General features: G+C 49.3%; 52 protein-coding genes and 1 riboswitch (1 of these 53 running past the window's edge). Of the genes, 3 read left to right on the top strand and 49 right to left on the bottom strand.

What is annotated here, in order from left to right:
* Positions 1 to 582: the 3' end of an MFS transporter gene (locus tag F3H20_RS10940; RefSeq protein ID WP_149734969.1), read on the top strand. 819 nt of this gene lie to the left of the window's left edge; 582 of the gene's 1,401 nt are visible here — the last part of the coding sequence; its start codon lies off the left edge, out of view; its stop codon occupies positions 580 to 582.
* Here F3H20_RS10940 and F3H20_RS10935 read toward each other — a convergent pair.
* The 17 genes from F3H20_RS10935 to F3H20_RS10860 all read right to left on the bottom strand — a co-directional run bounded on the left by F3H20_RS10935 (position 568) and on the right by F3H20_RS10860 (position 20,146).
* Positions 568 to 942 (bottom strand): VOC family protein, encoded by a 375-nt coding sequence (locus F3H20_RS10935; RefSeq protein ID WP_149734968.1) that lies wholly within the window; start codon positions 940 to 942, stop codon positions 568 to 570. The genes F3H20_RS10940 and F3H20_RS10935 overlap by 15 nt on opposite strands.
* A gap of 324 nt (positions 943 to 1,266) precedes the next feature.
* Complete coding sequence (locus F3H20_RS10930; RefSeq protein ID WP_149734967.1) at positions 1,267 to 1,920, bottom strand: HAD hydrolase-like protein; 654 nt, start codon at positions 1,918 to 1,920, stop codon at positions 1,267 to 1,269.
* Positions 1,921 to 2,386: 466 nt separating this feature from the next.
* Positions 2,387 to 4,441 carry an OPT family oligopeptide transporter gene (locus tag F3H20_RS10925; RefSeq protein WP_149734966.1) on the bottom strand — a complete coding sequence of 685 codons (2,055 nt, stop codon included), beginning with the start codon at positions 4,439 to 4,441 and terminating at the stop codon, positions 2,387 to 2,389.
* Between the two features lie 660 nt (positions 4,442 to 5,101).
* Positions 5,102 to 5,551 (bottom strand): methylglyoxal synthase, encoded by a 450-nt coding sequence (locus F3H20_RS10920; RefSeq protein WP_149734965.1) that lies wholly within the window; start codon positions 5,549 to 5,551, stop codon positions 5,102 to 5,104.
* A gap of 229 nt (positions 5,552 to 5,780) precedes the next feature.
* Complete coding sequence (locus F3H20_RS10915; protein ID WP_149734964.1) at positions 5,781 to 6,908, bottom strand: [Fe-Fe] hydrogenase large subunit C-terminal domain-containing protein; 1,128 nt, start codon at positions 6,906 to 6,908, stop codon at positions 5,781 to 5,783.
* Positions 6,909 to 7,013: 105 nt separating this feature from the next.
* Positions 7,014 to 7,718, bottom strand: coding sequence for a B3/B4 domain-containing protein (locus tag F3H20_RS10910; protein WP_149734963.1), 705 nt, complete (start codon positions 7,716 to 7,718; stop codon positions 7,014 to 7,016).
* Between the two features lie 222 nt (positions 7,719 to 7,940).
* A complete protein-coding gene (gene ileS, locus F3H20_RS10905) occupies positions 7,941 to 11,042 on the bottom strand; it encodes an isoleucine--tRNA ligase (RefSeq protein ID WP_149734962.1) in 3,102 nt (1,033 codons plus the stop codon).
* 371 nt (positions 11,043 to 11,413) lie between these two features.
* Positions 11,414 to 12,100, bottom strand: coding sequence for an FHA domain-containing protein (locus tag F3H20_RS10900; RefSeq protein ID WP_149734961.1), 687 nt, complete (start codon positions 12,098 to 12,100; stop codon positions 11,414 to 11,416).
* Positions 12,101 to 12,187: 87 nt separating this feature from the next.
* Positions 12,188 to 13,021 (bottom strand): class D beta-lactamase, encoded by an 834-nt coding sequence (gene blaOXA / locus F3H20_RS10895; RefSeq protein WP_149734960.1) that lies wholly within the window; start codon positions 13,019 to 13,021, stop codon positions 12,188 to 12,190.
* Positions 13,022 to 13,172: 151 nt separating this feature from the next.
* Positions 13,173 to 13,604, bottom strand: coding sequence for an EamA family transporter (locus F3H20_RS10890; RefSeq protein ID WP_149734959.1), 432 nt, complete (start codon positions 13,602 to 13,604; stop codon positions 13,173 to 13,175).
* Positions 13,605 to 13,654: 50 nt separating this feature from the next.
* Complete coding sequence (locus tag F3H20_RS10885) at positions 13,655 to 14,053, bottom strand: (deoxy)nucleoside triphosphate pyrophosphohydrolase (RefSeq protein WP_149734958.1); 399 nt, start codon at positions 14,051 to 14,053, stop codon at positions 13,655 to 13,657.
* 53 nt (positions 14,054 to 14,106) lie between these two features.
* Complete coding sequence (gene thiM / locus F3H20_RS10880) at positions 14,107 to 14,937, bottom strand: hydroxyethylthiazole kinase (protein WP_149734957.1); 831 nt, start codon at positions 14,935 to 14,937, stop codon at positions 14,107 to 14,109.
* Positions 14,924 to 15,451: an energy coupling factor transporter S component ThiW gene (gene thiW / locus F3H20_RS10875; RefSeq protein WP_149734956.1), complete on the bottom strand. Its 528-nt coding sequence runs from the start codon at positions 15,449 to 15,451 to the stop codon at positions 14,924 to 14,926. Before thiW ends, thiM begins: the two co-directional genes overlap by 14 nt.
* 342 nt (positions 15,452 to 15,793) lie before the next feature.
* Positions 15,794 to 15,902: riboswitch (TPP riboswitch) on the bottom strand.
* Between the two features lie 55 nt (positions 15,903 to 15,957).
* Complete coding sequence (mrdA, locus tag F3H20_RS10870) at positions 15,958 to 17,805, bottom strand: penicillin-binding protein 2 (RefSeq protein WP_149734955.1); 1,848 nt, start codon at positions 17,803 to 17,805, stop codon at positions 15,958 to 15,960.
* A 210-nt stretch (positions 17,806 to 18,015) separates the two neighbouring features.
* On the bottom strand, positions 18,016 to 19,050 hold the full coding sequence (locus F3H20_RS10865; protein ID WP_149734954.1) for a threonine aldolase family protein: 1,035 nt from the start codon (positions 19,048 to 19,050) through the stop codon (positions 18,016 to 18,018).
* Between the two features lie 359 nt (positions 19,051 to 19,409).
* On the bottom strand, positions 19,410 to 19,586 hold the full coding sequence (locus tag F3H20_RS19910; RefSeq protein ID WP_188128289.1) for a hypothetical protein: 177 nt from the start codon (positions 19,584 to 19,586) through the stop codon (positions 19,410 to 19,412).
* A gap of 47 nt (positions 19,587 to 19,633) precedes the next feature.
* Positions 19,634 to 20,146, bottom strand: a complete 513-nt coding sequence (locus F3H20_RS10860) for a hypothetical protein (RefSeq protein WP_223191731.1) — start codon at positions 20,144 to 20,146, stop codon at positions 19,634 to 19,636.
* A gap of 284 nt (positions 20,147 to 20,430) precedes the next feature.
* Here F3H20_RS10860 and F3H20_RS10855 point away from each other — a divergent pair, with 284 nt between their 5' ends.
* On the top strand, positions 20,431 to 21,042 hold the full coding sequence (locus F3H20_RS10855; protein WP_149734953.1) for a hypothetical protein: 612 nt from the start codon (positions 20,431 to 20,433) through the stop codon (positions 21,040 to 21,042).
* 41 nt (positions 21,043 to 21,083) lie between these two features.
* Here F3H20_RS10855 and F3H20_RS10850 read toward each other — a convergent pair whose 3' ends face one another.
* The 15 genes from F3H20_RS10850 to F3H20_RS10780 all read right to left on the bottom strand — a co-directional run bounded on the left by F3H20_RS10850 (position 21,084) and on the right by F3H20_RS10780 (position 37,127).
* A complete protein-coding gene (locus tag F3H20_RS10850) occupies positions 21,084 to 22,499 on the bottom strand; it encodes a sodium:solute symporter family protein (protein WP_149734952.1) in 1,416 nt (471 codons plus the stop codon).
* A 529-nt stretch (positions 22,500 to 23,028) separates the two neighbouring features.
* The gene (locus tag F3H20_RS10845) at positions 23,029 to 23,898 is read right to left on the bottom strand and encodes a ketose-bisphosphate aldolase (protein ID WP_149734951.1); all 870 of its coding nucleotides are present in this window, start codon (positions 23,896 to 23,898) and stop codon (positions 23,029 to 23,031) included.
* A gap of 17 nt (positions 23,899 to 23,915) precedes the next feature.
* Positions 23,916 to 24,767: a class II fructose-bisphosphate aldolase gene (locus tag F3H20_RS10840; protein ID WP_149734950.1), complete on the bottom strand. Its 852-nt coding sequence runs from the start codon at positions 24,765 to 24,767 to the stop codon at positions 23,916 to 23,918.
* Positions 24,768 to 24,786: 19 nt separating this feature from the next.
* Complete coding sequence (locus F3H20_RS10835; RefSeq protein WP_149734949.1) at positions 24,787 to 25,872, bottom strand: PTS fructose transporter subunit IIC; 1,086 nt, start codon at positions 25,870 to 25,872, stop codon at positions 24,787 to 24,789.
* 22 nt (positions 25,873 to 25,894) lie between these two features.
* The gene (locus F3H20_RS10830) at positions 25,895 to 26,206 is read right to left on the bottom strand and encodes a PTS fructose transporter subunit IIB (protein WP_149734948.1); all 312 of its coding nucleotides are present in this window, start codon (positions 26,204 to 26,206) and stop codon (positions 25,895 to 25,897) included.
* A gap of 19 nt (positions 26,207 to 26,225) precedes the next feature.
* Positions 26,226 to 26,681, bottom strand: coding sequence for a PTS sugar transporter subunit IIA (locus F3H20_RS10825; RefSeq protein ID WP_149734947.1), 456 nt, complete (start codon positions 26,679 to 26,681; stop codon positions 26,226 to 26,228).
* Positions 26,656 to 27,876, bottom strand: coding sequence for a BglG family transcription antiterminator (locus tag F3H20_RS10820; protein WP_149734946.1), 1,221 nt, complete (start codon positions 27,874 to 27,876; stop codon positions 26,656 to 26,658). Before F3H20_RS10820 ends, F3H20_RS10825 begins: the two co-directional genes overlap by 26 nt.
* The gene (locus F3H20_RS10815; protein ID WP_149734945.1) at positions 27,801 to 28,463 is read right to left on the bottom strand and encodes an HTH domain-containing protein; all 663 of its coding nucleotides are present in this window, start codon (positions 28,461 to 28,463) and stop codon (positions 27,801 to 27,803) included. Before F3H20_RS10815 ends, F3H20_RS10820 begins: the two co-directional genes overlap by 76 nt.
* Positions 28,464 to 28,761: 298 nt before the next feature.
* A complete protein-coding gene (locus F3H20_RS10810) occupies positions 28,762 to 29,415 on the bottom strand; it encodes an HAD family hydrolase (protein ID WP_149734944.1) in 654 nt (217 codons plus the stop codon).
* 75 nt (positions 29,416 to 29,490) lie between these two features.
* Positions 29,491 to 30,456 carry a Gfo/Idh/MocA family protein gene (locus F3H20_RS10805; protein WP_149734943.1) on the bottom strand — a complete coding sequence of 322 codons (966 nt, stop codon included), beginning with the start codon at positions 30,454 to 30,456 and terminating at the stop codon, positions 29,491 to 29,493.
* 57 nt (positions 30,457 to 30,513) lie between these two features.
* On the bottom strand, positions 30,514 to 31,368 hold the full coding sequence (locus tag F3H20_RS10800; protein WP_149734942.1) for a MurR/RpiR family transcriptional regulator: 855 nt from the start codon (positions 31,366 to 31,368) through the stop codon (positions 30,514 to 30,516).
* 216 nt (positions 31,369 to 31,584) lie between these two features.
* Positions 31,585 to 32,883 (bottom strand): SpoVR family protein, encoded by a 1,299-nt coding sequence (locus tag F3H20_RS10795; RefSeq protein ID WP_149734941.1) that lies wholly within the window; start codon positions 32,881 to 32,883, stop codon positions 31,585 to 31,587.
* Complete coding sequence (gene yhbH / locus F3H20_RS10790; protein ID WP_149734940.1) at positions 32,880 to 34,052, bottom strand: sporulation protein YhbH; 1,173 nt, start codon at positions 34,050 to 34,052, stop codon at positions 32,880 to 32,882. Before yhbH ends, F3H20_RS10795 begins: the two co-directional genes overlap by 4 nt.
* Positions 34,053 to 34,094: 42 nt before the next feature.
* Positions 34,095 to 36,023: a PrkA family serine protein kinase gene (locus tag F3H20_RS10785; protein WP_149734939.1), complete on the bottom strand. Its 1,929-nt coding sequence runs from the start codon at positions 36,021 to 36,023 to the stop codon at positions 34,095 to 34,097.
* 462 nt (positions 36,024 to 36,485) lie between these two features.
* Positions 36,486 to 37,127, bottom strand: a complete 642-nt coding sequence (locus F3H20_RS10780; RefSeq protein WP_149734938.1) for a lactate utilization protein — start codon at positions 37,125 to 37,127, stop codon at positions 36,486 to 36,488.
* Between the two features lie 288 nt (positions 37,128 to 37,415).
* Between F3H20_RS10780 and F3H20_RS10775 the strand changes: the two genes are divergently transcribed.
* Positions 37,416 to 39,842, top strand: a complete 2,427-nt coding sequence (locus tag F3H20_RS10775) for an EAL domain-containing protein (RefSeq protein ID WP_188128288.1) — start codon at positions 37,416 to 37,418, stop codon at positions 39,840 to 39,842.
* Positions 39,843 to 39,961: 119 nt separating this feature from the next.
* Here F3H20_RS10775 and F3H20_RS10770 read toward each other — a convergent pair whose 3' ends face one another.
* From F3H20_RS10770 to F3H20_RS10690, 17 genes are all read right to left on the bottom strand, one after another.
* On the bottom strand, positions 39,962 to 40,924 hold the full coding sequence (locus F3H20_RS10770; protein WP_149734936.1) for a type I phosphomannose isomerase catalytic subunit: 963 nt from the start codon (positions 40,922 to 40,924) through the stop codon (positions 39,962 to 39,964).
* Positions 40,925 to 40,941: 17 nt separating this feature from the next.
* Positions 40,942 to 41,706, bottom strand: a complete 765-nt coding sequence (locus tag F3H20_RS10765) for a DeoR/GlpR family DNA-binding transcription regulator (protein WP_149734935.1) — start codon at positions 41,704 to 41,706, stop codon at positions 40,942 to 40,944.
* Positions 41,707 to 41,975: 269 nt separating this feature from the next.
* The gene (gene deoC, locus F3H20_RS10760; protein WP_149734934.1) at positions 41,976 to 42,620 is read right to left on the bottom strand and encodes a deoxyribose-phosphate aldolase; all 645 of its coding nucleotides are present in this window, start codon (positions 42,618 to 42,620) and stop codon (positions 41,976 to 41,978) included.
* Entirely contained in the window at positions 42,610 to 43,572 is a 963-nt protein-coding gene (locus F3H20_RS10755; RefSeq protein WP_149734933.1) for a transketolase family protein, read from the bottom strand. Before F3H20_RS10755 ends, deoC begins: the two co-directional genes overlap by 11 nt.
* Positions 43,572 to 44,426, bottom strand: coding sequence for a transketolase (locus F3H20_RS10750; RefSeq protein WP_149734932.1), 855 nt, complete (start codon positions 44,424 to 44,426; stop codon positions 43,572 to 43,574). Before F3H20_RS10750 ends, F3H20_RS10755 begins: the two co-directional genes overlap by 1 nt.
* 131 nt (positions 44,427 to 44,557) lie before the next feature.
* A complete protein-coding gene (locus F3H20_RS10745; protein ID WP_149734931.1) occupies positions 44,558 to 45,835 on the bottom strand; it encodes a PTS ascorbate transporter subunit IIC in 1,278 nt (425 codons plus the stop codon).
* Between the two features lie 21 nt (positions 45,836 to 45,856).
* A complete protein-coding gene (locus F3H20_RS10740; RefSeq protein WP_149734930.1) occupies positions 45,857 to 46,138 on the bottom strand; it encodes a PTS sugar transporter subunit IIB in 282 nt (93 codons plus the stop codon).
* Positions 46,139 to 46,193: 55 nt separating this feature from the next.
* Positions 46,194 to 46,640 carry a PTS sugar transporter subunit IIA gene (locus F3H20_RS10735; RefSeq protein ID WP_149734929.1) on the bottom strand — a complete coding sequence of 149 codons (447 nt, stop codon included), beginning with the start codon at positions 46,638 to 46,640 and terminating at the stop codon, positions 46,194 to 46,196.
* 25 nt (positions 46,641 to 46,665) lie between these two features.
* Positions 46,666 to 48,687 carry a BglG family transcription antiterminator gene (locus F3H20_RS10730; RefSeq protein WP_149734928.1) on the bottom strand — a complete coding sequence of 674 codons (2,022 nt, stop codon included), beginning with the start codon at positions 48,685 to 48,687 and terminating at the stop codon, positions 46,666 to 46,668.
* A gap of 284 nt (positions 48,688 to 48,971) precedes the next feature.
* Complete coding sequence (locus F3H20_RS10725; RefSeq protein ID WP_149734927.1) at positions 48,972 to 49,931, bottom strand: L-lactate dehydrogenase; 960 nt, start codon at positions 49,929 to 49,931, stop codon at positions 48,972 to 48,974.
* Positions 49,932 to 50,163: 232 nt separating this feature from the next.
* Positions 50,164 to 51,642, bottom strand: a complete 1,479-nt coding sequence (abc-f, locus tag F3H20_RS10720; protein WP_149734926.1) for a ribosomal protection-like ABC-F family protein — start codon at positions 51,640 to 51,642, stop codon at positions 50,164 to 50,166.
* A 352-nt stretch (positions 51,643 to 51,994) separates the two neighbouring features.
* The gene (locus tag F3H20_RS10715) at positions 51,995 to 53,086 is read right to left on the bottom strand and encodes an FUSC family protein (protein WP_149734925.1); all 1,092 of its coding nucleotides are present in this window, start codon (positions 53,084 to 53,086) and stop codon (positions 51,995 to 51,997) included.
* Positions 53,087 to 53,262: 176 nt separating this feature from the next.
* Entirely contained in the window at positions 53,263 to 54,819 is a 1,557-nt protein-coding gene (locus tag F3H20_RS10710) for a DHA2 family efflux MFS transporter permease subunit (protein ID WP_149734924.1), read from the bottom strand.
* Positions 54,820 to 54,943: 124 nt separating this feature from the next.
* Complete coding sequence (locus F3H20_RS10705) at positions 54,944 to 55,303, bottom strand: PadR family transcriptional regulator (protein WP_149734923.1); 360 nt, start codon at positions 55,301 to 55,303, stop codon at positions 54,944 to 54,946.
* A gap of 457 nt (positions 55,304 to 55,760) precedes the next feature.
* The gene (locus F3H20_RS10700; RefSeq protein ID WP_149734922.1) at positions 55,761 to 56,525 is read right to left on the bottom strand and encodes an SDR family NAD(P)-dependent oxidoreductase; all 765 of its coding nucleotides are present in this window, start codon (positions 56,523 to 56,525) and stop codon (positions 55,761 to 55,763) included.
* Between the two features lie 107 nt (positions 56,526 to 56,632).
* A complete protein-coding gene (locus F3H20_RS10695) occupies positions 56,633 to 57,082 on the bottom strand; it encodes a winged helix-turn-helix transcriptional regulator (protein WP_316843069.1) in 450 nt (149 codons plus the stop codon).
* Between the two features lie 110 nt (positions 57,083 to 57,192).
* A complete protein-coding gene (locus tag F3H20_RS10690; RefSeq protein WP_149734921.1) occupies positions 57,193 to 57,546 on the bottom strand; it encodes a DsrE family protein in 354 nt (117 codons plus the stop codon).
* Positions 57,547 to 57,671: the final 125 nt, after the last annotated feature.

The following is a 57,671-nucleotide window of genomic DNA, read 5'->3' as shown; positions in this document are numbered from 1 at the left end:
AATTTTTCCGCCATGATTAATTACTTGACGCAGTATACCGTAACCTTTCTTATGCCCTTTTATCTGGTGAACTTTCTGGCATTGCCAACCAATACGGCCGGTTACTTAATGAGTGTTTTCCCTTTGACCATGCTGCTGACTTCCCCTATAGCCGGAACACTGTCTGACCGGGTTGGCTCACGCTTTTTAACCACCCTGGGCATGCTGCTGATCTCAACAGGTATTTTTCTGCTCAGCCAAACCTATACCTTCTATCCGCTAATTACCGTCACAGGCTTAGCCCTGGTCGGCTTCGGCACCGGGTTATTTTTAGCGCCCAATAACAACGCCATCATGGGAAGTGTTCCAAAAAATCAGATTGGCGTGGCTTCCGGTATGCTGGCCCTCATGCGCAACGTGGGACAGGTCATGGGCGTTGCCACCAGCGGGGCCATGTTTAGCATACAAATGGCCAGGTATGCCTACTTAAACAGCAGTACCGGATTCGTACTATCCCTGCATAATACCTATCTGGCAGCCGTCCTGATTGGGCTGGCAGGGGCCGCCATATGCTGGTCGCGGGGCGAATTACAGAGTATGTAAGCCAATGCGGTTCCCCTCGCTATCTTCAAAATAAGCACAGAAGCCATATTCGCCAATACTCGTTTTAGGAATCAGTTCTTTACCTCCATGGAGCACCACTCCGGCAAGAATTCCAGGGATGTCGTTTACCGAAAAATACACCAGCGAACCGGCATAGGAGGGTACAAAATGCTGCTCTTTTACCAGCGCCCCACTGCAGCCAGGAAAGCCCATTTCGCTTGGCAGCATGGCCATCTGCCTGGGTCCCATATCGATAACCGTCAACCTCCAGCCGAATACGGCTTCATAAAAAAGTCTGGCCCGCTCCATATTGGCTACGGGAATTTCAACCCAAACAACCGGATTAACTGTCTCGCTCATCGCTCTCACGCTCCTGCTAACATGTTGGTCGGCTCCGTTTCCAGCCTTCGGTAAAATAACTAATGCACTATAAGAAAAAAGACTTTTTTCGTTACCGATGTAACGGAAGAAGTCTTTCCTCTTTTGTACCGGCTTATTCAATAACCTTGTGCTCCTGGTGTCTTGGCAAAGTTATGAATTAGAATTATACAGTATAGATTTTTCTGCAATGCAAGGCGGAGGAGGCGCGCAGGCCATATGTAAGCCGACGACAACGCAGCAGTGCGAAAAAGAGAGGCTGTATAAACTAAGATTTAACTTGGTCAAGGCACTAGTACACCGGCTTTAGTAACCCAGCAGCAGCGACCGCAATTCCGTGATCGATCCGGCAATATGCGTCGGTCCGGCCGCCGCCAGTTCTTCATCGGCCCCGTAGCCATAACCTGCCGCAATGACATCAATGCCATGGGCCTGCGCTCCGTGAATGTCAAACTTGCGGTCACCCACCATCACCACCCGGCTTGCCGGAATATGGGGAATACCGGACAAAATAGTGCCGATAATTTCTTCCTTGCCGCTGTGCTTGCCTTCCAAGTGGGCGCCAACAATGGCTTGAAAATATTTTGTTAATGAAAAGTGGTCAATAATCTTTTCCGAAAAGAAGATTGGCTTCGAAGTGGCTACCGCCAGATATTTCCCTCTGTCCGCCAGCTCCGCCAACAACTCTTCAATACCCGGATACACGGTATTCTCGTACATTCCCTTGACCGCAAAATATTCCTGGTAGTAAGCAACCGTCTGTTCCACCTGTTCCGGGTCCATGCTGTACACTTCCCGAAAAGACTCAGCCAGCGGCGGCCCGATAAAAGGGACCAGCTTGTCCACCTCATTTTCGACAATACCGCTTTTCCCCAAGGCATACTGAATCGAACGCAAGATGCCTTCTTGCGAATCGGTCAAGGTGCCATCCAGATCAAATAATATCGCATCATATTTCATATGTTCTCTCTCCCTGCCCTGATCATTGTCTTTTTAATCATGTTTCTGCCTGCCAACAGCCAATTCCTGCTTAGGGCTTGTTTGTAAAGTAACGGAATGACTCATGACGATGGATTTTTGCGCCAGACGAGTTAAACCCTAAAGGGCATGGGAAATTTTGCAGGAATAGCGGCCCCTATTTCAAAAAATTTCAAGGAAGTCTGGCCCCAAAAGCACCGTCAGGGGGCGTTTCGGCATTTTATAAACAGGCCCTAACATACCGAAAACAGCAATTGGCCGGATTAGATTGTTTCCCGGCTACCTAATCCAGGCTCTGCCAGGCTTCTTCACCATAAGGCTTACATTTTTCGTATACGTCCAATCGCTCTACCGCACATATAAAAGCGGCACCCAGAGTAACTCTGGGCGCCGCAGGTCTAATTATAACTGTCCATCCTGATCTATCATCCTGCCGCCGATCGCGAAATTATTGTTTCGCTTTGGCTTTGTAGTCTACGCTGAGCACCCGGGAAACAAAGGTGACAATTACTGCGGCAAACACAACCAGACCAAGCCAGTCAGCCGTAGCGCCAAAATCCTTGCCCACCAGTTTGAGCGGTGCATCACTGCCGCCGCTAGTCACGGAGAATACGATGATGATGGCGATAATAACGCCCATTAGGCTTTCGCCGACAATCAGCCCTGACGCAAACAGCACGCCGTGGCGGTTGCAGGTTTCAACATCGTCTTCCACATGTCCCGGGCTCCGTTCTTCCGCCCGTTTGCGTAAATAACGGCAGACTAAATAGCTGATTACGGCACCAAATACCAATGGTATTTCCAAGGTAGGCGGCAAATAAATCCCCATGCCCACAGCCAGCGGCGGCAGGCAGTATTTAGCCGACGAATTCTTTTTCAACACGATGTCAATAACGATAATGACCAAACCGACACCAACGCCAAACAGAATATAATTCCAATCCAGATTATGGCTGAAAATCCCCTTGGCAATCGTTGTCATCAAGGTCGCTTGCGGTGCCGATAAGACTTGAGCTTCATCCATGCCGGGACGCGGCATAGCTCCCACAAAGCCATACGCTTCATAGAGCAAGTTCAATACCGGCGCAATGGCAAAGGCGCCGACAACACAACCTAAGAGCAGGGCCACCTGCTGTTTCCAGGGAGTGGCTCCGACCAATTGGCCGGTTTTCAAGTCCTGCAGATTGTCATTGGAAATGGCCGCAATGCTGACAATAACACTAGTCATAAAAATAGCCAGAGCAATAGCAAACTTGCTTCCCGCCTCTGTATCAAACAGGCTGACGGCAGAACCGATACCGAGTACTACCAGCGAGGAAATGATAATCCCCAAAATGCCAATCCCCGAAATCGGGCTGGCCGAAGTACCGATCAAACCGGCCATATAGCCGCAGGCAGCGGCTACAAAAAAACCCATGCAGACGGCAACAAGCACGCCGACAATAATAAAGACCCAGGTTACACCAGCCGTCAGATTGGCATCGGCAATAAAGGAATAGAAGGTTGCCAGCAAACCAAGGACAATCACACCTAAAACGAGTGCCGTCGTTTTCGGCGACAGGTCAGTGTCCATTCTATGAAGGCCTTTCCCTTGTCCGGAACGGCTCATAGCCTGAACTGAAATGCGCATTCCCTCCAAAATGGGTTTAACCAGCGTCAGCAAAGTCCAGACAGCCGCAATACCGATCGTACCGGCACCAATCAGCCGGACTTTTTGCGCCCATATGCCTGTAGCGAAAGCTCCCAGGCTCTGTCCCTCTGCCGGCGAAAGACCTGCCGTCAGATACGGAACGAAAACACCCCAGGATAAAAGAGTTCCTACCAAAATGGATATACCGCTGGCAATTCCGATCAAATATCCGGCCCCCAGCAAAGCCGAAGAAAACCCTAAGGGTACTTGGGAGACCATGCCGCCAAAAGTAAACCAGTAATGCACGCCGGAAGAAATGACCTGAAAACCGTCGGCGCACAAGCTGACCAAAGCCGCAACAAACCCGCCGCTCATGATATCTTTTACACCGCTGTTCTTACTGCCATCCGTGCTGCCGCTGCCTACTTTTAGAATTTCGGCCGCTGCCAGGCCTTCCGGATAAGGAAGATCACTGTTAACAATCATCGCCCGGCGCAGTGGAATGGTAAACAGTACGCCCAGGCTGCCGCCGCAGGCGCAAATCATCAGTGTCTGCCAGAAGGCAAAACCCTGCCAGTACCCCAACATGAGCAAGCCAGGAATAATGAAGATAACTGCAGAAAGAGTGCCTGCTGCGGATGCCTGTGTCTGCACCATGTTGTTTTCCAGAACGTTGGAATCTTTAAACATTTTTAGAATCGCCATCGAAATAACGGCAGCCGGAATTGACGACGAAAAAGTCAATCCCACTTTTAAGCCCAGATATACATTGGATGCCGTAAAAATAACCGTAATCAGCATCCCTAAGAGCATTCCCCGCATTGTTAGCTCGGGAACGCTTAGTTTATCGCTCATAAAGTCTATTGGTTTCATTTTTTGCTCCTCATCTACTAAGTTTTGCAATACCTTATTCAATTGTCAAAAATAACGCGTTTATCCCTCCTTTCCTTTAGGAAACCGCTGATGCAATCAGCGGTTTTGATTGGGGCGATGATAGGCCGGACAGTCTGCTCAGATCATTTGTATAAATTTCTATATCGGCTTAAAAAATCCTTTATTAAGTACCTAAAAATCAATCAATCCCACTAATGTAAATATATTACTTTTTATTGTTCATCAGTACTATCCCTTTCTTCCCCAAAAAACCAGCGATCCGTCAACTTGGGACAGGCAAATTAAATTTACGAGGATTTAAGACGAAGGAGACGCACCTGGTGAACATAGGTATGCTGACGGCAACAATGGCTGACAGAAAAGATTCAAGAAGAAATTGTAATTTATTGATGGCCGGCCAGTTACGCCAAAGACCGGTGACCAATCCCCCCTGTATTCTTCCCTTGATCGTGCGGAATTTATTAGGGCTTGTTTGTAAATTAACGGAATGACTCATGGCGAGTGATTTTTTCGCCAGACGAATTATCCCCTATAGGGCACGCGAAGTTTTACGAAATAGCGGCCCCCTGCAAACAAGCCCTAACTGCCGGCAACAAAAAAACACGGACCCCATTAGTCCATGTTTTTTAGCTCCCATTTTTAAAATCCTTTTTTTCTGGCCTGAACAAAGTCAATCACATTACGCTCGTATTCTTCTTCCATACAGGTTGATCTTAGGAAAAAGTCGGCCGCCGACTGGCTCATCGCCACAGGCACATCATACAGGACGGCCAATCTTAGCAGCGCCTTGACATCAGGGTCGTGGGGCTGCGCCGCCAGCGGGTCCCAGAAGAAGACCATCAGATTAACCTCATTATTGACAATACAGGCACCGATCTGTTGATCGCCTCCCAACGGACCGCTTTGGTAGCCCCGGACCGGCAGGCCTGTTTCGGCCGAAATCATCGATGCCGTAGTGCCTGTACCACAGAGGAAATGACGGCTCAGCTTCTCTTTGTTTGTCGAGGCCCAGGCAATCAGTTCCCCTTTGCGATTGTCATGGGCGATCAGCGCAATCCGCTTTTGCTTTTCCATTTTCAGATGGCTCATAGGTCCCTCCTGTTTTCATCAAAATAATTAGCAGTCCGTCAACTTTGTAAAATTAAAATTGCGAAAAAAGATACGTAAAAAATTGTAATTGAAAGTTGATAAATCACTAAGTCCCTCTTGATTATAACAGGAAAAGCTACGGCTGCCTACGATTTTAACCCAGGACTATTTGCCGGGAAAAGGAAGAATTCTGACCGTTTGGCCTAACGTCATAAATTCTCGCCACCATTTAAAACCTGCGGGTGAAAAATTCGTTATCCGCCAACAGACTGTCCGGCGTTTCAAAACCTAAGCGATGAAGCAGCTCAATCACATAGGGATTCTCAATCGGTGTTTTATACACGGCTTTTGCTCCGTAGGCATCCACTCTGTTTTTGGCAAATTCCTTGTCGACAAGCACTTTCGGCCCACCGACACAACCGCCGCTGCAGCCCATACCTTCGAAGAAATTGGCATTGACCTGCCCTTCCAGAAGTTCATTCATCATGATCCGGCAGTTTGGCACGCCATCGGCCATTCTGGTCTTGATGGTAATCGTCCGATTAGGATTCAGCCGTTCCACGGTTCGCTGCACCGCCTCACTAACCCCGCCGGCCCGCGCATAAATACGACCGCCCCGGGAGGAATTTTCCTTCTCACTGTCCACATAGGAGGTTAGATCAATTTGCAGCAAGTCAAACAATTCCTTGGTTTCCTGATAGGTCAGCACATGATCAATAGCGCCTGCCAGATTTGTTTCCCGGGCTTCACTCTTTTTAGCAACGCAGGGACCGACAAAAATGGTCACCGATCCTGGATGCAGAATTTTAACCGTCCGGCCGGCCGCAATCATCGGTGACACCGTGGCCGGAACATGAGGCATTAACTCGCTGTAAACCTTCCGGATCATAGCAATCCACATGGGACAGCAGCAGCTGGTCAACTGGAAGTCCTTTTCGCTGAGAATATTCCTGTCAAACTCCAGCGCTTCTTTAATGGTCAGGATATCGGCAAACACGGCCACTTCCACCATACCGTCAAGGCCCATGTGCCGGAAGGCGTTACGCAGCATGCCCGGCGTCACCTGTTCATGAAACTGGCCCAAAAAAGAAGGGGCTATCAGCACATAGGCAAAGGTCTGCTTCGCTGCCAGCGATTTCAATGATGCCAGCACATCCCGGGAAATTGTCAGGCTGCCCGCTTCGGCTTTTTCAAGACATTCCTGAATAGACTGATGAACCGGATGCTGTTCCGGACTAAACAGGCAGCTAAGCTGGCTTTTATCAAATTCATCACTGCTTAGGCTTTCCCAGTTAATGTCCTCCCGGGCCGCTACCTCTTGCTTGATTCTGCTATATAGCTCCTTAAAGGTTATCATACCATCGCTCCTTATCTCTTTATCTGAAATTTAGCTTTCCCCATCTTATTCCGGGAAATTTCCTGCCACTTCAAAAACACCGGTTTCTTTGAATTTGCTGCCCGGCTATGATATAACCAACGATGAATTGGTTCTGTCAACCATGCCGACCGTCACCGGTACGGCAAATAACCGTTCCAGGCATACAGCCAGCTCATCCCTGGCCGCCGTCACCCGTTGTTCGTTCTGTCCGTAAAATCCGTCGATCGGGAAAAAAATATCCCTGGACCCAGCAGTCACACAGCCCTGCTCGCTTTGCCGCCAAATCCAGCGTCTGGTTTTTACCATGCTGCCGGCTGAGTAAATCAGCTCGCCATCTGCCAGGCCTTCCGCCGTATCCGAGCCAAAAGGAATAAAGCTGTCGCCCTGCCGGGACAGCCGGACCTGAATATCACCGTCCGCCGCGGCCAGATCGTGGGCCCCCATCGGTACCAGATGCTTTAAAGATATGGCATTAACCAAATCGACCAGAGGACTGATGCGCGGAAAATCCTTCTGCTTGGCAATCCGCGAGCTCATGGCTTCAATAGAACTCATATATTTATTGGGATTTATGCCCAAGGTCTGAAAGGCCTCCCGGTAAGGCAGAATTTCCGGCGCTTCTTTCACCTTGGTCGTCTGAAACTTTTCACTAACCAGTCGAACACTTGCCGTCAGCAAATCCTCTATTTCCTGTCTGGCTCTGGTATTGTCCACCCCTTTGACCACCACCACGCCAAAACAAGCCTCCGGCAATAATGCAAAAACCTCTGGAGCCACAATAAAATTCAAAATGGATTCCTCCTAACCGGGCCTGCGTCAATCAATATTTTGGAAATAATTCTTCCGTTTTAAGCTTGACAGGGGCCGCAATATAGACTAATTACTTCCAGTTAACATTTTTTTCAGCTTTTTGTCAATAGACATTGGTGCATGAACCAATATCAGCTTCTAACCAGTAAAAAGAAACAGGGCCGGGGATATATCCCCGGCCCTGTACAGGTCAGCAGCGTACTATTGCCGCTCCACAGCCAGCTTTAATTTTTCGCCGTTAATATTCACTTCCGTGTACTCCCGGTCGGCATCAAAAATGATGTCTTCCGCCAGCGTTTCGCTCATAATATAGTCTTTATATTGTTCGACCACGGCTTTCAACAGCTCATTGCCGGTCATATAAATGTTTATCTTATCCACCACTTCAAACAGGCTGTCTTTCCGCATGTTTTGCAGCTTGCTGATTATCTCCCGGGCATAGCCTTCAGTCTTCAGTTCTTCACTGATATGGGTATCCAGCACGACGCCCAGCTCGCCCTCGCCGGCGAAAGCGAAGCCTTCCAAACCGTTCATGGTAACCAGCAGGTTTTCACTGTTCAGCTCAATGGAGGTTCCCTCCACCTCAATGTTAATGCTTTGTCCGGCTGACACTTTAAGCGCCAGTTCCATCTGATTCGCATCAGTAATCGCCTTTCGGATTCCCGGCAGCAGTTTGCCGTACAGCTTGCCCAGCACGGGTGAATTGGGCTTAATGGTATAGCTTACATAATCAGACATATTAGCATTGACCATAACTTCCTTAATATTCAGCTCATCCTTGATGATATCCACATAGTATTCAGGAAGCTCGCCGGTGCTGACCAGCATCTTGGGCAGCGGCTGGCGATTTTTAATGTTGGCCAGATTTCTGGCGCTGCGACCAAGGCCGCAAATCTTGTAGGCCAGTTCCATTTCCTTTTCCAGTTTGACGTCCACCAGTTCCTCCCGGTATGCGGGCCACAGGCAGAGGTGCACACTCTCCGGTGCTCCGGGCAGAACAGGTGCCACCAGATTCTGATAGATTTCCTCGGTAATAAACGGCACGAACGGAGCCGCAACGACCACCAAATCTTTCAGCACGGTATGCAAGGTGAGGTAGGCGTCAATCTTGTCCTCCGTCATATCCATTGACCAGTAACGGGTCCGGTTGCGGCGGACATACCAATTGGAAAGCTCATCGGTAAACTCCTCGATCAGTTCGGCAGCGCCAGTGATTTTATAAGTATCCAGATACTCATCCACCCGTTGGATCAGGGTATTGAGTTTGGAAATAATCCAGCGGTCCATGACATGGCTGCTTTGCCGTCCCTGGTACTTAGCCGGATCGAATTGGTCGATCTCAGCATACAGCACATAGAAGGAGTAGACGTTCCACAGGGTATTCAGGAACTTGCGCTGCGCTTCGATGACGGCGTCCTCGTAGAAACGGGAGGGCAGCCAGGGAGCGCTGGCCGTGTAGAAGTACCAGCGCAAGGCATCAGCCCCCTGATGGTCCAGCACAGTGAACGGACTCAACACATTGCCTTTATGCTTCGACATCTTAAGACCATGCTTATCCAGCACGTGGCCTAAAACGACGCAATTTTCAAAAGAGCTTTTGTCAAATACGGCAGTCGAAATGGCCAGCAGCGTATAGAACCAGCCGCGGGTCTGATCCACCGCCTCAGAGATGAACTGAGCCGGGAAGTTCTGTTCAAACAGCTCTTTATTTTCAAACGGATAGTGATACTGGGCAAACGGCATCGAACCGGAATCATACCAGCAGTCGATGACCTCGCTGACGCGCTGCATAGCTTTGCCGCACTGCGGGCAGTCAAGGTGTACCTGATCAATGTACGGCTTATGCAGATCAATATCGTCCGCTACCGTCTGGCCCTTTTCTTTCAGTTCGGCCACACTGCCGATGCATTCCCGGTGGCCGCAGTCGCACTCCCAGATAGGCAGCGGAGTGCCCCAGTAGCGTTCGCGGCTGAGACCCCAGTCGATGACGTTTTCCAGGAAGTTCCCGAACCGGCCTTTTTTTACATTGTCCGGATACCAATTGATGGTATCGTTGTTGGCCAGCAGATTATCCCGCAGCGACGACATTCTGACAAACCAGGATACCCGCGGATAGTAGAGCAGGGGCGTATCGCAGCGCCAGCAGAACGGATAGGAGTGAAGATATTTTTCCGCTTTATACAGCGTGTTGGTTTCTTTAAGGAACGCCTGAATCTTCTCGTCGGCCTTTTTGACGAACAGGCCCTGCCAAGGCGTCACTTCCTCGGTAAAGTTACCCTGGGCGTCCACCAGATTCACCAGAGGCAGGTCATATTTCTGACCGATCTTGTTATCGTCTTCCCCGTAGGCCGGCGCAATATGCACGATACCGGTGCCGTCGCCGAGGGTGACAAAATCGCCGTGCACCACATAGTAGGCTTTCTTCTCCGGCTTGGCAAAACTGAACATGGGCTCGTATTCCTTGCCCAGCAGTTCTTCGCCTTTGAACTCCCGCACCACTTCATATTCGCCTTCCAGGCAGTTCAGCAGTTCCTTGGCCAGAATGAGGTGTTCCTCCTGGTTGATGACTTCCACATAATCGTATTTTTGATTGACCGCCAGGGCCACGTTGCTGGGCAGCGTCCACGGCGTCGTCGTCCAGACGAGAATGGCGGCATTTTCACCTTTCAGCCGGAATTTAACATAGGCCGAGCTATCCTTTACATCCTTGTAACCCTGGGCCACTTCGTGAGAGGACAGGGCGGTACCGCAACGCGGGCAGTAGGGAACAATTTTATGCCCTTTATAGAGCAGGTCTTTATCCCAAAGCTGCTTTAACGACCACCAGACCGATTCGATATAGTCGTTATGATAGGTTACATAAGGATTCTCCATGTCAATCCAGTAAGCTACCCGTTCGGACATTTCCTTCCACTGCGTGGCATAGGTAAACACGCTTTCCTTACACTGCTTAATGAAAGCTTCCACACCATATTTTTCAATTTCCGGCTTGCCGGAAATGCCCAGTTTCTTTTCCACTTCCAGCTCCACCGGCAAACCGTGGGTATCCCAGCCGGCCTTGCGGAGCACCTTATAGCCTTTCATAACCTTATAGCGGGGAATCAGGTCCTTGATAACCCGGGTTACCACATGACCGATGTGCGGTGTGCCGTTAGCTGTCGGCGGACCGTCGTAAAAGGTAAAATACTCCTTACCTTCATTCATGTCAAAGTTCTTGGCAATGACCTTTTTTTCTTCCCATAAATTCAGGATGGATTTTTCCATTTCCACAAAATCATTCTTCGGACTTACTTTCTTGTACATATTCTGCCCCTTTCTCTTAAGACAATGCTGCCACCCGGCGGATCGTTGTTAAAAATAAAAAACACTTCGCCCCCTGTCAGGACGAAGTGTTCAACTTCGCTATACCACCTTCACATTCAGGTACTGCATACCTTATCCTTTAACGCAGGAATACGAATGGACCTACTGTAAGTGTAGCAGTGAGTCACTACACTAGTTCAGCCATCGGCTCTCAGGTGATTTTCTGCCGGCAATCCCCCGCAGGTTCTCAGCTACTCCTGCTCTCTGTGCGGTTCCCAACCGGAATACTCTTCCTGTTCACAGCCTTTGGTAAAACCAGATTCAAATATTCATCGCTATTATACGTCTTCACCGGTGAATTGTCAAATAGTTTACTTGACGGCTATTTCCAGCATATAACCATAAGCCCGGACCGACTTTAACAGCCCGGCCCTCGCTCCCAGCTTCCGGCGCAGTCGGTATACCAGGCTATTCATTTCATCGGCTCCGACATCGACGATCTCCTGCTCCGGATTAAACCGTTCCCCCCATACGGCCTGCTTAATCCGTTCGTAAGCTACTGCCGTATTAGCATGGTCGTGGAGCAGTTTTAGAAAGAGCCACTCTTTTTCAGTCAGCGGCATGGGCTGTCCTTCAATCCGGCATTCCCGTTTCCTGTCATCCAATATAACACCGGCTCCATCAGAACTTACTGTCACCGGCTGTGTCAAGTCGATGGTTACTTCATCCAACGCCGACTGAACAATCCGAAACACGGCCACTCCCATCGACAAAGAAATTCGATCACCGCTAAGAATGGGATATTTCTTATGACTGAGCAAGCGCTTCTCATTAAGAAAAGTCCCGTGCTTGCTGCCGGTATCACAAACTTCCAGACCATCCTTATGATGGTAAATGCAACAATGACAGCGGGATATAAGGAAATTGGAAAAACTGATATCGACCTGCTGCTTCTCGCTGGAACGGCCCAGACAAAGTTCGCCTGGTTCCAGTTTTAAGCGGGTTCCTATTTCAAACGGTTCTCCCCTTTCGATAACAAGCCACACCTGTTTTTGCATCGGAAATCTCCTACAGAGTATTTTAGAGGGGCCTTCCCGCCATTCTCACACAGCGGCCCGGCTCCTCTATTTATTATAAGTTCCGATTCATTTATCAATCAAGCTGTACTTTTTTAAAATATTCAGGGTTACCTTCTTGGCAAAAGCGCCGCCGGTTTTATTTCCTTGCGGACTGTCAAGCTGCGTAGCATAGAGATAGGTCCTTCCCTTTACATTGACGAACCCAACAAACCAGCCCAGATTGTCTTTGGAGCTTCCGGTTTTTCCGTACAGCGCATATGTATCCCCCTCTTCCAAAAGCATCATCCGTTTAACCGTTTTCATCACGTCTTTATCGAAAGGCAGGGTTCCGGCATACAATTTCTCCAGAAACTCAACCTGTTCCAACGGTGAAATGGTCAGCGAGCTGTTTAGCCAGAACTGGTCAATGCCGCCGCTGATGTCCCGGTTGCCGTAAGAGCATTGGTCCAGCCAGTATTGCATCCGCTCGGCGCCAATATCACGGGCCATAGCCTGATAATACCAGACTACGGAATAGCGCATGGCCGACCCCAGCGTATGATCCCGGTTCCACACCGCCAACCCACGGTCGGTGCCATCCCAGCGCTTCACATCGTACTCGTCCTGCACTGCTTTGGTCTGCAACCCAATCAGCGAGTTCATGATCTTAAAGGTAGAGCAAGGCGACTGCCGGACATTCGCTCTGGCCGGATTGTAGACAAACATTTTGCCGGTTTGCATATCTTTTAAAATGAATGTTCCTTCCTGGCGGGGGAAAAATTCGTCCACCTTGACGGCAGTTACATCCAAAGGAATCACCTTAGGCTCCTGCTGCCGTGCCGATACAGATACCACTGCCACAATCCCCACAAGCATACTTAACAAAAGAATCAGCCCTGTCATGATTGTACTCTTTTTCATAACTTCACCCCTGTTTTTCTTCTATACGTCCATTATAATAGCTTACTTAACAAGGAACCATGTCAGGAGTATGACAGGTTGCTGATTTTTGCCTGACAAGCTGCAGACTATACTTTCGCCAGGCTGGCAGGCTCATTAAATCAGCGGCTCCCTAGGATAGAGCCACCACAATGGCCCCGGCGGCGATAAGTGCAACGCCGATACCATTTAACAGGCTGATGTTTTCACCCAGCAGCACGACAGCCAGAATCGTGGCCATCACAACACTCAGCTTGTCAATAGGCGCTACCTGTGATACCTTGCCGTACTTAAGGGCCAGGAAATAAAACAACCAGGACAGGGCCCCGGCTATACCGCTAAGCACAATAAATAAAAACGTCCTTTTATCGGCTAAAATGACCGGTATTTGCTTAACACTACCCTGCAGTACCACCACTCCCATTAAAAAAATAGCCATTACGATCGACCGGACGGCTGTAGCCGAGTTGGCGTCCACCGTCTGCAGGCCAATCTTGCCAAAAATAGCCACCAGCGCCGCCGTTACAGCCGATAGCAAGGAGAATACCAGCCATAAATAATCCAATTCACCTACTCCCTTTCTTTCCACTATACTATGCAATCGCGCAATATCCGTCAACTCTCCCCAGCGGACAATAGGTCTCTCACCTTCGCCGCTATCGGAATATCGGCCGGAGCAAATGGATAGCCGGTAATTGTGTTCCTATCAACCCAGGCAAGTCCGTCATGAACGGTCAGTCGCAAATTGCCGTTTTGCCAGGTGACGATATAGGCCATTAACCGGATGACGCCCCGACCGTAGTCGTAGATGCTTTCGGTCAAAAAATCTCCCACCGTGACTTCGATTTGAAGCTCCTCCCGGATTTCCCGTTGCAGACATTCCTGCGGTGTCTCCCCGTCTTCAATCTTGCCACCGGGAAACTCCCATAGATTCTCCAGCGCGTCACCTGTTCGCCGTTTAGCGATTAGGCACTTACCGTCCTTTAATAAAACAGCGGCCGTTACATGTCGCATGACCCAAGCTCCTTTAGACAATAATGATGATGACGGCGCGATATCCCTACCGGTTAGCAGACCGTCCACCTAATGGCTTTGCTAAATTCCTCGTCAGTCAGACTGTATATAGTATCCAGCAAATTGGCCCGGAACATGCCGGTGCCTTTCACCGGCAGGGAAAGTTCACCGCAGATGCCTAAAAACGCCGTCGCCAACACCGCGCCGGCCAAAATACGACCGGTTGAAATAAAGCTGGCCACCAGCACATTGAGCATACAGCCGGTTCCCGTGATCCTCGCCAGCATGTCACAGCCATTTTCCAGCAGGAAAACGGTCCGGCCATCGGTAATCACATCCACCCGGCCGGTTACGGTGATAACTGCGCCAGTGGCCAGTGAGAGCTCCCGCAGCCAGCGCAAGGTATCGGCCATATTATCCCCGGCCAGGCTGTCCTGTTCGCCAGCATCAATTCCCTGGGCATGACTTTCTCCTTTGCTAAGCGTCTTGATTTCCGACATGTTGCCTTTGATCACGTCAGGGCGGCATTCGGCAATAAACTCCCTGGCAAAGTCAAGACGCAGGCGGCTGCAGCCCACGCCGACCAGATCAAGCACCGAAGGCAGCTTCCGTTCGCCGGCCACTTTGCCGGATACACGCATAGCCGCCATGCGGCTGTCGGTTATATTGCCTAAATTGACCGCCAAGGCAGCTGCCGTCGCCGTAATGCCGGCCACTTCGGCCGGATGCTCCGCCATGATCGGCTTGGCCCCGACGGCCAGGACAGCATTGGCGCAGTCATTGATCGAGATGGGATTGGTAATGCAGTGAATGAGCGGCCTGCGTTCCTGCACCTCCCGCCGGACAGCCAGCAGTCCGGCAAGCGAGACATCAGCCTTTGTCATAGACCACCGCTCCTAACCGGTTCTGACATACTGCCAGCATACCCGTTTTTTTCAAAGCTGTCAAAAATACATAGGCAATCGAGCCGCCGATCAGCGTAGCTGCGGTAAAGAGCGGCAGATAAAAGGTCCAGGTCAGCCCTGCCTTGCCCCACAGAAAGGTCATCACCGGATAGGAAACAAGGGCACCGATTACGCCTGTGCCAAGCACCTCGCCAATAACAGCCCAGATCAGCCGTCCCTTAAAATACCGGTACAACAGACCTGACAGCAGGGCGCCAAATACCGCGCCGGTCAACGCCAATGGCGGGATGCCCATCAGCATCATCCGGATGATACCAATCAGTGTAGCGCACAGCAAAGAATACCAGGGTCCCAATAAAACAGAACATACGATATTGATCACATGGGCCATCGGGCACATCCCTTCAATCCGCAGGATAGGGGAAATTACCACGCCAATGGCCACCAGCATGGATAACATCACCATCTTTAAGAGTCCCTCATTTCGATTCATCAAAAACACCTCATCTGTAATCATCTATGGCAAGCATGTACATGCTTAATCCCTGTCAACAGGCTATGCCGGACAGGGATTAAATTACAGCAAGGTATATAAAACAAAACTACATAGCAGTCCCCCTCTGGCATAGCCATCAGACCGGTCGAGGCTCCAAAGCCTCCTCTCATCCCGAAACACGGGCTCCCTCGCTATGTAGCTGTCGTTTGCCATCCGGTGCAGGACGCTCCTCCTCCACCGAGTGCTCCATTCGGCAAGAACTAAACCTTGCCGCTGAAACCTACGAACAATAAAAAAAAGGATACACCTGCCGGCATATCCCTGCTCTAGCTATACATCATAGCAACACAATTCACATTCCTACGTTGGCATTATCCAAATCAGGTATATGGGTCAAAGTTCGATTACTTCCTCTCAGCCTGCTACACAAGCTCCCCGAAGAATATGTGGTTTTATTTATTATATCATACAGGCTCACTCTCGGTAAATATAAGAAGTACCTTTTATGGCTGCTTAGCACCGGCTTTTGCCGCCTGCTCCTCGGCATATAAATCTGCCGGATTCTTCTGGGAAGGAACATCGAAATAAGCCTCCAGCATTTTGCGGGCAATCGGCACGGCCGAATCGGCGCCAAAACCACCCTGCTCAATCAGAACAGCCACCACGATCTGCGGATCATCAAACGGCGCATAGGCCACAAACCAGCCATGATCATCGCCATGAGGATTTTCCGCCGTACCCGTTTTGCCGGCGATCGGAATGGGAAAGCCGGCGAAGGTAGACGCCGCCGTACCACCGGGCAAAGCGACATCCCGGAGAGCGCTCCGGATGAGATTAAGTGTTTTAGCCGATATATTGATCGTTCCCACTTCCTCCGGCTGAAAGGTCTGAATGATTTTTCCGTCGGGACTGGCAATTTTACTGACAAGGTAGGGGCGGTAACGATGTCCGCCGTTAGCTATCTGAGCCATAACATTGGCCACCTGCAGCGGCGTCGCCAGTTGGAATCCCTGCCCGATAGCGGCGTCAAAGGTTTCCGACAGGTACCAGTCTTCGTCGTACACTTTCATTTTATACTTTTTATTTGCCACCAGACCGTTCGATTCACCCGGCAGCTTGATGCCGGTGTATTCACCAAGACCGAACATTCTTGCATACTTTTCCAGATTGTCGATGCCCAGCCGGTTGCCCATTTCATAAAAATACACATTATCCGATTTGGACAACGCCTCGCGGAAATCGATCAGGCCCAGCGCTTCATTCTGCGCGTTTCCCTTGGGAATAATCCAGTGCTTGCCTGTATCGAGAATCTTTTCTTCCGGCGTCACCTTACCCAGTTCCAACGCTGCCGTGCCTGTCACAATTTTAAAGGTAGAACCCGGCGGATATTCACCGGCAATCACCCGGTTCTGCATGGGATTGAACGGATTATCGTTGATTATCTTCCAGTCTTTTTCCGAGATGCCGCCATTAAACAGGTTGGGATTAAAGGCCGGCCGGCTGACCATCGCCAGCACCTCACCGGTCTTAGGGTTGATCGCCACGGCGGCGCCGGCTTTCGCTTTGCTGTTGCCCAGCTTGTTTTGCAAATAGGTAAGCTGCCTGTCCATCGCCTCTTCCGTAGCCTTCTGGACGCGATAATCAATGGTAAGCCACAGGTCATTGCCGGGAACCGGCTCCTTCCGACCAAGTCGCTGGATGGGGCGCCCGGTCACATCCACTTCGACCTGCTCACCGCCGTCCACACCGCGCAGTGTCTTGTCATAGACCTGCTCCAGACCGGACTTGCCCAGAATGTCACCACTTTTATAACCGTCGGCTTTCCCTTTTTCCAGTTCGTTGTCGTTGATTTCCCCTACGTAGCCGAACATATGAGCGCCAAGGTCATTATATATATAGCTGCGCACCGCCTGGATCGCCAGTACCACGCCAGGCAGATCGCTTTTGTGTTCTTCGATCCTGGCCACAATGTCCTGCCCCACATCGTTTTTCACGATAACCGGATTTAACGGATTTTCCTCCTTTTTAACTTTGCTGTTGATCTCCTCCGGCTTAATCTTGAGGATGTCAGCCAACCTAACAATAACCTCCTGTGAAACCGGTCCGTCAATCGGCATCAGGGACACCGAAAAACCGGGCCGGTTGTTCACCAGTGGCGTTCCGTTGCGGTCATAGAAGGTTCCCCGCGGCGCCGTAACGGTAATCAGGCGAATGCGATTTTGCTCGGCCAAAGTGTGAAAGTAATCACCCTTTATGATCTGAAGGTAAGCTAATCTGCCCATAAGCGCCAAAATAACTATAATGACAATAAACCCTAACACATCCACCCGGTTTTTCGACCTGCTTACCATCGTAAAGCCTCTCTTTTCTATGTAGAATTCGACTCTATACCAGTCTATCAAATTTACATAATCAGTTCAATGTAAAAGTTTTTACAGGCTTTTCACTGCAACCGGTTCGATGACTAATCACGCAAAAAGCAGAAAAGGGTACTCTACTTTTCACGTAAAGTCCCTCGCGATTCCCTGCTACCTTGCCAAATCATATTGCTTTACATTGCCCTATAGCGCCTGAATATCCTTGACCAACCGATCCACGTGTTCCTTCTTGGTGGCCCAACTGGTACAGAACCGCACCACACTGTGAGTGGCTCCCGCCTTTTCCCAGAAAGAATAGGCGTAGGTTTCGCCCAGTTTTTTTAATACTTCATCAGGCAAAATAGGAAATTGCTGATTGGTAGTAGAAGCATAGCGGAAAGAAAATCCTTGGGCCGTGAAAGCTTCCCGGATACGCATCGCCATGGCTACGGCATGCCCGGCAATTTCAAAATACAGACCGTCCTCAAACAGCGTTTCAAACTGAATGCCCAGCAAACGTCCCTTGGCCAGCATCCCGCCATGCTGCTTGATCATGTAACGAAAATCCCGCCGCAAAGCCTCCTGTGTGATCACCACAGCTTCTCCCATCAGAGCTCCGACTTTCGTTCCCCCGATATAAAAAACATCGCAGAGACGGGCAATATCGGTTAGGGACAAGTCGTTGTCCGGAGCCGTCAAACCGTATCCCAGCCGGGCGCCGTCCAACATCAGAGGCAGCCCGCATTCCCGGCAAACAGCGCTTAACGCCTCCAGTTCGTCCTTACGATATGTAGTACCGTTCTCAGTAGGATGGGATATATACACCATGCCGGGCTGTACCATATGTTCATGGGAAGCATCGGCCCAATGAGCCCGGTATAACTCTTTTACCTGTTCGGCCCGGATTTTCCCGTCTCGGCTGGGCAGGGTAAGCACCTTATGACCGGCCGCTTCGATGGCGCCGGTCTCATGGACGGCGATGTGGCCGCTTTCGGCTGTCACCGCTCCCTGATAAGAACGCAGAATCGAGGCAATGATGGTGGCATTGGTCTGTGTGCCGCCGACCAAAAAATGAACCTCGGCGTCCATCGCCTGACAAGCTTTTTTTATATAATTCCGGGCTGCTTCGCAGTGCTGATCCAAGCCATAGCCCGGCGTCTGCTCCTCATTGGTTTCCAGCAGTCGCTGCAAAATTCTGGGGTGAGCGCCTTCGGTATAATCGCTTTCAAATCGTATCATAATCGTGATCCCTCTCCTTTGTTTCGTCAATGCAGCATCTTGCTTATCATCAGGGTAGCAGAATTCAAGTTTTTTAGCAATAAACACCATCTGAGAAAACAACAAAAATCAGTCCCTTTTCCGGTAAATAAGCTAAATCTCTCACTACCTCGGGCTCTTAATAGATTCTGTTCCGCACCAAGGAAACTAGGAGCGGAAAGCTTCCGGCATTGCCGGGTAAAAATAAAGAACCCTATTCTTTCGAATAGGGAAATCAAGCCCGGATGGAAGGAGAAACCCCAAAGAGCCTCTCTCCCAATACGGGGATTATTTTTTTGCTTAATTAGACTGACCGACTCCAACGCCTATCAAAAAAGCCGCTACTTCCCGCAACGCCTGCTCATGACGCTGTTTTTCCCGTTCCTGCCGTTCATGACATTCTCTGTCGCTTTCATGGGGGCGCCGCTTCGTTTCTCTTTTATGACGTTCATTTTCTTCCCATTCTCTCCGGTCATGCTCACGCTGCCGGTCCGAATCACCGCCATGAGGACGGTCAATACGAATGGTCTGCTGCTTTTTGTTAAATCACTTCACAAATAAACGGTTATTTTTCCTCATCCCGCTTTTCTTCCGGCAGCGTTTTCGCGGCAACCGGCAGTAAGACATTTGCTTGCGGGTCCCGGTAAAAAATCCAGGCTGCCACAGAATACCACACTAAAAAAGTCAACAGAGCAAAATAACGGTAACTGCCGATATACGTAAATAATCCATAGGCTTCCAGTACCAGTCCCACAATATAATCCAGGCCGGTAAAAGCCAGCAAATAGGGAATCAAAAAAGCTCTGCGCCGGGGCATCAAATAGAAAAAAACAGCAAAAGAAAATGACCAGGCAATCGGTGTCCAGGCCGGTATCAGCCCCATAACACTGAACGGTCCCATATTGGTATATTTCAATAAATTCATATAGCTTGAAGCGGAGGCGATAAGCCCATGAACAAAGCCGCCAAGCACGATGCCATATAAAAGATAACGCTTATATTGCGCCTTGGGTACCAGCAGAAAAAACACAGCTCCTACAATAAAGGTAAACAGCATAAATATATAGCTCTTATCCACAAACAAACCTTCTTTCTCCAAAATTTTACGTTTTTATTTAGTATGCCTTCTTTAGCGGCAACTGTATACAATCAACAAACAAGGCAACCTTCCTGCTAAAACAAAGTCCTGCAGCATAGCCAGCACACCGACCGGCTATTGCTGCAGGAAGCCGAACTTAGCCTATGCCATGTTTCCAAAAATTTCACTCAATTATACCGTCATCGGAATGAAAAGGGCAGGAGTCTGGAAAACAAACAGCGAAAATTCAAGCTATCCATTATCATTAACAACGGAGTGATGTTATGAAGCTCATAACTGCTTTAGTGTTTTTATTATGTATCCCGCTGCTTTGTTTTGCCGAACCCCATTACATTACCGCTACCGGTACTTACCTCATGGGCGATGGAGAAACGCCGGCTGCCGCTCAGGACAAAGCCTTGCTCAACGCCAAACGGGGGGCCATCGAACAGGCCGGCATCTATATTGAAAGCTTCAGCCAAACGGAAAACCTCCAGCTTACCAAAGACGAAGTCACAACCTTGTCCGCCGGGCTGCTGCAGGTCACCTCGTCAAAAGTACAGCGCACCTTAACCAGCGACGGTGCCTTGTCCTTTACCGCTGAGATCACCGGTCTGGTCACGACGGACGACATCGCAACCCTGCGTCTCCGCTTAAAAGAACTTCAATCCCCCCCGGCTTCCCCTGCCACTCAACCGGTTATCGATCCGGTCTCCAAAAAAATGCCCGACGGCAGCGAGGTCAACTACAATCCGCTGTTAGATCAATTGACTATTTTTAAAAACGGGCGGCAAACTATGGTTTACGCCAAGGTTCGCGGCTTTGTGCAGGCTAACGATACACACGTCATTCATCTGCTGGAATCGCTGGGAGTCAACTGGAAATCCCTTCTATAATAAAAATCCGTACCGCCAAACGGCAGGTACGGATTTTTCGTTTACGAACGACAGTGCGCCTTACCGGCAGACCCGTGTCCGGCCTGCCACCGCTTGCTAATCAGTCCGGCCAGAATGATGCCGGCACTCACCGCAAGCCCGATAAACAGCGGGTCAATTGGTACGGGAAATACCGTAGCCGCCAGGATAGCGGCCAGCGTACTGATTGCCATCGAAGCAAGAGCCCAACTTCCCGGCAGCCTGCCGGGAGCGAAGATCGCCAGCGTAAGCGGCAAAAATACTCCGCCGCCCCGCAGCGCCATGGACAGGTAATTCCAAAGCAGTACCTGCGACTGCAAATGAGCCACGGCAATCAGACAGGCCAGACCCATGACCAGCAAAATGATACCCCGGTTTATCCACAATAATGTTTGACTGCTTTTTACCTGAAACAGCTCGGCGCAAATATCCCGCGAAAGCATGGTGCCAATACCCAACGTTAGCCCGGCAATTGATCCGATAAGCGAAAGTAAAATACCGGCAAGCCCGATACCGCCCAGCCAGGCCGGCTGATATTGCAGCAAATAACCCGGCAGCACCAGAATCGGCAGCATAGCAGGATGGGTTGCATGCATAAACATGCCGATGGCAATGGACGGCAATCCCACCGGTATGACGATCAACGCCGCAACAAACGCTCCCGCTGCTGCCGTCCGTGAATCGGCGGCGGAAAAAATGGACTGAATATAAGTTTGAGTACACATAATGCCGACAATCAGAGAAAAAAGATTGCCCAGCCCCGCCCAGAAGCCATGTCCCCACAGGCTAAGCCAGGGAAAGTCCGGAAACTGCAGCGCAAAAGCAGGCATTTCCCTTAAAGCCAGCCAGGCCGTGCCGCCGGCTGCCAGTAAGGTAAGCCAGATAATCACCATTTTCAACATACCGGCTACGCCGGCGCTTTTTATGCCGCCAAAAAAAACATAGGCAGCCACCAGCAGCATAAGCAGTAAGGCCGCCGGCCAGGGTCCGAGATGAAACAAGGCTGCAATCAGTTGAATTCCCGGCAGGCAGCTTGCCACAGCACTAAGCAAGATGCCCAGGGAGGAAATCACACTGACCAAAGGACCGGCCGTTTTGCCGTAATTTGCCACCAGATATTGCGGAATGGTCTCCAGACCGGTACGGCGCAGCGGCCGGGCATAAAACAAACCCATAATAATGAAACCAATGCCGGAACCTAAGGTAAACCACCAGGCGGAAAGCCCCAGCGAATAGGCCATTTGCGCCGTTCCTACCGTGGCACCGCCGCCAATTACCGTACCGGCTATGCTGCCTGCCACCAGAGCCGTACCGGCAGAGCGTCCGCCCAGACTGTAGCCTTCCGCCGAAGTCACTGTCCGGGCCGAATACAAACCGCTGCCGATTACCAGCAAAATTGTCAACGTCAGGCCAATGATATGACCAAGGGTAAGTTCCATAACCAAGCCCCCAACCCGGCTAATGGTCCGCTAATTTGCTGGACCGCTAGTGTCTTGGCAAAGTTATGAATTAGAATTATACAGTATAGATTTTTCTGCAATGCAAGGCGGAGGAGACGCGCATATCGGCCATATGTAAGCCAACGACAACACAGCAGTGCGGAAAAAGATAGGCTGTATAAACTAAGATTTAACTTGGTCAAGACACTAGTACCTCGTCAATCCTAAAGCCAAGGTACCAGATACCTTTTAAGTAAAATTATAACAAAGACCAGGCAATATGAAAAACTCCGTTCTAGCCGTTTTACCGCTCATTCCCGGCTTAAACGGCAAGCAGGGACATAAGCAGGCACAGACTTAATGATCGGCTGGCTAACGCCCAAATACCCCTTTAAAACGGCAAAGTTCTCAGCAGCCACGGGTTGGCTGCTGAGAACTTTGCTCGGTTGCCTTACTCCCCTACCGGCATACTCCGGCAGGGAAGGACTTTTACTTTATGCTGCCATGTTACATACAGCATACTCTTCGCTTAATTTTCCTGATAACAGCTTGCTTTACCGGCATCATTAAACAAATCAATTTTTTGATAAACCACCTGTTTCATAGCCTCAATACAAGGTGGATAAATGGCGTTTGGTTCACGGATAACCGGGTCCTGCAGCACTTCCCGGCATTTCTTGTAAAAAGCGTCCTTGATATCACTGGATATATTGATTTTCGATATCCCCAGTCTTACCGCCTCGGCGATTTCACTATCGGCATTAGCCGAGCCACCGTGCAGAACCAAGGGTATATCCACAATCGCTCTGATTTCCTGCAGCAAATCCATTCTCAATTTTGGCTGCATATTTTTCGGATAAATGCCGTGCGATGTACCGATGGCAATCGCCAGCGTGTCCACGCCGGTTCTGGCAACAAATTCTTTGACAGTGGCCGGATCGGTATAAATAATTTGCTCCGTACCGCCTTCACCACCGTTGCCGGTCGTTCCGATCGTCCCCAGTTCGGCTTCTACAGAAACATGGGCAGCCTGCGCCACTTCGATCACTTTTCTGGTGATTGCCACATTCTCTTCAAACGATAGCAGCGAGGCATCAATCATCACGGAAGTAAAGCCACAGCGAATAGCCCGGACAATCTGCTCAAAGCTCCCGCCATGATCCAGATGAATTACGGCCGGTATGCGGCTATGGATAATTTCTTCCCGCACACTGGCAATAAAGCTGTCTTCCACAAACGATAATTCATCGGGATGAATGGCGATGATCACCGGCGCCTGTTTTTCCCGGCACCCATCCATAACGCCTCTTAGCAGCATATTGCTGCTGACATTAAAAGCAGGTACGGCAAACTGATATTTTTGCGCCACCGACAATAATTCCTTCATATTCATTAGCATAATCCCTGTTATCTCCTTTAGTTTTTATTATATGATCCCGACAACCGTATATAGTGCCGGACAATCTCCATACTGTCCGTTTCCACCCGCTCGACCAGATCATAATAGTTAATGTCAGGATTTTCTTGCAGTCTGTTTTTTACGGCAGCCACATTGGCATTCATAAAATCGCAGCCTACATTAATCTTATTGATTCCATCCTTGACCGCCTGGCGGATATTCTTCTCGCCGGAACCGGAACCGCCATGCAGTACCAGCGGCAGCCCGGTCATCGCTTTAATCTGCCGCAGCCGTTCAAAATCAAATGCTGGAATCATATCAGCGGGATAATTGCCGTGAGAAGAACCGATGGACACAGCCAGCGCATCAATACCCGTTTCCCTGGCAAACCGCACGGCCTCATCCGGGTCGGTATACATGGAATGCTCGGTAAACTCCGCTCCTTCCGTAGCACCAATGCAGCCAATTTCGCCTTCCACACTCACTCCTTTGGGGTGGGCGAAATTAACAATCTCCCTTGTCATCGCAATATTTCCGTCCAGACCAAACCGCGAGCCGTCGACCATGACGGAAGAAAACCCGTCGTCAATTGCCTTTTTTAACAGCAAAACCTCCTGCCCGTGATCAAAATTCAGCGCAATCTTAACTTTGGACCGATTGGCCAATACCTTCACCATCGGTGTGATCAGTTCGCTGTCACAATGCTGTATCAGATGATCCTGATACAGATTAATAATGATTGGCGCATTTTCACTCTCCGCCGCCCGGATAACTGTCCTGGCGGTCTCCAGATTAAAGCAGTTAATCGCCATAACCGCATAAGCCCCGGCATGCGCCTTCTGCAGCATATCCTTCATGGAAACATACATAGCTTACACTCCCTGTAGGTTATTTTACAATAATCCCCGACAAATCCACCTCTTCCTCCAAATCCTCTGCCAGACCTATTTCCTGCTCCTGAGGAGCATCCTTTTTTAAAGCGACTAAGAGCAACGCCGTAACCAGGCTGCCAACTGCTAAAGCAATCAGGAAGCCCAGCGGATTATGCATGGCCGGAACAATGAACATCCCGCCGGAAGGAACCGGTGAACCTACGTCCAGCAGCATAATCAAAATACCACCGATAGCCGCGCCAAAGGAGCAGGAGAAAATAACGCGAATAGGATCGACTGCGGCGATGGGAATGACGCCTTCTGTAATCATGCAAATTCCCATGGGAAAGGCTATTTTGATATTGTCGGCTTCACTTTTGCTATATCTTGATTTCTTAATCAGCCAGGATAAGGTCACACCAAACGGTGGGATCATGGAGGCACAGATTTTTATTGCTTCCGGTCCGTAGATTTTATCAATTAATAGTCCGTCGGCAAACAAAGAAGCCACTTTATTTACCGGACCGCCAAAATCAAAGGCGGCCATGGCCCCCATAATAGCGCCGAATACTGCTTTGGAACCGCCTTGCATACTATCCAGCATTTCTCTTAAAGCAAAAGAGGCTGAGGCAATCGGTCTGCCAATCACAAAAAACATAATAAAACCTACAATCAGCGACGCCAGCAGCGGGACAATCATCATCGGCATAAGCCCCTGAGCCCAGACAGGAACCTTGATATGACGTTTGAGGAAATTGACGCACCAGCCGGCCAGGTAACCGCCCAGCATGCCCCCCAAAAAGCCGGCGCCCATAGCATTGGCGATCATCCCCATCAATAACCCCGGCGCAATCCCCGGCCGGTCGGCAATCGAGTAAGCAATGGCCGCCGCCATGACGGCCGGAATGAGTCCCATACCGTATACGCCCAAAGTGACTGCCGCTTCCCACAAACCGTAAGCTTTCTTGTAGTCACCAATCAAACTGGGATTGCCGCCGGCTATATTCCCGATAGCAATCAACAGCCCTGAAGCCACCACCAGAGGGATCATGTAGGATATTCCCGTCATTGCATGCTTTTTCAACTCTAAATTTTTTAACACAGCCTTGACCTCCATTCATTTTTTATAGTCCCAGCTCGGCCTGAATCTTGTTTAATAAAGCTTTGGGAGATTTAATTACAATATGGGTAGGCACTTCCACAAGCCGTTTTCCCTGAAACCGCTCCTTGCCGCCTACCTTAATATCCGCAGCAATGATGACCACATCGGCTGCCGCAATATCCTTGGCCGACAGCTCATTTTCGGTGCCAATGGTGCCCTGTGTTTCAATATGGATCGTGTGATTAAGAGCTTGAGCAGCCTTGACCAGTTTTTCTTTGGCAATATAGGTGTGGGCAATCCCCGATGTACAGGCTGCAATGCCAACAATTTTCATGGTATCTCCTCCATTTTCCTTAATTTTCCGCACTAAGAATGGTGATGATTTCTTTAGCATCGTTACCGTTAAGCAGAGCGGTCACAATGTCTTCATCAGCCAGCTTCCCCGCGAATTGACCCAATAAGCGTACATGGACGGTCGTGCTGTCGGCTTCTCTTACGGCGAATAAAATAATGCAGCGGACAGGTTCATCATCCAGCGACTCCCACTCAATCGGTCGCTTGGTCCGGCCAATCGCCAGTGAAGTCCTTAATACGCTTTTGGATTTGCCGTGAGGAATGGCAATCCCACCTCCTATTCCGGTTTGTCCGGCAGCTTCTCTCACATAAACATCGTTTATAAAATCCTCCTTAGAAGCTAAAACACCTGATTGCATCAGCATATCAGCCAGCGCATCAATCGCTTCTTCTTTGCTGGCAACATCCAGTTCCAGGTTAATTCTGTTTTCATCGATTACTGTGGATAGATCCATTTATTGTCCCTCCCGTGTAGTCCTCTTGCAGCATGCGGTACAGCGTACCCATCACCGTGTCTGGCACAGCTTCCTTTTCTCCCATTAGCACGAGTAACTTCGTTTTGTTCTTACTATCGCTCCGTCTAAGGATCCGGACGCTCCGCTGAGTAGCGGTACGATACAGACATAGTTCCAAAGCTTCATGGATGGCCAGACAGTCTACCAGCGTGGCCTGGGAAAATTCTTTGCTTATCTCATTCCGACTGCTTTGCTGGTCATCTTCGATAACCTCCGTCGCCTCCGTAATGAGTCCCCGTTGCCCGGTGACAAAAGATTCTCTTATCCTTTTCTCATCGGCTTTATTAAACAAAGCGCTTACATACGCTACCGGTTTATCCAGGGAAACATCCAGTTTCACGGTGGAAATGATCAAATCAACCACTTCCAGCTTCATATCTTTTTCCAGATCTTTAGCCGAAACAATATGAGTAATATTCCATTCGGGAAAATGATTTTTGATCCGTTTTTCTAACAGATGCGAGGTTCCCACCCCTGTGGAACAGACAATCATCACCTTTTTCTTGCTGATCGCCTCTTCAATGGCAGACTGAAAATACACGACTAGGTAACTGATCTCCGCTTCATTAATATAAGGCAGCCTGTACTGCAGTCTTATCTTCCAAATGACCAGTTCTAATAACAGCATGACTTCGGGAAATTCTTCTTTGATTTGATCCAGCAAGGAATTTTTAATTTCTATATTGTAAATAATCCGGTTCATCATAGGCCTTAAGTGGAGCAGCAACGCCTGATATAAGGACGGGCTAAAGGCAAATGGTATCGGACAAATCCGCCCACTCAGCCTAATCATCTCTCGGGCTATTTCCTCTAGCCGCTGATCCACTTCATCCGGTTTATTATCCGGCTGAACAGTAATACCGCCGGAAGAAGTCAAGTACCGATAAATGTAAAATACCTCTTCCTGGTTGACCTGAATAGAAAATATGTCTTCCAGCCAGCGGGCTATTTTTTGCGACACGCTATAAAAGGAGGAATCATACTGATTGGCTTCCGCCTGCAGCCCGGCGTAAATCGTTTTGCCGTTTTTCGTCCGGTAAATGAGAATTAATATATGGGTCACCAGATTGATATAATAAGGTTCCGCAATCCGGAATTGCAGCAGTTTTTCCGCCTTTTCAATAATCGCTTCCACCTGACTGACAGGATATGTCCCAAAATGCTCTTCCAGCTCCAGAATCGTTTCCGGTCGATTCGCGCCGGTTCCTCCTGAAATACATTTTTTGAACCAATCAGCGCGTTTAAGATATCGACCATGGCTTTCCGGATGTCCATTTCCGAACCAACCAATTGCGTCCCCTGGGTATCCTTTTTGAGACGCAAATGATACTTGCTTAATTTTTCTTCCACTACTTTTAAATCATTGGCAATGGAAGTTTTGCTGACAAAATATTTCTCCGACAGCGACTGAATGGATAGCTTATCTTTAGTGCCCTCCAGCAGTTCAAACATAATCTTCGCTCTTCTGTATTCAACAGATAAATCGTGGCAGGAATCTTTTGATAAATCATAGTCACGAATTTGCTTTTCCGGAAAAATACGGATTCCCTTACCGGACATTTTTTCCAGCTTAACGCCGCTTTCTTCTAGTACCAGCAAATCATTACGTACCGTCTTAGTCGAGCAGCGGCATAAGGCGGCGATTTTTTTAACAGGCATAAAATCATCCATCGACAGCAAATATTTCAGAATTTGTTTTTGCCGTTGTTGTAATTCTTTCATCTGATTTCCTCCCGTTTTTCTTACAAGCCCATTGTAGCATCGTCCGGTAAATTCAGAAATAACAAAACATTGCCACAATAATGATCCTGTTTTAGTATGCTAACAGTACACCTTGCCTGATATCCGTTATCTTACTTACGGGGATTGATATTGAATAACTATTCAGGCCATTTTTCAACTTTAAAACAGCAAAAAATCCCTGGCTATAGCAAGGTATAACGCAGGGATTGCTTAATTAGGCCATATTAGATTTTCACTTTTAGTTCAATTGTCAGAAATATTTTCATCGGGATATCGCTTACGCCAGCTTCAGCAGCTCGCCAGGCTGATAAATCACCATTTTGGCTCCATTTTCCCGCAATTCCGGTTCCTCGCGGAAGCCCCAGGCGGCGCCGACAGCGTACATACCGGCGGCGGTGGCGGTTTGCATATCCACGCCGGAATCGCCGAGATAGAGATATTCCGCCGGCTCGATGCCGGACAGTTTGACAATTTCCAGGGCTGCCCCGGGGTCAGGTTTCTTCGGCACCCCATCTCGGGCACCGTAGACAAAATCAAAGCGGGTGCTGCCGAAGTAATGCTCAATAATCACTTTAGTAAAAGAGTCGGCCTTATTGGACAGTACTGACAGGCGAAGTCCTTTCGCCGCTAATGCCGCAAGCAGTTCTTCAATTCCCGGATAAGGACGGGTCTTTTCGTGCCAGCGGCAGCCGTATTCCTCATGCAGTCCTTGCAGGCAGCGTGCTACCATATCCTTGTTTTCTTCTTGCCCGGCAGGTAATACCCGTTTCACCAGCCTTTCCATGCCATTACCGATGAAATACTTGTATTTCTCGGTATCATGCACGGGAAAGCCATGTTTGGACAAAACCGCATTCATGGAATTGGCCAAATCGTCCAGTGAATTCAATAAGGTTCCGTCTAAATCAAATAGAACGGCTTTATAGTTCATATTCATATTCCTCCTATGTATCTCTTCTAGCTTTGCCGCATCAGCCGTTCCTCATCTTCTGAGTCATACAGTCCGTTATTCAAACGGATACTGTATATTCCACTGCCGCCGGACTTCATCCATAATGTTCATAACGTCCAGCGACAGATCCAGATAACCGCCTTCGCCGCGAGCGACACATTGGCTGATGGCCGCCACTTCATAAGCCAGAGCCTGCTCCGTATCGCCGTCCGCTACTACTTCGCTCCGGCCGTCCAGATATTGAATCACCGCCCGGTCGGCCCGGGGGAAATTATCAACGGTAATAAAACCGGTCTCGCCGGCCACAACACCCCGCTTAGGCATTTTGGCCCGCATGGTCAGCGCCACCACTGCCATTTCGTCCCTGTTATTTTTCAGAATTATGCCCGATTGTTCATCTACACCGGTTTCAAACGGTTTCATAGTCGTTAAGATTTCCTGCGGCGGCGCCGACAAAAAGTAACGGGCAAACGACAAAGCATAAGTGCCGATATCGAGCAAAGCCCCGCCGGCCAATTCCTTGCTAAAAAACCGGTTGGCCACATCATACTCTTTACAACTGCCGAATGAAACCTGAATCATTTTTAAACGGCCGATTTGGCCTGACTGAACGATTTGCCGCAGCTTGGCGTACAGCGGCATATGATAGATGGTCATCGCTTCGGCCAGAATGAGGTTTTTCTTCTTAGCCAAAGCGGCCGCTTCCTGCAGTTGCCGGCTATTTACTGTGATCGCCTTTTCGCACAATACATGCTTGCCTTGTTCCAGGCTCCGCATAATATACTCATAATGGTGACTGTGCGGCGTCGCCAGATAGACAATATCCAAAGCTTCATCCTTAAGCAGCTCATCGTAGCTGCCATATACTTTTTCCACCGCATACTGTCCGGCGAAAGCTTCGGCCTTCGCCAACGACCTGGCTCCCACGGCATACACACCGCCATTCACCGCCTGAAGGGCTTTAGCGAAATCAGCCGCGATATTGCCTGGACCAAGAATGCCCCAACGCAAGTTAATCATATTCTCACTCCCGTCTAAAATTATACTGCTATTCTCCGGCACCGTTTATGCCAAACCTTAGGTCTTATCATCGGCTATGGTCTGTTCATGGAGGGCAATGCATTCCTGGGCACCGGCCTTGCTGCTGGCCAGCAAAAAGAAGAACGTCTCCATCACTGCCATAGCTGCCAGCCTGGTAAAGGCAAAGCTGAAATTAGGGAAAAACAGCCGTTCCCGGGCCACAGTGTGAATATGATAAGGACACCGTAGCGCCAAAGAGGATTTGGCATAATTGGTTATAGCCAGAACAGCCGCGCCCCGTTCCTGCGCCCGGTCCACTAAGGTCAACAGTTTCTTGGACTCGCCGGAGGCAGAAATGGCAATCACCACATCCTCTGCAGTTAACGTGTGCGCCATAGCCATCTGACTTTCCCAGATGGGGGAACACAGTGCCGTTATTCCCAGTTGATTGAGCTTATAGGCCCCATCCAGCGCCACCGGAATGGTGTTTCCCAGGGCCGCAAATAAAACAAACCGTGATTCTTTAATACGGTCGACCATCGTCCGGACTTCTTCCAGCGGGATATTATATAACGTTTGTTTGATCTCCTCACATTTATTAACCACAATGTTGTGCAGTGACTGCTCCAAGTCGTCCATATGAATCGTACCGGAAGGCTGCTTTTCCTGCACCACCGCCGATTCCCGGGCAATCCGGATCTTTAGATGCTGAAACCCCTGACAGCCGCATTTTTTACAAAACCGAATAATGGTGGCATTGCTTGCCGCACTGAGTTCCGCCAACTCTGAGACAGTCATATCAATGACCTGCTCCGGCTGGGCCAGAATATAGTCGGCCACCCGTTTTTCCGCCTCAAATAACTCGTGATAACAGGAAAAAATCTGGTCAATAACCGATACTCCCTTGGCCATCACACCGCCTCCATTCCTCTGCTAACGGTTCCGGCGCAAGTGTTAAGCCTATGGCCGCCCAAGCTCCGCCGCTCCGGTTAGCTGCTGACTTAAGCATAGCAAAGAAATATTTTTTCGTCAATAAATCATTGAGAAAAATTTTATTCCCCCGTAAATCAGTACGGCAAAAAAAGAACCTGACCTTTTTGGTCAGGCTTAGTGGTCCATCAACACGCCTTACAACCTTCCTTTAATCTCCGGCGTCTCGTCACTGCTTAACTGTCTGGCCTTGCCGTCAATAACGGTAGGCAGCTTCACTGTGCCGCCCCAAAGGCGGGCGGCGTATTTCAAGGTTTCCCGGGCATAATTCATTTCCAGTTCCCGGCCGTCATATTGATGCTCCAGAATGAGCGCGCCCTGGTCGACCTTCTTCGGTGTGATGACAGGAATACCGCCCACCCCGGTTGAACCGGCCAATTCATCTCTAACCTGTTTCCAGCCTTCCTCATCAGGCACCTCAGTGACTACTATATCATCACCCTGTTTCTGATAAACGAAAAGGTGCAGCTCCTCGCACAGTTCCCTGGTCAGGTAGCGCCGCAAAAACGACTGATCCCGTTCCTCGGCCCGAACCCGGAATATCTGCTCGCGGCCCAGCGTCTTATCGAGGTATTCAAATAGCTTGAAGCCGATAAAATACGGATTGACCCGGCCTTGATGGGGCCGAATTACCAGATTGTGCCGCTGCAGGAACTCCAGGTGCAGCGCCTGAGGCAGCTCCAGCTTTTGCAAAAGCTGATAGTGCCAATAGCTGGCCCAGCCTTCATTCATAATCTTGGTCTCGATTTGGGGAATAAAATACAGCGATTCCTCACGAACCAGACTTACCAGGTCCCGTTCCCAGTCGGTCAGGCGTCCCCGCTCGGCCAGGAAGCCCAGCAGATCGTTCTGCAGCCGCTCCGGTATGGCTTCCTGCGCCTCCCGGCGCAGCGTATCCCGGTCAGGCAGCTTGCCCGGTCCGTTACGGGAGGTTTGAAACCGCAGGGCATGAGCGGCATCTAAAACCCGCTCCACCGCCTCGGGGCCGATGCTGGGGTCCTGAATGTAAGCGCGCACCCGGTCGGCATGGGCTTTAAAAACCTCCAGCGTCAGTTCAGCCCGGGTATCACGGCGGAACAGGCGGTTGTTCTTAAAAAAGTCATTATGCCCGTACACATGGGCCATGGTCAGAATCTGCAGCAGCAGCGTATTATCCTTCATAAGATAGGCCAGGCAAGGGTCGGAGTTGATGACCATTTCATAGGGCAGTCCGCTCAGGTTGTGCTGATAGAAGGTCTTTTGCCGCTCATATGCCTTGCCGTAGCTCCAGTGGGGATAATGGGACGGCATGCCCACATAGGCTTCATAGCAGAGCATATCTTCGTAGCTGCAAATCTCAAAATGCTGTTCGTAGCAGTCAAGTCCGCTTTCCCGGACATATTCCTCAATGCGCCCGTTCCAATCGGTCAGTTGCTGCAGCGTATATTCCGCCGTCATGGCGCCTCACCTCCCGCCCCTTCTTTCTCCAGAATCCGTTTAAAGGCCGGCCAGACATCTTCCTTGGTCTGCATCTGCGCCATGATGAAATTATCCTGATTCAACTGCTCCTGAAATTTGCGGCGAATGGTGCTGTAGCCATAATGGGCCGCCACTTCGCCATAACCGAACAGGTTGCATAATTCGCACAGCCTCCCGGCCAGCTCGACGGCCTTGACGTCGTCTTGCTCCCAGTTGTCGCCGTCGGAGCAGTGAAAGGCGTAAATGTTCCAGACTGCCGGATTGTAGCGCTCCTCGATGATCTCCAGTGCCTTGGCATAGCCGCTGCTGATAAAGGTGCCGCCCGATTCTCCTTTATGGAAAAATTCCTGCTCGTCCACCTCTTTCGCCTCCGTCGTATGGGCGATAAAAACCACCTCGACCTGCTCGTAGCGGTACCGGACAAACTGATATAACAAGAAGTAAAAGCTCCGGGCCAGATATTTACGGGTCTGGTCCATCGAGCCCGACGTATCCATGATGCAGATAACCACTCCGTTGGAGTTGCGGCGAACTTCAGTTTTCACCCGGCGATAACGCAGATCGTCTTCAATAAAGCCTTGCCGCTCCTCACTCTCCTGTATGCCTTCCGCTGCCCGCAAGCCTGATTTGATCCGCTTGATTTTTTCCGTCAGTGTCCGCTTTTTAGCCAGCCGCGGCGGAATGCCCTTCTTCTGATAGCCGGACAGCTTAACCTTCCGCTCGGTTTCCACCACCGAGAATTTTTTGCGCTCCATATCAGGCAGTTGCAAATCCTCGAACAGATATTGCACCAATTCATCCAGGGTAATTTCCGTTTCAAAAATATCCTCGCCGGCCTCATTGCCCGCCTGAGCACCCTGACCCGGCCCCTGCGGCTCTCCGTCCTGGCCGACAACCTGCCCCCGTTGTTCGCTGCCGCTGCCCGAACCTGTCCCCGGCGTATTCTTACCGTAAATAAACTGGTATTCCTTGATTCCCTTAACCGGTATTTTGATCTTTTTATTCCCGTCCTGGCCGATGATGCTTTCCTCGGCAATAATGCCGCCCATGTTTTTCTTAATGGCTTCCTCCACCAATTGTCTGTGCCGCTTCCGGTCCCATTGCGAACGGTCAGATGAGGTGAGGCTTCCTTCTTTGAAAAGAGCCATGCTTGCTTCCTCCTTTCTCCTGACGGCAGCCCGATTCCGGTATTAATCCTTCCAAAGATTATTGGCGGCGTATTTTAAAATGACATTGCAGCAATGATCGCAATAGCCGTTTCGTTTCATTTCCTCCACCATGGCGTTATACTTCCCGTCCTGTTCGCCGTCGCGCACTCTGGCTTTGGTTACCACGCGCGATAGTTCTTTCACCGAAACGGTCAGCTTCTTCTCTATAGCTTCCTTAAGCGGTTCATAACTGCGATAGTCGATCTTGGCACCGTTCCTCAACAGGGAAAACATATAGGCCGTCACATCCTGCCGGAACCCAAGGGCCGCCGTACCGCCAATGCCGATCTGCTCTTCAATGGATTGCAAAAATTTCACATCCGGCTCCAATTCCTCGCCGGTGTTGCGATCCTTGATCTTGGTGGCATTGACAAACGCCTCGGCATGGTCCAGGTAGTTGTTGAACAGGCTTTCGGCCTGCTCCTGGTAGCCGTGAATAAACGCCTTGGTCACTTCTTTTTCCAAAATCTTGTTGTATTCTTTTTTCAGCACATCCTGCAAGAAGCTTAGGTACCGCTTCCTTTCATCGTCAGCCACCGCCATATCCTTCACCGCCTTGACCAGCGTATCCAGCACGGCAATCGGATTGATGCAGTCGTTTTCCGCTTCGGCCAGCGCGGCCCCCAGCGCTTTCATAATAAACCGGGTGGATATGCCGCTCATGCCTTCCCGCCTGGCTTCATCCCGCAGTTCGGTCATATCGACTTTCTTGGTAGAGCCTTTCTCCACAATTTCCTCACCGTTGTAAATTTTCAGCTTGGTCAAAGCATCCACCTTAGCCGACGGTGTCAGCCGGCTGAGAATGGCGAACATGGAGGCCACTTCGATGGTATGCGGCGCGATATGGGCCGCAAAGGAACTGTTTTTCAGGATCTTGCGGTAAATTTTGACCTCCTCATCCAGTTCCAGGCAATAAGGTACCTCCACCTTGACAATCCGGTCCAGAATAGCTTCGTTGGTGTGGTCTGATTTGAAACGGTTCCATTCCGATTCATTGGAGTGGGCCAGGATGATTCCGTCAAAGTAAATCATCGAACCCTTGCCCGGTGAGGGAATGGATTTCTCCTGAGTGGCGGTGATCATGGTGTGCAGATACTCCACATCATTCTTAAAGACTTCAATAAATTCCACAATGCCCCGGTTGCCCACATTGAAAGCCCCGTTCAGGGCCATAACCCGCGGATCATCTTCGGCATACAGGTCCATCTTGGATATGTCCACCGAACCGGACAGTACGGAGGTATCCTGGTTGTTGGGGTCTACCGGCGGCACCACCCCGACGCCTTTGCGGGAACGGATGGAGAATTCGGACATGGTAACGGGAAACTTCTCATATTCTCCGTGAAATTCATGCTTTAACCGGTGACGGCAAACGGGGCAAAGATCACCTTCTATTTTTATGCCCAGCAAGTCTTCAAACTGGGGCCTTAAGTGTTTGGGTATTAAATGCAGCGGTTCTTCCCGCATCGGGCAGTCCTGCAATACATAGATGGGCGGACTCATTTCCAGCGCTTTTTTCAAAGCCTCCATCAAGGACGATTTACCTGCACCGACCGGTCCTACCAGATAGAGCACCTGGCGGGCTTCCTCCCCTTTCAGGGCCGCCGAGTGGAAATAGCGCATCAACTGCATGATACTCTTGTCAATCCCGTAAAAATCATTGGCAAAGAAAGCGTACCGTTTCAGAACCGTACTGCCATGAATCCGCTTCAGCCTGGGGTTTTCCTCCGTTTTGACCGCCTCGGCGCCAGGACCGGACAACAGTTCATACATGCGCTGGTGAGCCAGCATAGTCACTTTCGGGTTTTCTTTGACAATCGACAGATAATCCAGCAAGGTACCGCTAAACTGCTGATGCTTCCTTTCACTGCGATCTTTTTGAATCATACTGGCAAAATCAAAACCATTCATACGCTGACCCTCCTTTTAGTTCCACAAATTATCATCAATCTTGTTTTTTCAAGAACAAGTGTTACGTTTTGTTCACTACGTAAATACACTTGTCCTTAATTACACTTTATCAAAATTCATCCAATCTGTCTATTATTTAAATTATGGTAATCCCCTTAGCCCACCGTAAAAGCCGGCGAGCTGTTTACCTCACTTATCCGGTTCATTCATTACCATGAGCGGCAGAGTTAGCTTCCGGGCAAGCAAAATCCCCTGCGGAAAACCAAATGGCTGGTTTTTCACAGGGGATTATATTACCGAGGGAACCGCTGATGTAATGAGCCTGCCAGCCTGGCGAGAAATTTTTTCGGCTGGCAAGAAAATAAAACCTTGAAATAGCGGTTCCTATTTCAAGGTTTTGCAGACGCAGTCAGGTGGAAAAAGATCCGCCTGGCTGCGCAGTGTGATCAGTGATTCCCTAAATTAATAACCGCCGTTTTCGCCCACTATGACCACTGTCATATCCGTTGCCACCGGTTTTCTTCTGATGACCGAATAAACCCGGCAAATACGAGTGGGCCCCTGACAGTCCATGCAAATCCCGGTTTTAGTGCAGGGATTGGGGATGTCCAGCCGTTTGTTGTTCATGGGCGAAGCAATAGTCTCCAGCCGTTCAAAAGCTGCCGCTTCATCCTGGCATACTTTATTGATGCCCAGCACCACGATCACTTTTTTCGGACCAAAGCTGAGCGCACTCACCCGGTTTCCCATCCCGTCGATGTTCACCAGCCTGCCGTCTAAGGTAACCGCATTGCTGCTGCACAGATAGAGGTCGCTAAGCAATTCCTCTCTGGCCACTGCCACCCTTTCCTCCCGTGTCAGCTCCGGTGTGCCATGATCCAGTACCGTGCCGCCGGCAGCCTGCACCTTATCCTGTATGCCCATGTCCTTGATAGTCATCGAGCCGCCGAATCCCACCTTCATACCTGGACTTACCTGCTCCATGATGAAATCGGCCGCCTCCGCCAAGGTAGCCACATACCGGGCGTCAAAATCATTTTTCTGCAGCGCCGCCACAACCCGCTGGCCGACAGCCGCCTGATGCCATTGCTTTACAGTTTCCATGTTGTTCCTCCTTATATGTTGCTATTATAATAGTACCTGCTGACAAGCCGCTTAACAAGAACTTACCAATTAGTGGGTTACTATCCTAAAAGATACTGTCCGGCCCTATACCGGCGCAAAGGCATGGAGAGAATAAATTTTTCTAAAGAATCTGTAAATACTTCAGCTTTTTTTAAAGGGTAGCCTGAGAACGGTAGCGAATATCACAATTGACGCAATTTGGCAATAAAACCAAGATTCTGCAACATCCCTTTTCTTTTCCACTTTACTTTCCTGGAGGTTTTATCAGTGTCCGCCTTATTTAAGCCGCTATTATTTCTTAGCACATTATGTATTACGATCTTCCTGCCTTGCACTAGCCATGCCGAAACGGTAACTTTACAATTAAAATGGACCCATCAGTTTCAATTCGCCGGCTACTATGCCGCCATCGAAAAAGGCTTTTACCGGGAAGAGGGCTTGGAGGTTCTATTAAAAGAAGGCTATCCGGGCATCAATCCGGTGCAGGAAGTAGTCGCGGGGCACGCCGCTTTCGGCGTCGATAATACGTCACTCCTGCTTGCCCGTGATAGGGGCGCCCCAATAAAAGTAATCGCCGCCATTTTTCAGCATTCACCCCAGATTTTAATCAGCCGCCAGGATGCAGGCATCCTTTCTCCGCATGACCTGAAATACAAACGGATTATGCTGGTGCCTGAGCAGAGCACCGACATCCTGGCGATGCTTAATAACGAAGGGATTGATTCCAACCAGGTAACCTTACTTTCGCATAATTGGGACCTGGCTGCTTTCAGCGGCGGCAAAGCGGACGCCATCACCGGCTACAGCACAACGGAGCTATTTTCCCTGCAGCAGCAAGCCTTACCTGTTCACATAATCAATCCGATCAATTATGGAATCGACTATTATGGCGATTGTCTGTTTACTACGGACACGACCATTCAGTCTAATCCGGACCTGGTAAAACGCTTTATCCGGGCCAGTTTAAAAGGCTGGAAATACGCCATGAACCATCAGGAGGAAATGATCGGCCTCATTCTGGCCAAGTACAATCCCTCCCTTTCGCCGGAAAGGCTTCGTTTCGAGGCCAATGAAATGAATAAAATCATTCTGCCCGATTATGTGGAACTGGGACATATGAATCCCGACCGTTGGGCTAAAATTGTAGAAATTCATCAACGCTTCGGTCTGTTAAAGCCGGGCTTTGCCTTAGAAAACTTTCTATACAATGTCAATGATACCGGCGATTTCACAAAATACCGCACTGTTATCCTGCCGCTGTTTGTCATCATCGGCCTCCTCTCTATCGCTTTGCTGGCCTTTATGTTCTTCAATTCCAAACTAAAGCGGATTGTCAAAGAACGGACTGAAATATTGGAAAAAAAGGTCCATGAACTGCAGGAAACGGAAAAAGCCGTGCTCCATCTCGCCTACCACGATACACTGACCAAGCTGCCCAACCGATTGCAACTGATTGATCACATCGATACCCGTAAGCACCGGGAAGACAAACTGGGCGAGCAATTTGCCATCGCTTTTTTTGATCTTGACGATTTCAAACGCATCAACGATGGCATGGGCCACTCGACAGGCGATGCGTTTTTAAGAGAAGTTTCCCTCCGGCTGCAGCACTGTCTGAAGGACACCGGCCAGGTCTACCGGCTGGGCGGTGACGAGTTTATCCTGCTGCTCCCGCAGGTCCAGGACTATAATCACATCGCCGACATCATCCAGGCAGCCATTGAAGCCATCAACAGTTCCTGGAGCTTCAACGGCAACGACCTGCATGTCTCAGCCAGCGCAGGCATCGCCATGTATCCCAAAGACGGGCAGGACGCCGACTCTCTGATCAAAGCCGCCGATATGGCTATGTACGAGGCCAAACAGAAGGGAAAAAACCGTTACCATTTCTTTAATGAAGAAATGCATGCCGCCTGCCTGGACAAACTGATCCTGGAAGCCGAGCTGCACCAGGCCATCAGTCAGCAGGAATTCGTGCTTCACTATCAGCCCCAGATTACCAGCGACGCCCATATTATCGGAGTCGAGGCACTCATTCGCTGGCAGCATCCCAGCCGCGGCCTGCTCTATCCCGGCACCTTCATTCCATTGGCCGAAGATACCGGCCTGATCGTACCCATTGGCGACTGGGTGCTGAACGCCGCCTGCCGGCAGTGCGCCACCTGGCAGAGGGGCGGCCAGATTCCGGTTCGCATTTCCGTCAATATATCGGTTAAACAGTTGCAGCATCCTTCGTTCCTAGCCAAGGTCCGCCATGTATTGGAAGAGACCGGCCTGTCACCGGAATGCCTGGAGCTGGAGATCACGGAAACGGTGGCTCTGACTCACGCCGATCTGGTGCTGCCGATCATGAACTCGCTGCGGGCCATGGGAGTTCGCCTGGCCCTGGATGATTTCGGCATCGGTTATTCTTCGCTCATGTACTTACGAAGTTTCCCCATCGACGTACTGAAAATTGACAAAACGTTTATTCAGGATGTTCCGACCAATATCGACAACGAAGCCATTTTGCAGACCATCCTGGATTTGGCCAGACATTTGCGGATCAGCGCCGTTGCCGAAGGCGTGGAAACACTGGATCAATTCAACTGTCTGAAAAAATACGCCTGTCCCATCGTGCAAGGCTACTTATTTAGCCCGCCCATGCCGGCGGAGGATTTATCGGCTTTTTTTGCCACACTGGAAAACCCGTGATTTCACCCGGATGGCAAGAGCTAAAACCAACGGCCGCTATAGGTTGATTGCTTGAAGCAATTAGCCTATAACGGCCGTTTATTATCCCGAATCACTCTTATATTTCATTTTTAGCAGCCCTACTGCACCCGCAGCAGGGTCAAGTCTCCCTCCAGCCGAACAGTCGACAAAGCAGCCGGCAAAAGCACCGTAGCACCGGCCCGGAGTTCGACAGTCACACCATTGCCGCTGACCCGGCCCTGCCCCTGCAAAACACAGTACGCGGCAAACCGGTCGCCCGGCCGGTCTTCCCGGACTCCCTGAACGTCCCACTTTTCCACGGAGAAGTAAGGGCAGTAAAGAGCGGAATGGGAAAACTCCACGGCCGGCTGTTGGTCAAACCTGATGACCGACAACGCCCGTTCCAAATGAAGCGGCCGTTTTTGTCCCTCGCTGTCAACCCGGTCGTAATCATAAATGCGATAGGTAGTATCGGAATTTTGCTGTATTTCACAGACCACCAAGCCTTTGAGCAGGGCATGAACCGTCCCGGCCGGGACAAACACCATATCACCGGTCCGCACTTTCACCCGCCGCAAGAGCCGTTCCACGCCACCGGCCTGAATTGCCTGCTGAAACGTTTCCCGTGTGGTTCCTTCGGCCAGACCGAACACAATTTCCGCATCGTCATCGGCCTTCACAATATACCAGGCTTCGCTTTTCCCGGCCTCCCCCTCCGCCGTGAGCGCCTCGGCCTCGCCGGGATGCACCTGAATAGAAAGGTGGTCATTGGCGTCAATATATTTGATTAATAATGGCAACCGGTTCTGGTTCTGATACGCTTTCCCCAGGATAGCAGCCGGCTGACGGGCAATCACCTCGGTCAGGCTCAAGTTTTCCCAGCAACCGTTTGCCACTATACTGGTGCCATGCTCATGAGTGCAAAGCTCCCAGCTTTCACCAATGCAAGAACCGGGCAGCGTTCTCGCAAAAAGCTGCTCCAACGACCGCCCACCCCATAGCACCTCTTTATACACCGGCTTCAGTTGCAAGGGATATATCCCGTTATCGTCCAACCCTGTCTCCGTTATTGCCACTGCCATTTTCACTCGCCTCCCGCTTATGTTTCACAAACCACTATGTTCTTCGGCTTCTTTCTGTTGGCGGGAAAACTGTTGACAAATACCAAGTCAAATTCGGTCAGATTAGCCCAGGTGCACAGCGCCTTAATCGAGTATTTCGAGTCATCACTAAGCACGTAAGTATGATTCGACCGTTTCATAACCAGTTGCTTTATAGCGCCGATGGCAAAGTCGGCCGAAAAAATCTCACCGCTGTCCAGATCAATCCCGCTTACTCCCAAAAAGGCGTGATCGAAACGGAACTTACTGATTTCCTCCAGTGTAATCGGTCCCATATTCATATCGTATTTGGCATTGAACTGACCGCCCAGTACATAGACTTCTCCCCGGTATTCCTTAACCAGCTTATCCAGGGCATACACGCTGTTGGTGACCACCTTGATTTCCTTGTTCGCCAGCAGCGGCACCAGATGAGCCGGCGTCGTGCCCGAATCAATAAAAATACAGTCGCCGTTCTTAATAAGCTCTGCTGCCTTGGCACAAACCAGTTGCTTGGCCGGCAGGTTGATCAGCTCCTTTTCGCCCACCGGTCGCTCGGTCAGATTGGACAGGGTATCAGTCAGTTCCTTATTAAGGGCGCCGCCGCGTTCCCGCTGAATCTTCCCCTGCTCTTCCAGAATTCGCAAATCCCGCTGGATGGTCGATATGGAAACCCCCAATTCCTCCGATAAAGCCTTGATTGAAACCGATGGCTGGATGTGCAGTCGGTTAAGCACAAATAACAATCTTTCTTTTGCCAACATGAATTCCACCTGCTTTCATTATACAATCGATTATTTTAAGTTTCAACCATTTTAAATCATATTATATCATTTTATATCTAATCTAGTCATCTTTCATTGTCAAATTCAATCTTTGCTCATCGCTTTCGGGGTGGATATGTTTATAGACAAGCCTTGTTAGTCTCCTTAGATTATACTAAAAATCCGGCACTTGCACCATTAGAATACAAAGGGCAATGGTTTTTAAACCATTGCCCTTTATCTATAGTTGGCAAGTACTTATCGATTGTTTATTCATCACTGACTAAAGCAACACCGCTGCTTGTACCAATCCGGTCAGCCCCGGCTTCAAGCATTAACTTTAACTCTTCTTTATTACGGACACCCCCTGCAGCTTTTACTTTTACAGCATCACCAACAGTATCCTTCATAAGCTTCACGATTCTCGGATTAGCGCCAGCAGTACTAAAGCCTGTACTGGTCTTAACAAAAGCAGCTTTCGCCTTGCAGACAATTTCACAGGCCTTAATAATTTGTTCATCGTTTAACAAGCAGGTCTCTATAATTACCTTCACACAATGACCATTCGCTGCTGCTACGACTTCCTTAATTTCATTTTCGATCATCCTGTAGTTTCCTGATAAAAATTCACCTATATTGATCACCATATCAATTTCTTGCGCCCCATCTTTTATGGCATTACCGGTTTCAAAAACTTTTACCGGAGTTGCATTGGCGCCAAGCGGAAACCCCACCGTACAACACACCTTAACATCACTGCCCTGTAATAAACTATGGCAGTAAGCTACCCAACAAGTATTGACACAAACACTGGCGAACTCATACTTGATTGCTTCCTTACATAACTTTGTTATTTGATCTTTAGTTGCACTTGCTTTCAATAAGGTATGATCAATTAATTTATTAACGCTCATAAAGTACCTCCACGGTTTTAACTAAATCTTCGGCAGTAAGCCGGTATTCTTTTTGCAGAAACTCAGCACTACCTACCTGCCCAAACCGCTCGTCAACTCCATGTCGTTTAAATTTGATACCAACATTGGCTTCAGCAAGTGTTTCCGCCACTGCGCTTCCTAACCCGCCGGTTATGGAATGGTTTTCAAAAGTCACTATCGCTCTTTTACCAACCGCCTCTTTTAACAATAGTTCTTTATCCAGAGGCTTGACAGTAAACATGTCAATGATTTCAGCAGATATGCCTTTTTTATCTAATATTCCGGCAGCATCCAAAGCATCACTGACTAATTGCCCGGCTGCTACAATTAAAACATCCGTACCTGCTTTAATCACATTTCCTTTGCCGATTTCAAAGTTTGACCCGGCTTCGTAAACATTCCTAACGGCCTTACGATTAGCCCGTACATAATGGATGCCTTCCCTGTTAGCAAATTCTTTTATGATCCACGACAGTTGTATATCATCTGCAGCATCACAGATGACCGAATTAGGAATGGCGCGCACTAAGGCCATATCTTCCCAGGTTGTATGGGTTCCCCCGTTTTGAGCAACAGTAAATCCGGGATCAGATCCATATATATGTAAAGTAGTGTGAGCATAGGCACCGGATATGAATAGTTGATCATAAACACGTCTTGTTACAAAGGGTCCAAATGAATGAAGAAAAGGCTTGAAGCCCATGACGGATAAACCGGCCGCTACACCGACCATATTGGCTTCGCTAATCCCGCATTGAATGAAACGATCAGGGTTGGATTTTTTAATTTTACAAAAACCGCTAGGCTCGGCTAAATCTGCATCCAAGGCAACAATAGTATCATCAGACTTCATCAGTTCCTGTATTGTTTCCACGATACTCATCCTTAACTCACGGCCTTTTTTCGAACGATCACCAGTAAGCTTAAACATTATAACCGCCCTCCTCCAATAAATGCCTCAAGTTCTTTGACAGCCTCATCAGCGGCATGGTTGATCTCATCATTATTGAACTTAACCGAATGATTTCCTGCTAACGTTTCAAAATACGGAACACCCTGCCCTTTAATTGTATCCAGAACGATACAAACTGCACGATCCTTCACTTCTTTTGCTTTTTCTATCGCTTCATTTATAGCCGCTTCATCATTTCCTTTGACTTTTTGAACATAAAAACCGAAGGCTTCCAGCTTTTTAGCAATATCAAATTGATTCATAATCTCCTGGGTTGTCCCGTCAAGCTGCTTCTTATTATCGTCGATTACGACAATGCAATTGTTCAACTTATAATTGGCTATGTACTGAAACGCTTCCCAGCACTGGCCTTCATTCAGTTCCCCATCGCCGATGATAACGTAAACATATTGTTCACTATTTTTTAATTTCATGCCTGTAGCCATTCCCGCCGCTACCGAAGCCCCCTGTCCTAATGAACCGGTTGTCATATCGACTCCCGGTGTATACCTTCGATCAGGATGCGACGGCAGCTTGGTTCCCCCTTGATTCAAGGTAAATAACAGCTCCCTGTCAAAAAAGCCTGCTTCCGCCAATGCACTGTACCAGCCGGGACCGGCATGGCCTTTACTTAGCACCACCATATCGCGATCTTCCTTTTGAGGATTTTCCGGATCATAATTCAATTGTTTTCCATAAAGCACACTCAGTAATTCCACAATACTTAACGAGCCGCCTATATGCCCATACCCTACATTTTTAAGCATCTTAATCACATTAACCCGAATGCTTGCTGATAATAGTTTTAGTTTTCTCAGTTCTTGCTCATTCATCGCTCTCCCACCTCGGATTAGATTTTTTATATTGCTCTAGAAAAAATAAATATCCCCCGCCACATATACCGAGGGATATTTATTTTTATTTTGTTTTTTCCCCTTCTGTGCTACGCGCCGTTTACCGTGGTCTACATACCAAACCAGCGTAAAGCATTGCCCAGAATGATGCCGACCGCACCAAAATCAGCATCGCTGAAGGTGGTATTGGCAAATCCCAGATTGCCCAATACCGGCATTAAGAGCACAGGCAGGAAGGTAATCAACAGACCCTGGGCAAAGGCCCCGCAGATAGAACCGCGGATACCACCCGTGGCATTGCCGAATACCCCGGCCGTAGCGCCGCAGAAGAAATGGGGCACTACACCGGGCAGAATGATCGGCAGGCCCGGAATGGATTTATCCAGCAGCAGTAAGACCATCATGCCAACAACGCCGCCGGCAAAGCTGGACAAAAAGCCAATCAGCACGGCATTAGGCGCATAAGGATAGACTACCGGACAATCTAACGCCGGTTTTGCGTTAGGTACAATCCGGGTAGCAATGCCGGTAAAGGCCGGTACAATTTCCGCCAGCACCAGCCGTACCCCGGCCAGGATGACATATACGCCGCCGGCAAAAGTGATAGCCTGAATGAGCGCAAACACCAGGAAATGCTGCCCGCCGCTCAGTTCCTTTTCCACAAAACCCTGTCCCGAAGCCAGCGCTACGATAAAGTACAGCACGGCCATGACCAGCGATACGGCCAGCGAAGAATCACGCAAAAAGCTCAGACCCTGCGGAAAATCAATATCCTCGGTGGATTTTTCCCGGTTGCCGACCAGCGAACCGACCCAGGCCGAAAACACATAACCCAAGGTGCTGAAATGACCGAAGCCCACATCATCGGTGCCGGTAATTTTACGCATCGTTGGCTGAGCAATCGCCGGGAAGAAGGCCATGACAAAACCTAATACCACCGACCCCACGATAACCAGTGAGGCACCGCCCATGCCGCCGGCTGTCAAGATGGCGGCAATCATACAAGCCATATATAAGGTATGATGTCCGGTAAGAAAGATGTACTTTAGCGGCGTCAATCGGGCAATGACGATATTCATCACCATGCCGAAAGCCATGATCAGCGCCGTTTGTGTTCCATAGGTCTTGAGCGCCAGGGCCACAATAGCCTCATTGTGCGGCACCACTCCGTTGATGCCGAAGCCATGCTGGAACATGACACCGAAGCTGGACAACGCGCCGACAACAATACCGGCCCCGCCGCCAAGAATGAGAAATCCAAGAATGGTTTTTACCGTCCCCTTCAGGATATCGGGACCGCTTTTCTTTTGAACTAACAGACCAACCATCGAAATAATGCCGACTAAAATAGCAGGAACACTCAGAACATCGGTAATAAACTTTAACATGTTTTCCCTCCTCCATTCTTACTATATGGTTCCACTGTCCCCCAAGGCAGCCAGTAATTTTTCTTTCAATTCCTTCATGTCGATCATACTGTTTAAGGAAACCACCTTGCCGCCCAGCGCCGTTAGCTGGCTGGCAATATCTCTGGTACCGACGTAAATGTCGGCTTTGATCCCCGACGCCGAGGACAGATCACTGTGATCCACCGTAGCCGCCACATTGTTTTCCTTAAGTATTTTTTTGATGTTCATTTCAATCATGAAACTGCTGCCCAGACCGCTGCCGCAGCATACCAGAATTTTCATCGTCTGGCCCCCCTTTTTCGTTTGTTTTCCTGCTTACTGCCCGCCCCCGGCGGTTCTAAGAGTAGCGTCTGATGATTGCCAGTACCGCCTCCTTTTTCGTCGCGTCCATAATGCTTCTGATATCTTCGGCATTCATCAGCAGCTCCATAAGCTGAGATAAAGCCGTCAGATGCGAATTCCGGTTTGGTGCGGCCAGCGTAATCAGCAATTTAACCGGATCGTTGGTTTTGTTGCCAAAAGCAACAGGCTCTTTCAGGGTAACCAAACTCATGGCCAGCTTTTTCACCCCGTCTTCCGGCCGGGCATGAGCCAGCATAATGCCCGGCGCAATGACCATATACGGTCCCAACGTTTCGTGATTGCCCACAATTGCCTGCTGGTAGCGCGGTTCAACACAGTTTTTATCCACCAAAAGGTCGGTGCCGCTTTTCACCGCCTCCCGCCAATTGTCACATCCGACATGTAAGCGGATGACATCTGCTGTAAGAAGGTCCGTCAACATGGCTTGTTATCCTTTCTGTTTTTAATCATTGCTGAAACTCCGGACGGCAATCCGGTATCAACGCCAACACCGCCGCTTTATCCGCAGCCTGGCGCAAACCCTGCACTATGTCCGGTTCCTTCAGCATTTGCCACAGTTCGGAAAGAACCCGGAAATGGGATTCATGGTCGACGGCGCCAAAAGCAAAGACCAAATCGACCGGTTCATACCTGGTGTCGCTGAAAGAAACCGGCTCCGCCAGTCTGACCATACTGAGGCAAATTCGTTTAACCCCGTCCTCGGGACGCGAATGAGGCATGGCAATGCCTGGTGCGATAACAATGTAGGGGCCGATTTTTTTTACACAGGCAATCATACTGTCAATATACCGCTCCTCGACCGCCCCACCGGCTACCAGCAGCCTACCTGCCTGCCGGATAGCCTCCTCCCAGCAACCGGCCCGGACATCCAACTCGACGGAGGACGGCACCAGTACGTCTTTCAACCCCAGCAAGGAGCCGGATAAAGCCAGCGCCTCCACGGCGGCGAATTTTTTGTGATATACACTCTGAATCTGGTTCTCAATGACCTGCATCTCTAAGGTCGACAGAATGGGCGACACATGGAGCACGGCCGCATCCTGCCGTTTTAGAGGCACGGTGCTGATCACCAGATCGACGCCGCTGACCGTCTGCTGTTTCCATTCGTACAGCGACAATACCTTGACAATATCCAAATAAGGCATCCGGCTTTTCAACGTAATGGATAACAGTTTGGCCGTACCGATCCCGTTACCGCAGACCAGTACCACCTTCAGACTTTTTTGAGCCCGGCTTTTTTTCCGCTCAATGGCCGCCCCGAAATGAATGGTCAGGTAGCCGATTTCATCCTCGGACAGTCCGGCGCCCAGCTCCTGTTCAATTTCCCGGACGGCCTTGAGTACAATGGCAAACAATTCACCGTATTTTTCCCTGATTTGCGGCAGCATCGGATTGGTCAGCGTAACCTTGCAGCGAGCCCGTTCGATAGCTGGTTGTAAGTGCAGAGCCAGCCCATAGAGCAATTCCTCATCATCGACGTAAATGTCGCCCAGCCACCGCTGACAGCTTTTGATAAAGCTTTCGGCCAAGTTGAGGGCCAGCAGATTCACCTTTTGCCGTTCGCCTTCGTCCAGTCGCGAAAAGCAGGAAATCTGACTGCCTAACAGTTGCCGAATGATAAAGGTCACTTCTCCTTCCTCGCCAATCCGGCGGTCGTAGCAGGATAGCTCGGCGGCAATCTGCCGGGCCAAACCGGCAAAGAAGCTGCCGCTCATGCCGCTCAATCCCCCGCTGTCGGTTTCTTCCAGCCGCCGGCCCTGCTGCAGCCGTTTTAGCTGAACAGCCAGAGAAGTTACCATATAATTAATGGAAAAGTCCGTATAGGACAGTCCCTGCTCTTGCAGCAGCCGGATCATAAAGCTAGCCAGCTCCCCCACCGGCAGCGTGCCGGCATAGGCATGAAAGAGTTCCGCTTCATAGGGATACTCTCCCGCCTGCTGATCCGGCGCGCTGACATCATAGGTCCCGGTGCAGAAAATCTGAACCAGCAGATTGCGCAGGTTCTTTTCCTTGCCTTCAATCCACAGGCCCAGGCCCCGTTTGGAGGCAAGCTTCGCCTGGTATTTGACCAGCAACTCCTTTACGCTTTCCAGATCGGCCAGCAAGGTGCTGCGGCTGACCAACAGGTGTTCTGCCAGCGCCTCGGCTGCTGCCGCCTGACCGGCGGCAAGCAGGTAGACCACGATAGCCAGGCAGCGTTCCCGCCGGGAAAGCACATAATCCCGGAAAGCCATGCGAGGCAGTTCGGCCAGACCGGCCGTCGCTTCGATCCAAACGCCCCGGTTAGTCTGCTTGCATAAAGCAAGGCCCTTGTGTCTCAGCGCTTCTTCCACAAAATCCAAATCATAGCGAATGGTCCGTTCACTGACACCAAACCGCCCGGCCAGTTGCTTGACCGTCAGAGGTGCGTCGTGGGCGGTAGCCTCTAAAATTTTTATCAGTTCCTGACGACGTGCGGTAAGAACCATACTCAAAGCTCCTTATTAGGTCGCCACCGCTTGGTTTATTTGAGCTGCGGTTGCTTCGACCTTCTCTACTTGTATTGTATAATTGATCTATATGACGAACAAGAATAACAATTGTCAGAAAAAAGTGGCAACAATCCGTAATTATCGGATAACATTTGCTCTTCCTTTCGGGTTATCAGGTAGACTAATTGAAAAAAAGGCGCTTTACCTTTACCGGCAAACCACAGCCAATCCCGCAGTCCCGGAAAAGTAAAGCGCCTTTATTTTTACTCCATTTTCGCAGCCTAACTCAGCAAGCCGGTATTTCTCAACACCTGGGAGATGCTGGCCGCACTGTGCCTGAGTTTTTCTGTTTCCTCCGCCGTCAGGGGTACTGCCAGCCGACGTTTAACACCGCCGGCCCCAATCTGGCAAGGCAGGCTGAGCGACACCCGGCTCAAACCGTACTCGCCTTCAAGAGTTGTGGAAACCGGGAAAATGCTGCCCTCATTGGCTAAAACAGCCCTGGCGATCCGGCAGGCCACCACCGCTATTCCCGAGTTTGTACAACCCTTGAAGCTTAACACATCGTAAGCGACCTGAACGACCTGACGGCCCACCGCCGCCGTATTCAAAGGTTTAGCCGGCTGAAAATAAGCGTCCAGCTTATCGTAAGCGATACCGGCCACACTGACCAGACTCCAGGCCGGAAAAGCCGAATTGCCATGCTCGCCCAGCATATAGCCCTGTACATCCTTCGGGTCCACACCGTAGTGATTGGCCAGAATCCGTCTGAGCCGGGCCGTTTCCAGGGTAGTCCCGGTACCGAGGATCTTTTCCTTCGGATAGCCGAAGAAATTTTGCGCACAGTAGGAAATGACATCCAGCGGATTGGTAATGATAATGATAACCGCTTCCTGCGTATAGCGGACAATAGATGACATAACCTCCCGGATGGTCTTCACATTCCGGTCAGCTAGCACCAGACGGTCCGGATTCTCACCGGGCATAATACTTGGCCCGGCCGCAATAATAATGACGTCGGCATCCCGGCATTCCTCGTAGCCGCCGGCCCGGACATCAATATTGGGACTGTAATAAGCAAAAGAAGTGCCATGACTGGTATCCAGCGCCTCTCCCACCGCCTTATCCCCGTCCGTATCAATCAGTACGATTTCCGAAGCCAGTTGAAAGGCCAGCGCACAATTGAGGACCGCCGATCCCACATGCCCCACGCCAACAATGACAAGTTTGTTTCGATTCATAGTTGATAACCTCCTCCGTATGATTACGGCAAAACCGGGCTGGCTTTACCGGGTATACAAAAAGTCCATTCCTCCTGCACATCTCACCTCCTTATATCGGACTTCAAGTGTATATATGTATACTTTCCCAAAAAACAAATAATTCCTGCCCCACCAGCAGCAAAAGGCATACCCGCTTGTCGTCGCGGGTATGCCAGCATTAATTTTAAATCTGTTCTCTGATATAAAACGGCTAAAGCGTTACTACCTTGGTGGCTATATTCTTGCAAAACTCGCTGTCATGCTCAACAAACAAAATAGTCGGCGAAAAGTCCAGCAGCACTCCTTCAAGCTGCAGCCGGGAGATCACATCAATAAAATTAAGCGGTTCGTCCCAAACATACAAGTGAGCTTTCTCACAAAGGCTTCTGGCCAGTAGCACTTTTTTCTTCTGGCCGCCGCTGAAATCGGCCATATCTTTTTCAAATTGCACCCGCGAAAAATCAAGTTTTCTTAAGGTCGCCTTAAAAATGCTTTCGTCAATGCCATAGCCCCGGATATAGTCGCGCAAACTGTCCGTAAGGCCGGAAGTATCCTGCGACACATAGGATATAATGAGCCGGCTGGCTTTCCGGAACGTACCGGTATAGGCAATGGCTTCGCCGCAAATCAACTTGATCAGACTGGATTTACCCGAACCGTTTTTGCCGCTAAGCGCAATGCGGTCCCCCTGTTCAATCGTAAAATCCGCCTGCCGGCAAACGGCCCTGTTTCCGTAGAAGATATCGAGGTTTCCCACCTCCACCAGCCGCTGGGTATAAAAATCGAGTGGCGTCATTTGCAGCCGTCCGGCGTTTTCTATATTTTTCAGCAGACCGGTTTTTTCCTCCATAGCCGCTTGCTGCCTTGCCTCGATGCTCTTCGCCCGCTTCATCATCTTGGCCGATTTATGGCCAAGATAGCCCCGGTCGGGCCGCAAGCCGGAGTTCTTGCTGCCCAGCTTGGTTTGTTCCACTTGGTCCGACCAGTTAGCCGTCCGCCTGGCGGCAGAGGACAGGCGGGCAATGTCCTTTTTCAGTTTTTCATTCTCGGCCAGCTCAAATTGGTCCTGCCGCCTTTTATTTTCCCACCATGTCGAGAAATTACCCTTCTGAATGTCGATGTTATTCTTATTGATGGAAAGCACATGATCCACACAGCTATCGAGAAAAGCACGGTCATGGGACACCAGAATAAAGCCCTTTTTCGTATTAAGATATTGGCTGACGCTAGACCGCGCCTCCCGGTCAAGATGATTGGTCGGCTCGTCAATCAGCAGGAAACTATTTTCCTTCAAAAACAAAGCTGCCAATAACAGCTTGGTCTGCTCGCCCTGCGATAATGTGGCAAAGGGGCGGTACAGCACTTCGCCGTCCACCTGGAGCAGCGAAAGCTCCCGCAGTACTTGCCAATCCGGACAGCCGGGGCAGATGCTCTCCAGCACATCTCTCGCTAGTTCTTCCGGACGGGTTACCGCAAAGGGAAAATACTCAAATTCCACACTGCCCGCAATGGTCCCGCTATATTCGTAACGACCCAGCAGCAGATTGAGAAAAGTAGTCTTTCCCCTGCCATTTCGACCTATGAAACCCAACTTCCAGTCCGTGTCCATCTGAAAGCTCACATTTTCAAAAATAGGATCATAACTTCCCTCATAAGCAAAAGTTAGATTTGAAATATTAATTAATGACATCAGCTTATATCCTCCTGCAAAAAAAGTATGAGCTGCAAGAAAGAACATTCCTGCAGCTCATACCACACAGCAAAGCCAAGCCCGGCACCGGGCAAGACAAAGATATAGGACTGAGTTGAAAAGAATTGTATCTTTCTTGCCTAAGCACAACAAAACAAGAGGCCTTTTCGCCCATGATTTGATTATGCTTTAAAAATTAGCAAGAAAGAATAATCATCTTTTCAACTCCCATCGTTTTATTACCACCAATATAGCATATGCTTGCCTCAAATTCAATAAACAAAACCTGGAGATGCACACAAGGAATCGGTCACTAATCTAACAGCATGACAAACTGCATGACAGGTGGCCTTTACTCATTGGCGGAAATGTCAATGCCGGGAAAGAGCCGGCCGCTCCCGGCAGCTTGCGCATTTAAGGCAGGAAACTTATCTTCAATTTCATCAAGAATGCGGCCCAGATCCGAAAAAATGGCACCCACTTCCGGCGCCGTGTCCGCCTCATGCTGCAAAGCATAGTAGTATTGTGAGAAATTGGCCCGCATCTCCCTTACCGCCATAACTGCCGCTTCTTTCGCCTCAACATCATTGGCCGCAACCGCACGGGCAAAGATCAAAAGACACAGGCGTACATCCTTCAACACGCTGGAAAAGTCGTACGTCTGGCCTGGCAAAGAATGTAGATCTACTAAGCTGCGGGCTATCCCGCGAATCTGGATACTGATATGCTCTACCCGGTTTATCAATAAAACCAGTTCAAACATAGCCTTTCTTTCCCGTCGTTGAAAGGGAGTGTAGCGAAAACCATGCGCTGTCTGGATAATCTGCAGATGCTCTTTTTCAATCCGCGTTACCATCCGTCTTGCCTCAAGCAAGCTACCTTCTGTATCCGTCGGAGCATCAAGCATATGCTCCAGCACCAGCATCAGTTGCCGGATGGAGGCAACCACGGCCTGCCGGGCGGCAACACTCGCCTGCGGCGGGCTAATCGCTATATTCAGTAATACGGCCACAAGAGAGCCAATCATCGTTTCCCAAATCCGGCCCAGTATATAGCCGTTCGTCTGACCGTAAACCAGCACCAGCAAGGTGCTGACCCCTACCTGGGAAGTAATTTGCGGATTTAAACGAAAAGCAGTCGAAGCCGATATTCCCAGTAAAATCGCAAAGAAAATAGTTACTGTATTAACGGCAAAGTAAGAACCAATCGCCCCACCGACTGTGACCCCCACAATAACGCCCAAAACCCGGTATACTCCCTTTTCTATGGAATCAGCGATTGTCACCTGCATGGTTAAAATAGCTGCCAGCGGCGCAAAAACCGGATAAGAACTGCCCGGTATCAGCAAAGCGACCAGCCAGGCCAACCCTGCCGCAAAGGCTGTTTTGAGTACCTGCAGCGTTAGGCCCAGCCTTGCCAGTTGAGTTAGACAATAACGCATCATACGCACCAGCCGGCGTTTCTTTGTAATCGATCCCGCAGTATCATAAGACGGCCTCCCAAAGTCTTTTACTATCAAAGTAACAAACCTTACTCTCACCGTCAAGGTACAATTCTATACATTCCTCCTGCATAAATAAAGAAGCAGCAACCCGCCACGGTTCTTCTGCTGCTGTTTCGCTAGTTTTTGTTGTTAGGACTAATAAATAGTGCTAACAGTCCTCCCAAAAAGCAAATCACCGCAAGAGTGTGAAAAACATCCTGAAAGGATAAGACAGAAGCCTGGCGTGATATCATCGCTCCCAGCAAAGCTTTGAGCATAGCGTACTGCTGTGGTAATAACCCTTGCCCCGTCATCCAGCCATGTGTTGCTACAGCCAGTGCCGAACTGTCCATCCCCTGATTTCCCCATAAAGTACGCAGCAGGTTAAATATTTCCTGCGGAGCGTGGGTAGCCGGATTCAGATATTCTTTTAGTTCTGCCGTATGATAGATTTCACGGCGCGTTAACAGTGTCTCCGCAAATACCACACCAATGCTGCCGCCAAGATTTTTCCCGAAATTAAAAATACCCGAACCAACGCCGACTTTATCCTTCGGCAGTGAAGAAATGGCGCAATTGGTGAGCGGCGACATAGTAAACCCAAGCCCTACGCCCAGCAAAGCCAATCTGACGGCAAAATTATGAAGCGAATAATCGGTATTGATCGTCTCAAACCAGTATAAAGAACCGGCAATCATCATGATACCTGCAAATGCCGGCAGTCGCGAACCGAGACGGTCGGCCAGTCGTCCACCGATCGGCGAGGCCACCACCATGCAGGCCGTCAAAGGCAGCATGGCCATTCCTGCGGTTGCGGAATTATAGTCCAGAATCGACTTGAGGAAAAAGGGGAGTAAATAATTGCCGCCATAATAAACCAGGAAAGATACGAATCCAATGGCATTAGCTACTGAAAAATCCATACTTCGAAACAAATGATATTCAACCATTGGATGCTCTACCCATTTCTCTATGGCTAAAAACAGCGTAAACGCTGCAAACGCAGCGTAAAATAAGGAAAGAATATAAAGAGAATCCCAACCTTCCTTTTGTCCCTGATTGAGAGCGATAAGCAGGCAACTGACACTGACTATGAGGAGCGCAGCGCCAGGATAATCGATCTTCGCCGACGGATTGCGCTTCGACACAGGTATCACCAAAATGGCCAAAACAATGCTTATGACACAAACCGGAGCAACCGAAAAGAAAATCGTGCGCCAGTCAAAATGTTCAATTAAATAACCGCCGAGTATCGGCCCCATCGCACTGCCGGCGGCAGCTATGGCGCTCCATATGCCAAGCGCCTGTCCCCGTTCATTGCCCTCAAAGGTTTGCGCAACAATAGTCATCGCATTGGGTAATATTAAGCCGCCTCCTATCCCCTGAAGGATACGAAAGAATACCATAGTGGTGGAACTGTCGGCTATTCCGCACAGCATGGAAGCCACAGTAAACACGATTAGGCCTGCTATATAGAGGGGCTTTGCGCCAAGCTGGTCCCCCAGCTTGCCTGTGATGGGAAGAGTGGACCCATAAGGCAGCATATACCCCAGCGACACCCAGACAATGGAGTCCATATTAAAGTTCAGCGCCGCCATAATATTGGGAAGAGCAATATTGACACAACTGCTGACATAAGCGCTAAGTACCGTTCCAAGGCATACGGTAACTAAAATGAAATACTTCTTAACCATAATAACCCTCTTTGCTAGGTAACAAACTAATAGTGGGAAAAGTCATTTACTTTGATTTGGCATTACCCCCCGGAATTTTCCTCACTTTTTGCTTTAGTTTGACCAATGTGCTTATACCAAAAAACTAACTCTCCAATAGGTCTGACTTTAAAATTTCTATTCTTGCTTCGGCCTCCTCAAGCCGGTCTTTCAGCTTCGCCTCAAGTTCCGGAATATAAGCACTACCCACTTGGGTAATTGTATAAATACGTCTGCCACGAGTAGCGGGGTTATCCCACACTCCGACTATATAGTTTTTTTCCTCCATTATTCTCAGTAAAGGATAAAGCAGGTTGGTATTCGGGGAATAATAATTTTTCGTGCGCCGTTTTATTTCTTCGGCTATTTTATTACCGTGAGCCGGTCCCTGCTGAAGACTTTTCAGGATGTATAACCCCAGGACAAGCCTCATGTAACTTAAGTAATCATTAGTTCGCTCTGACAAAATAACTCCTCCCACTCTTATTATAATTAATTTAATTATTATTATTTTTATCAATACTTATATTATTAAATTTATCAGGTATTTTTATCCAAGTCAATAATTAAAAAATGCCAATAAACAAGATAATCTTGTTTATTGGCATTTTCCACTACCTCAAACATCTAAATGCAACGTTTCTAAATTATATTATTTGTTACCATGCTTCAAATAAAGCCACATTGATTTCCTATTTAGCCCAATATACACTAACCCGGCCCCAATAAACAGAAGTCCGGCCACTCATGCACGTCTTTGGGATAAAAGATCTTCTCCAGCCTTATACGGGTTACTTGTGCACTAGGCTAATTAAAGTGTCTCTTTCCCGGCATGCCAAAAAGCAGAAAAACCGCTATGGCTTTTCTGCTTTTTAAACTTTTCGCTTATTCTTGATAAACCGCGACAGTTCTTTTATATACGTCTATAAGAACATGCCGCCTGATACTTCTATACGCTGTGCGTTGACCCATGCCATTTCATTGGTGCATAAAGCGGCAACCACACCTCCGATATCATCGGGCTGTCCCATTCTGCCCAACGCAGTCTGCGCCCGGATGTAATCCCTCATTTCAGGATGCGCGGCTAATGCCTCCTTGTTAAAATCCGTATCAATAGCACCGGGAGCAATGACATTTACTCTGATTTTCCGTTGTCCCAGTTCTTTAGCCAAATATTTAGTAAGCACTTCAATCGCGCCCTTCATCGCAGCATAGGCACTATATCCGGGTAAGCAGAACCGGGCCAAACCCGTCGAAAAATTTACAATCCCTCCGTTGTCAGCAAGCAAACCGGATAGTGTCTGCGTTAAAAAGAACACCCCTTTAAAATGAATATTCAACAAACTGTCAAACTGCTCCGGTGTGGTACGATCAAACGGGGCATTAAGGCCAATGCCCGCATTATTAATAAGAAAATCAAATTGTTCCCGTTGCCAGGCTTCTTTTAAAACCGTGGACAATTGCTCTGCGAAAGCAGGAAATGATGCTACCTGGCTCACATCCAATTGCAGCGCCACCGCCCGGCAGCCGCTGTTTGTCAGTTCTTCAACAACGGCAGCGGCTTTTTCCTTTTGCATATTGTAAGTAATAATCACATCAATGCCTTTTTGCGCTAACGCAAACGCCGTATTCTTTCCTAACCCCCGGCTACCGCCCGTTACCAACGCAATTTTTCTATTATTCCCCATAGCCATTCTCCTTTGCCTATAACAAAATTAAATTGAAGGCGCTTTCAACAATTTCATCATATAGCAGGCGAAACAGCTTCACAAGAAGGCACTATTTTATTAGCTAGTCACCTTTTTGTAACCACATCTGAAACCATGTGACTAGCATCCTGTGGTGACATCTGGCAGCGATAAAGCTCGCCCCATTCGCGCAGCTTCTCAAACACAGGCTCCAGAGTATGTCCCAGTTCCGTTAACGAATACTCAACTTTAGGTGGATTTTCCGGATAAACTTTACGCTGAATCACACCAGCCTGCTCCAATTCACGTAAATGCTGAGACAGCATTTTCTGCGATGCCTTGGGAATCATCCGCCTGAGCTCGTTAAATCTTACTTGTCCACTGCAAATTTGCCAAATAATCAACGTTTTCCATTTACCTTGAATTACTTGCAGCGCCGTAACTGTATTTATATAATCCTCTACATCTTCCTGATTCAGAAATTGCACTTCCTCCAGTTCCTCTCTCATCCCCGCATCCCCCAGTTCCGCAAACTTTTTATCCGAAAAGTAATTCAAAACATCCTGCATTTGTACCTATTATGATACACGATAAAACAAGCCAAATCCTTCTGCCATTTACCAGAGAGATTTGGCCTGTTTACAACAAACGGCGGGTACGTATCATCTCAGACAGATAAAACTTTCTTGTTAGCCTGCAATAGCTCAGACAGCGGCAGCCCCAACGGCTTCACATCAATCCCCAGGCTGCGCAAATCTTCTACCACACCAAACATCTGAGCGCAGGAAATACAAGCCGTCACATGAATGCCGGACTCCATCATCTGTCGGACCCGGCCCTGTAGTTCTTCATCGGTCGCCAATAGCTTGGCCGAAGGACCCCAAACCATCAAAGTGACTTCTTCCCACCAGCCCTTTATCTTGCAATTTAGCGTATACATAAACACCATACTTAACGCAGTCTCTTTATCACCGCTTTTCCATAATATATACAACTCTTTATCCGTTTCCTGGTTTTCCATAACAGCTTCTCTCCTTTGCCCTTGTATAGCTACCATTGACCGACCAAATAATCAACTCTCCCCCGTTGACTGCCAGGCCTGTTGTTGATATGACATTTCAAATCCTTATAGGTAGTCTATCAACT

The organism is Propionispora hippei DSM 15287 (assembly GCF_900141835.1).
In the GTDB taxonomy this organism is placed as follows: domain Bacteria; phylum Bacillota; class Negativicutes; order Propionisporales; family Propionisporaceae; genus Propionispora; species Propionispora hippei.
Note: the sequence above shows the minus strand (reverse complement) of the source record. Positions and strands in the feature narration are given on the sequence as shown.

Bases quoted from the DNA above. Each gene is read 5' to 3' on its own strand.
- F3H20_RS10935 (WP_149734968.1), bottom strand. From the start codon at position 942: ATGAGCGAGACAGTTAATCCGGTTGTTTGGGTTGAAATTCCCGTAGCC.
- F3H20_RS10930 (WP_149734967.1), bottom strand. From the start codon at position 1,920: ATGAAATATGATGCGATATTATTTGATCTGGATGGCACCTTGACCGAT.
- F3H20_RS10925 (WP_149734966.1), bottom strand. From the start codon at position 4,441: ATGAAACCAATAGACTTTATGAGCGATAAACTAAGCGTTCCCGAGCTA.
- F3H20_RS10920 (WP_149734965.1), bottom strand. From the start codon at position 5,551: ATGAGCCATCTGAAAATGGAAAAGCAAAAGCGGATTGCGCTGATCGCC.
- F3H20_RS10915 (WP_149734964.1), bottom strand. From the start codon at position 6,908: ATGATAACCTTTAAGGAGCTATATAGCAGAATCAAGCAAGAGGTAGCG.
- ileS (WP_149734962.1), bottom strand. From the start codon at position 11,042: ATGTACAAGAAAGTAAGTCCGAAGAATGATTTTGTGGAAATGGAAAAA.
- F3H20_RS10900 (WP_149734961.1), bottom strand. From the start codon at position 12,100: ATGCAAAAACAGGTGTGGCTTGTTATCGAAAGGGGAGAACCGTTTGAA.
- blaOXA (WP_149734960.1), bottom strand. From the start codon at position 13,021: ATGAAAAAGAGTACAATCATGACAGGGCTGATTCTTTTGTTAAGTATG.
- F3H20_RS10885 (WP_149734958.1), bottom strand. From the start codon at position 14,053: ATGCGACATGTAACGGCCGCTGTTTTATTAAAGGACGGTAAGTGCCTA.
- thiM (WP_149734957.1), bottom strand. From the start codon at position 14,937: ATGACAAAGGCTGATGTCTCGCTTGCCGGACTGCTGGCTGTCCGGCGG.
- thiW (WP_149734956.1), bottom strand. From the start codon at position 15,451: ATGAATCGAAATGAGGGACTCTTAAAGATGGTGATGTTATCCATGCTG.
- mrdA (WP_149734955.1), bottom strand. From the start codon at position 17,805: ATGGTAAGCAGGTCGAAAAACCGGGTGGATGTGTTAGGGTTTATTGTC.
- F3H20_RS10865 (WP_149734954.1), bottom strand. From the start codon at position 19,050: ATGATACGATTTGAAAGCGATTATACCGAAGGCGCTCACCCCAGAATT.
- F3H20_RS10855 (WP_149734953.1), top strand. From the start codon at position 20,431: ATGAAGCTCATAACTGCTTTAGTGTTTTTATTATGTATCCCGCTGCTT.
- F3H20_RS10850 (WP_149734952.1), bottom strand. From the start codon at position 22,499: ATGGAACTTACCCTTGGTCATATCATTGGCCTGACGTTGACAATTTTG.
- F3H20_RS10845 (WP_149734951.1), bottom strand. From the start codon at position 23,898: ATGCTAATGAATATGAAGGAATTATTGTCGGTGGCGCAAAAATATCAG.
- F3H20_RS10840 (WP_149734950.1), bottom strand. From the start codon at position 24,767: ATGTATGTTTCCATGAAGGATATGCTGCAGAAGGCGCATGCCGGGGCT.
- F3H20_RS10830 (WP_149734948.1), bottom strand. From the start codon at position 26,206: ATGAAAATTGTTGGCATTGCAGCCTGTACATCGGGGATTGCCCACACC.
- F3H20_RS10825 (WP_149734947.1), bottom strand. From the start codon at position 26,681: ATGGATCTATCCACAGTAATCGATGAAAACAGAATTAACCTGGAACTG.
- F3H20_RS10815 (WP_149734945.1), bottom strand. From the start codon at position 28,463: ATGAAAGAATTACAACAACGGCAAAAACAAATTCTGAAATATTTGCTG.
- F3H20_RS10810 (WP_149734944.1), bottom strand. From the start codon at position 29,415: ATGAACTATAAAGCCGTTCTATTTGATTTAGACGGAACCTTATTGAAT.
- F3H20_RS10805 (WP_149734943.1), bottom strand. From the start codon at position 30,456: ATGATTAACTTGCGTTGGGGCATTCTTGGTCCAGGCAATATCGCGGCT.
- F3H20_RS10800 (WP_149734942.1), bottom strand. From the start codon at position 31,368: ATGGCCAAGGGAGTATCGGTTATTGACCAGATTTTTTCCTGTTATCAC.
- F3H20_RS10795 (WP_149734941.1), bottom strand. From the start codon at position 32,883: ATGACGGCGGAATATACGCTGCAGCAACTGACCGATTGGAACGGGCGC.
- yhbH (WP_149734940.1), bottom strand. From the start codon at position 34,052: ATGGCTCTTTTCAAAGAAGGAAGCCTCACCTCATCTGACCGTTCGCAA.
- F3H20_RS10785 (WP_149734939.1), bottom strand. From the start codon at position 36,023: ATGAATGGTTTTGATTTTGCCAGTATGATTCAAAAAGATCGCAGTGAA.
- F3H20_RS10780 (WP_149734938.1), bottom strand. From the start codon at position 37,127: ATGGAAACTGTAAAGCAATGGCATCAGGCGGCTGTCGGCCAGCGGGTT.
- F3H20_RS10770 (WP_149734936.1), bottom strand. From the start codon at position 40,924: ATGGCAGTGGCAATAACGGAGACAGGGTTGGACGATAACGGGATATAT.
- F3H20_RS10765 (WP_149734935.1), bottom strand. From the start codon at position 41,706: ATGTTGGCAAAAGAAAGATTGTTATTTGTGCTTAACCGACTGCACATC.
- deoC (WP_149734934.1), bottom strand. From the start codon at position 42,620: ATGAGCGTTAATAAATTAATTGATCATACCTTATTGAAAGCAAGTGCA.
- F3H20_RS10755 (WP_149734933.1), bottom strand. From the start codon at position 43,572: ATGTTTAAGCTTACTGGTGATCGTTCGAAAAAAGGCCGTGAGTTAAGG.
- F3H20_RS10750 (WP_149734932.1), bottom strand. From the start codon at position 44,426: ATGAATGAGCAAGAACTGAGAAAACTAAAACTATTATCAGCAAGCATT.
- F3H20_RS10745 (WP_149734931.1), bottom strand. From the start codon at position 45,835: ATGTTAAAGTTTATTACCGATGTTCTGAGTGTTCCTGCTATTTTAGTC.
- F3H20_RS10740 (WP_149734930.1), bottom strand. From the start codon at position 46,138: ATGAAAATTCTGGTATGCTGCGGCAGCGGTCTGGGCAGCAGTTTCATG.
- F3H20_RS10735 (WP_149734929.1), bottom strand. From the start codon at position 46,640: ATGTTGACGGACCTTCTTACAGCAGATGTCATCCGCTTACATGTCGGA.
- F3H20_RS10730 (WP_149734928.1), bottom strand. From the start codon at position 48,687: ATGGTTCTTACCGCACGTCGTCAGGAACTGATAAAAATTTTAGAGGCT.
- F3H20_RS10725 (WP_149734927.1), bottom strand. From the start codon at position 49,931: ATGAATCGAAACAAACTTGTCATTGTTGGCGTGGGGCATGTGGGATCG.
- abc-f (WP_149734926.1), bottom strand. From the start codon at position 51,642: ATGTCATTAATTAATATTTCAAATCTAACTTTTGCTTATGAGGGAAGT.
- F3H20_RS10715 (WP_149734925.1), bottom strand. From the start codon at position 53,086: ATGATGCGTTATTGTCTAACTCAACTGGCAAGGCTGGGCCTAACGCTG.
- F3H20_RS10710 (WP_149734924.1), bottom strand. From the start codon at position 54,819: ATGGTTAAGAAGTATTTCATTTTAGTTACCGTATGCCTTGGAACGGTA.
- F3H20_RS10700 (WP_149734922.1), bottom strand. From the start codon at position 56,525: ATGGGGAATAATAGAAAAATTGCGTTGGTAACGGGCGGTAGCCGGGGG.
- F3H20_RS10690 (WP_149734921.1), bottom strand. From the start codon at position 57,546: ATGGAAAACCAGGAAACGGATAAAGAGTTGTATATATTATGGAAAAGC.